This window comes from Lapillicoccus sp. (assembly GCF_025353065.1).
GTDB lineage: Bacteria > Actinomycetota > Actinomycetes > Actinomycetales > Dermatophilaceae > Lapillicoccus.
Map to the genome: position 1 here is coordinate 1 of NZ_JANXRJ010000322.1, position 54,322 is coordinate 54,322.

Genomic DNA, 54,322 nt, shown 5'->3' on the forward strand with positions numbered 1-54,322 from the left:
CCCACTGGCACACCCGCGGCGGACCCACCACCATCGACAACGGCGCCCTGCTCTGCCCACGCCACCACACCCTCGTCCACGACCGCGACCTGTCCGCGACCATCGACAACACCCACGTCACCTGGCACACCTGACCACCCCACCCCCCACCCCGCCCCAACCACGGCGGGGCCACCAGCACGCCCGACCACACCCGGGTGGGCACGGAAAACGGGCATGGGCCGGGCGTCGCGCCCCGAGGACCGGCCGCGTGGCGGACATCACGGCATACCGAATGCATCACGGGCGACCCTACGAGGTTTGCCGGGTGGGGTGGCGGGCTACGGTGGCGGAAGTCAGTGGTGCCTCAGGTGCACCGCACGTTTCACGGGGAGCGCCCATGTCACCGTCTTCATCAACCTCGCCAGAGTCGTCCGCTTCGCCAGAGTCGTCCGCCTCGCCAGAGTCGCCGGCATCGTCGACGACCTTCCGCGTCGGTCGCCGCGGCTTCCTCGGCCTGGCCGGAGCGGCCGTCGGCGCCGGTGCGCTCGCTGCCTGCGGCGGCAACACCGGACGCGGGACCTCCGTGGGCGCGACCGGTGCGGGTGGCAAGCCGGCGATCTCGCAGTGGTACCACGCCTACGGGGAGGCGGGGACGCAGCAAGCGGTCGAGAAATACGCCAAGGCCTACTCCGCCGCCTCGGTGACGGTGCAGTGGTATCCCAGCGGCTACGACCAGAAGGTCGCCTCGTCGCTGCTGACCTCGTCGGGTCCCGACGTGTTCGAGAACGGCAACGGCCCGTCCATCGACATGATCCAGGGCGGCCAGGTCGTCGACCTCACAGGCGTCCTCGGCGATGCGGCCTCGGACTTCACGCCCTCACTCATCAAGCGGTTCACCTACAAGGGCAAGCTGTATGCCGTCCCGCAGGTCACCGACATGCAGCTGCTGGTCTACCGCAAGAGCCTCCTGACGGCAGCCGGCGTCCAGCCGCCGACGACGGTCGACGAGCTGCTGACGACCGCCAAGAAGCTGACCACCGACAAGATCAAGGGCTTCTACGCCGGGACCGACGGCGGGGTGGGCGTGCTCGGTGGCCCGATGCTGTGGGCGGCCGGGCTCGACTACCTCAACGCCGACCAGACCGCCTTCGGCTTCGACTCCGACGCCGCGGTCGAGGGTTTCAGCAAGCTGCGCCAGCTCTTCACCAGCGGCTCCCTCCTGCTCGGGGCACCGGCCGACTGGTCGGACCCGTCGGCCTTCACCCAAGGCCTCACGGCGATGCAGTGGACCGGCCTGTGGACCCTGCCGGTCATCGAGAAGGCCTTCCCGGGTGACTACGGCGTCATCGCCTTCCCCGCCCTCGCGACCGGTGGCAAGGGCGCCGTCCCGATCGGCGCCTACGGCTCCTGCGTCAGCACCAAGGCCAAGAACGTGGACGCGGCCAAGGCCTTCGTCAAGTGGCTGTGGGTCGACCAGACCGCAGACCAGCTCGACTTCGCGCAGTCCTACGGGTTCCACATCCCGGCCCGCAAGAGCGTCGTCGCCCAGGCCGAGAAGCTGAAGTCCGGCCCGGCCGCGGATGCCGCGAAGCTGGCCAACGAGAACGGTTTCGCCCAGTCGCCGCTGCTGTGGACGCCGAAGTGCGCCACCGCCTTCTCGGACGGCCTCAGCCGGATCGTCAAGGACGGGTCCGATCCGAAGAAGGAGATCGCCACGATGAAGTCGACCGTCGAGGCCGAGCTCAAGCGCGTCGGGGCCTGACGCCGGGATGGCGGTAGCGGCGCCGCCCCGGCATACGTCGAAGCCCGTCCCGGCGAGCAGGACGTCGTGGTCCCTCCGGCTGCGCGGTCCCCAGAACCGCAACCTGTGGTTCTGGGTGTTCGTCGGCCCGTTCGTCATCGGGTTGGTCGTCTTCGTCTACGTCCCGATCCTCTGGAGCCTGTGGCTCAGCTTCTACGACGCCAGGAACACGGTCACGCCGACGGTCTTCGTCGGGCTAGGGAACTACGCCGACCTGCTCTCCGACCCGGCGTTCCGCTCGAGCCTGACGACCTTCATCGTCTTCGCGGCCTTCATCGTCCCGACGACGTTCGTCCTCTCGCTCGGGCTCGCGCTGCTCGTCAACCGCGCCCGGGCCCTCCAGGGCTTCTTCCGGTCGGTCTACTTCCTGCCGACCGCCTGCTCCTACGTCGTCGCGTCGCTGGTCTGGAAGATGTCCCTGTTCTCCGGGGTCCGCTTCGGCCTGGTCAACACCGTGCTCGACCACTTCGGCATCGAGCCGATCGCGTGGCTCTCGATCACCCAGCCGCCGTGGTACTGGCTGGTCATCGTCACGGCACGGCTGTGGCTCCAGGTCGGGTTCTACATGATCCTGTTCCTCGCCGGGCTGCAGCGGATCTCGCCGACGCTCTACGAGGCGGCCGCGGTCGACGGGGCCACCGGCTGGAAGGTGTTGCGCCACATCACCGTCCCCCAGCTCGCGGCCACCTCGGCGGCGGTCGTCCTGCTGCTGCTGATCAACGCCTTCCAGGCCTTCGACGAGTTCTTCAACCTGCTCTCGTCGTCAGGGCAGTACCCGCCCTATGCACGCCCACCGCTGGTCTACCTCTACTACACCGCGCTCGGGCAGGGCCAGGACTTCGGCCACGGCAGCGCCGGAGCCATCATCCTCACCCTCCTCATCGCCATCGTCGCGCTCGTCCAGGGACGGTTCATGCGCTTCGGTCGGGAGGACTGAGATGGCGATCCAGCAACGCCGCGTCGACCGGTTCGGCGGCGGGGTCCGGTATGCCGTGCTGGCCGTCGGCGCGGTCGGCTTCCTCCTGCCCTTCTACCTCGTCCTGCGCAACGGGCTGTCGACCGAGAGCGACATCACCGCACCGCAGTGGCGGTGGATCCCGGCCGCCCTCCAGTGGGGCAACATCGGCGAGCTGTTCTCCGACCCCGCCGTCCCCATGCTGCGCGCCCTGGCCAACTCGGCCGTCATCTCCGTGGTCCAGACGATCAGCGTGCTCATCCTGTCGGGGCTCGCCGGCTACGGTCTGGCGCGAATTCCCTATCGGCACGCCGATGCGGTCCTCTACACGATCGTCGGGACCCTGCTCATCCCGGCCTCGGTGACGTTCGTGCCGAGCTTCGTCCTCGTCTCGTCGCTCGGGTGGGTGAGCACCCTGCGCGGCCTGATCATCCCCGGCCTCTTCCAGGCCTTCGCGACGTTCCTCTTCCGCCAGTACTTCCTCGGCTTCCCCCGGGAGATCGAGGAGGCCGCTCGCCTCGACGGGCTCGGCTACTGGGGCACCTTCTGGCGCGTCGTCGCACCGAACTCGACGGGCTTCGTCGCCGCCATCGCGACCATCACCTTCATCGGCAGCTGGAACGCCTTTCTCTGGCCGTTGGTCATCGGCCAGGACCAGAGCTCGTGGACCGTGCAGATCGCGCTGTCGACCTTCCTCACCCAGCAGACGAGCAACCTCCACGAGCTGTTCATCGCCGCAGCCATCGCGATCCTGCCGCTCGTCGTGATGTTCCTCTTCCTGCAGCGCTGGATCGTCGAGGGCGTCGAGCGAAGCGGCATCAGCGAGTAGGCCGCTCGCGGCAGATTCGCGTGACGTCCGCGCGAACGGCATACCGGTGCCGCGTCGGCGCGGACGCAAGGGTTGGACGTTCGTCGGTGGCGGAGCAGGGCAGGATGGGAGGCATGATGACGGCATACGACCCGCTCGCCGGCCTGCCCGGACGGGGAAGTCCCGACGAGCCGCCCTTCGACGTGGTGCTCGCCGGCACGGTGTTCCTCGACATCATCTTCACCGGCCTGGCGTCGCTCCCGACAGGGGGGACGGAGGTCTGGGCCGACGGCATGGGGTCGTGCCCGGGCGGCATCGCCAACCTCGCCATCGCGGCCAGCCGGCTGGGCCTGCGGACCTCGCTCGCGGCCGCCTTCGGGGACGACGACTACGGCGACTTCTGCTGGCGCACCCTGGAGCAGCAGGAGGGCGTCGACCTCAGCCGGTCACGGCGGTTCGACGACTGGCACTCACCGGTGACGGTGTCGATGTCCATCGACCACGACCGGGGCATGGTGACCCACGGGCACCCCGCGCCGATGTCCTCCACCGGCCTGATCGGCCGGCCGCCCCGTACCCGTTCCGTCCTCGTCGACCTCGCCGAGGCCTTCGTGCCCGGCCAGACCTCCTGGGTCGAGATCGCCCAGCACGACGGCGCGCTCGTCTTCGGCGACATCGGGTGGGACGCCTCCGGTGCCTGGCCGATCGAGGTCCTCGACCGGCTCGAGTTCTGCCACGCCTTCCTGCCCAACGCGTCCGAGGCGATGGCCTATACGCGCACCGAGACACCCAACGACGCCCTCTACGCGCTCGCCGACCGGGTGCCGCTCGCCGTCGTCACCAACGGCAACCAGGGGGCGATGGCCATCGACAGCACGACGGGGGAGGAGGCCCAGGTGCCGGCGCTCCGGGTGCCGGCTCTCGACCCGACAGGTGCGGGCGACGTGTTCGCGGCGAGCCTCGTCGTCGGGACGCTGGCCGGGTGGGGACTGAGCGACCGGCTGGCCTTCGCGACCCTGTGCTCGTCGCTCGCGGTCCAGCAGTTCGGTGGGTCCCTCGCGGCACCCGGATGGGGGGACATCGCGGACTGGTGGCACGAGGTGCGTGACGCCCAGGGTGCGACTGCGTATGCCGCGTCGGTCCGTCGCCGTTACGCCTTCCTCGAGGAGATCGTCCCCACCGTCCCCGGGGGGGCCGTGCGCCGGGCCGCCGCGACGATCGCGCGTCAGGCCGACGTCGGTCGCGGCTGACCGGCCTCCGACCGCACCCGATCCGAACCGACCCCAGCCCCGGATCGGGGTGAAATCGCGCTGTCGATGACGTGCGCTGTCGATGACGCGTTCTCACGTCAATGCGGGAGCGCGGGGATGGGTCCCGTCGGGGGCGGCTCAGCGGCCTGACTCGGTATAGCCGCGGTCGCCGGCCAGCGCGGCCTCGATGCGCCGGGCGGTGAAGTCGGTCGCCCGGGCGCGGACCTCCTCCGGGGTGAGGAAGGCCACCGATCGAATCTCCCTCTCCTGCCTGACGATCCGCTCGACGATCGCGGCGTCGTGGACACCACCGTCGAAGACGAGACAGATGGCGTCGTCCCACCCGCTCCACGGTGGGAGCCAGTCGGTGAGCAGCAGCGCGCCCGGCTCGATCTCGAGGCCGAGCTCTTCCTCGACCTCGCGACCGACCGCGAGCCGCGGGGACTCACCGACCTCGACGACGCCTCCCGGCAGGTCCCAGTCTTGCTTGTAAGTCAGCTGGCACAACAGAACTCGTCCCTGGAGATCGCGCAGCAGCATCTGGGCGATGCCCCGCTTGCGCGGGAGGAACGAGTTGAGGAGCGTCCGGAAGTGCGTCGGGTCGCTGAGCGGTGGGTCGTCGACCAGGCGGGCGAGGACGACGTACTCCGTCGTCTCGGGACGGTCGCCGGTGCCGCGCGCGACCCGCTCGACGCCCTCGCGCCGGAGCCCGCTACGGGTGGCGACGCGCAGGGAGGCCTCGTTGCCAGGCTCGACGCGGGCCCTGACGCGGCTCAGCCCAAGCCCGTGGTCGTCGAGCGCGTAGTCGATGAGGAGCCGCACCGCGCGGGTGGCGTACCCGCGGCGGCGGTGCCCGGCATACAGGGTCCACGAGAGCTCACCCGTGGCGCCGCCGGGTCCTTCGCTGCGACCCTCCACCACCCGGACCTCGACGCTGCCCACGACCTCACCCTCGTGCTCGACGACGAAGCTCGCCACCTCGGGACCGGCCGCCCACCCGGCCCGCCAGCGCTCGACGGCCGCTCGCTGGGCAGCCGCAGAGGGGGCGACCTCACCGGAGCCGAGCCAGTGCGCGATGGTCTCGTCGTGCCCGGCGAGCGCCGCCGGGATGTCGCTGTCGCGCCACGGCCTCAGGATGATCGTGCCGTCGGTGAGCTCGGGCTGGGGGCCCCGGGGGTTCTGCGTCGGGCTCTCGTCCGTGCTCACTCCCCAACCCTAACGACGCCGGCCTCGAGGCCGACGCTGGCCCCGGGTGCTGGCCGGGTGCTGGCCGGCTGCGTGACCGGCTGCGTGGCCGGGTCGACCGGGAACCGTGCGACCCGTCGCCCCGCCCGTGCGGTCACCCCTCGTCCGTTTGGTCAATTCTTGGTCAAATCATGCGTGAACCTCCGCTTACAGGCTCTTTGACCTATTCCGGAGTATTGACCGGAATGTCGGACTCGACTTGACTACCCCAGTCGCACCCGGTCCAAGCCAAACCGCGTGCATCTTCCTCTCGGTCCGTGGGCCGGCAGATGACGAATCGGAGCACAGGGGTGTCCTTCACCAAGTTCACGGGTCGATTCCAGACCTCGACGTCGGCCACTGCCGTGTTCGCACTGGTCGCGTCACTCGCGCTGGTCGCCTTCGCCGGTCTCGCCTCCCCCGGGGCTGCGGACGCGGCCGTCGTCAACTGCACGCCCGACGGGGGCTACACCAACTGCCAACGGTTCACCTACTCGGGCGGGGACCAGACGTTCACCGTGCCCGCAGGGGTGACCTCTGTCCTCGTGAAGTCGTGGGGCGCCGGTGGCGGTGGCGCGGACACCAACTACTTCAACGGTGAGTCCGGCGGTGGCGGGGGCGGCTATGCCAACGGCACGGCGACCGTGACTCCCGGGGCGGCCCTGCGGGTCGTCGTCGGTGGGGACGGCCTGGCCGGGACCAATGGCTCCTCGACCTCCCCGTACGGCGGCGGTGGAACCGGCGGCACGGTCAGCACCGCAAGCGTCCGGAGCGCGGGCGGCAGCGGCGGAGGTCTGTCGGGAGTCTTCACGGGCACGACCACCCCGGTCATCGTCAGCGGCGCCGGCGGCGGTGCCTCACCCGGCGCCGACAACGGCAACCCGTTCGCCGGCGGCGGCGGCGGCGCGACCGGTGGCCAGGACGGTCTGCCCGCCCAGTCCGGACGGGGTGGCTCCCAGACGACCGGTGGCGCCGGGGCGACGTCCGTCGTCACCTGCTCGACGGCCGCCACCGCCGGAGGCCAGTTCACCGGTGGGAACGGTGGGAGCACCGGCACCCCGACCAACCCGACCGAGGGTGGCGGGGGCGGCGGCTCGGGCTACTTCGGCGGCGGTGGCGGCAAGTGCCAGAACGGCAACTCGGCCGGCACCGCGCAGAACGGCTCAGGCGGCGGTGGCTCGAGCTACGTCGGCGCCGTGACCGCCGCGTCGACGACGGCCGGTGGCAACGCGACCTACGGCACCCCCGGGACGGGCGGCGCGGCCGCCCTCACCACGGACTCCCAGTACGTCGCGGGTGTCGCGACCGGTGGTGGCGTCGTCGCCGGCGGCGGCAACGGCGGCAACGGCCTCGTCGTGATCCAGTGGGTCACGGCCCCGAAGCTCTCGCTCACCAAGATCAACCCCGCCACGCTGACCGCGGGCACACCGGCCGACTACACCCTCACGGTGAGCAACAGCGGGACGACGACCGCCACGACCGCCACGGTCGTCGACCGCCTGCCGGCCAACGTCGCCTACACCTCCGCAACGGGCGCCGGCTGGACCTGCACCGCCTCCGGGACGGTGGCCGCCGGTCAGACCGTCACGTGTACCTTCTCCGGCTCGATCGCGACCGGGGCCTTCAGCTCGTTCACTTTCACGGCGACCCCGGCGCTCTCCGTCGGGGGCACCTCGGTCCGCAACGTCGCGGCGGTCGACCCGACCGGACTCGCGAACCCGGTCGACCCGACGACCTGCACGGCCAACGGCTCCCCGGCCGGCTGCGCCTACCCCGCCGCGCAGACGGTCGGACGGAGCGCTATCACCTGCACGCCCGGCGACCTCTACGTCGTCGACTCGACCGACCACAACATCTACCTCGCCGACCCCACCAGCGGCGCCGAGACCCTCGTCGGCAGCATCGCGGCAGCGGCCGGAGTCACCACCAATGCTCTCGCGGTGACCAACGGCTCCGGCCTCGCGTATGCCGCGAGCGGCACCGCTGCCACCGGCGCTGCGATGACGATCTACCGCTACGACCCGTCGACCAACACGACGACGACCTACACCGGCCCCACCCTGGCGACCACGACCTCCACCAGTGCCGTCATCGCCGGGGCGATCAACCCGGTGAACGGCGTCTACTACTTCGGCTTCGTCAGCACCACGGGCACGGCCACGACGCTCGAGGTCTACGGCTTCGACACCACGACGAACACCGCGATCCCGGGCCGGATCGCTCGGATCGCGCTGACGGTGAACACGGGCAGCACCGTCAACGGCGACCTCGCCTTCGACCGCCTCGGCCGCCTCTTCCTCGTCGCCACCACCGGTGACGCCACCACCACCGCCAACCCGCTGCTCACCGTGTCGGGGCTCCTCGGCTCGACGGGCACCGACACGGCATACACGACCAAGGTGCTGGCCTACCTCGCCCCGAACAACGTGGTCTTCAACGGCATCGCGTTCGACCTGCCGACCGGCTACCTCTACGTCACGGGCCGCGACGTCGGGGGCACGACGTCCTTCCTCAAGAAGATCAACCCGAGCTCGGGAGCCCAGGTCGCCAGCTATCCCCTGACGGCGGGTTCGAGCATCCCGATCGACGCGGCCTCGTGCAACTACAACAACTCGGTCACCGGCCAGGCCAGCATCGTCAACCGCGCAGCGGCCGGCGACCAGTTCACCGAGACGATCAGCGGCGGCGGTCTCGTCGTCAACCCTGCAGGGACGACCTCCGGGACCACCACCGGGTTGCAGTCCTCCCCGGCGGCGACCGCCGGTCCGGCCGTCACCGTCCCCGGGTCGACCTACACCGTGACCCAGACGGCCGCCGGGACGACGAACCTCGCCAACTACACCACGACCTACAGCTGCACCAACCTCCTCACCGGAGCCCTCCTCGCGAGCGGGACGGGCAACACCGCCACGTTCGTCTTCCCCACACCGGCGACGAACGACGGCATCCCGGCGGGCTGCGTCTTCACCAACAGCGCCTTCGCGCTGTCGCTCCAGAAGACCAACCCCGCGACCCTGATCGCGGGCCAACCGGCCAACTACAGCCTCACCGTCATCAACAGCGGTCCCTCGGCCGCGCCGTCCGCGACCGTCGTCGACCGCCTCCCCGCCAACGTCGCCTACACCTCGTCCGCCGGGGCGGGCTGGACCTGCGTCGTCAGCGGCACCGTGGCCGCCGGCCAGACGGTCACGTGCACCTTCTCCGGCACGATCGCCGTCGGCGCGAGCAACACCGCCCTGTCGATCCGGGTCACTCCGGCGGCCTCGACCTCCGGGACCACCGTCCAGAACAAGGCCGCGGTCGGCACCGACGGCGGGACGACCGCGGTCGACCCCGCGACGTGCACCTCCACCGGGACCCCGCTCGGCTGTGCGGTCCCGGCTCCGCAGACCATCGGCAGCGGGATCACTCTCGGCCTGACGAAGTCGGCCCCGTCGCCGGCCCTGGTCGTCGGCTACCCCTCGACCTACACCCTCACCGTGACCAACACCGGGGTGAACCCGGCTGCCGGCGCGACGATCCGCGAGGTGCTGCCGCCCAACACGGCATACGTTTCCGCGGGGGGTGCCACCTGCACCGTGACCGGTGGCTCCACAACGGCGGGCCAGACCCTGCTCTGCACCATCCCGACGTCGACCGTGATCGTGGCGACCAACGGCACCGCGACGGTCACCGTCGTCGTGCGCCCGCTCGCGGCGGCCGCCTCGGTGGTCAACCGGGCCAGCGTCGACCCGACCGGCGGCACGAACCCGGTGGACCCGGCCACCTGCACTGCGACGGGGACACCGGCCGGCTGCGCGCTGTCCCCGGCTACCGCCGCGGTCGCCGACGTCGTCCACGGCCCGAGCCCGAGCCTCACCACGACCGTGGGCACCCCGGTCAGCTCGATCGACGTCAAGACCGCGACGACCTCGTCGCAGGGCAAGACGATCGTGAACCCGACCATCGCCACCCAGCCCGCGAACGGGACGGCGACGGTGAACGCGGACGGGACGTTGAAGTACACCCCCAACGCCGGCTTCAGCGGTCAGGACACCTTCACCTACACCATCTGCGACGACGGCAACCCCGCGGCCTGCGACACCGAGACCGTCACGATCACCGTCAACAACGTCTTCACACCGGGCCCGGCCATCACGACGCCGCAGAACACCTCCGTGACAACCCCGCTCAGCGGCATCGCGACGACGACGGGCAAGCCGCTCGACCCGACCCGCGTCACCCAGGTGACGGCTCCGGCCCACGGCGCCCTGTCGATCAGCGCCACCACCGGCGCGGTGACCTACACCCCGACGGCGGGCTACACGGGCCCGGACACCTACCAGGTCCAGGTCTGCGACACCTCGACGCCGATCCAGTGCACGACGATCACCAAGCAGGTCACCGTCGGGGCCAACACGGTCACCGCGGTCAACGACACCGCCACGACCCAGCCCGCGACAGCCGTCTCGATCAACGTCCGCGGCAACGACACGAGCCAGACGGGCCAGCCGCTGGCCAACCCGACGGTGACCTCGGCGCCGACCCGCGGCACCGCCGTGGTCAACCCGGACGGGTCGATCACCTACTCCCCGACCAACGGCAAGACCGGGACGGACACGTTCGTCTACCGGGTCTGTGACACCTCCACCCCGACCCCGGTCTGCTCCTCGGCGACCGTCACGGTCACGGTGCCCAACACCGTGACGATCGTGGCCGACGCGGCCTCGACCCCGCAGAACACCTCCGTCTCCGTGCCGCTCCTCGCCAACGACACCGTGAGCAACGGCGGCTCCCCGCTGGCGCCCTCGACGGTCACCGTCACGACGGCGCCGACCCACGGCACCGTGAGCATCAACACGACGACCGGCGCGGCGACCTATGTCCCGACCACGGGCTACACCGGCACCGACAGCTTCGTCTACCGGGTCTGCGACACCTCCTCGCCCACGCCCGTATGCGGCTCTGCCACCGTCACGCTCACCGTCGGCGCCAACCCGGTCACCGCCGTCAACGACTCCGCGACGACGACGCCCGGTGTCCCGGTCACGACCGACGTCCGCGCGAACGACACGACAGCCACCGGGCAGCCGCTCGGGATCCCGACCGTCACGACCCAGCCGACGAAGGGCACGACGTCCGTCGACGCCACCACGGGCCGGATCACCTACACCCCGACCAACGGCACCTCCGGCACCGACAGCTACGTCTACCGCGTCTGTGACACCTCGACCCCCACCCCCGTCTGCGCCAACGCCACCGTGACCGTGAATGTCACCAACACCGTTACTGCAGTGGACGACTCGGCGACGACGCCGCAGAACACCTCCGTCACGACCACGGTCCTCGGCAACGACACCGTGAGCTCCAACGGGGCGCCCCTCAACCCGGCGTCGGTGACGGTCACGACCGCGCCGGCCCACGGCTCGACGTCGGTCAACACGACGACCGGCGCCGTCACCTACACGCCGACCAACGGCTACACCGGCCCCGACACCTACCGCTACCGGGTCTGCGACACCTCCACGCCGACCCCGGTCTGCGCGACCGCGAACGTCAACGTGACGGTCGGCGCGAACACCGTCACGGCGACCAACGACAGCGCCGCCACGACGCCGAACACGCCCGTCACGACGGACGTCCGTACCAACGACACGACGAGCACCGTTCAGCCGCTGGCCAACCCGACCGTGACGACAGCGCCCACCAAGGGCACGACCACCGTCAACGGCAACGGCACGATCACCTACACGCCCACCTCGGGGACCTCGGGGGTCGACACCTACACCTACCGGGTGTGCGACACCTCCAACCCGACGCCGGTCTGCGCGACCGCCACGGTCACGGTCACGGTCACGAACACCGTCACCGCCGTGAACGACGTCGACTCGACCCCGCAGAACACCCCGAAGTCGACCGCGGTCCTGGCCAACGACACCGTCTCCGCGGGCGGTGCGCCCCTCGCTCCGTCCAGCGTGACCGTCGTCGGAGCACCGACCCACGGGACGACCTCCGTCAACACGACCACCGGGGCGATCACCTTCACCCCGACGACCGGCTACACCGGGAACGACGTCTACACCTACCGGGTGTGCGACACCTCGACCCCGACCCCCACCTGCGCCACGGCGACGACCACGATCACCATCGGGGCCAACACCGTCACGGCCGTGAACGACACCGCGTCGACGACCCCAGGCGTGGCCGTGACGACCGACGTCCGCGCCAACGACACGACGGCCACCGGTCAGCCGCTCGCCAACCCCACCGTCCCGACCCAGCCGGCCAAGGGCACCGCCGTCGTCAACGCGAACGGCACGATCACCTACACCCCGACCAACGGCACCTCGGGCACGGACACCTACACCTACCGGGTGTGCGACACCTCGACACCGACCCCCGTCTGCTCGCAGGCCACGGTCACCGTGACGGTGACCAACACCGTGACCGCGAACCCCGACTCGGCGACGACGCCCCAGAACACGTCGGTCGCCATGAACGTCCTGGCCAACGACACGGTCACCGCGGGCGGCGCACCACTCAGCCCGGGCACCGTCGCCGTCACCACGGCGCCGGCCCACGGGTCGACGAGCATCAACACCACGACCGGCGTGGTCACCTACACGCCGACCGCGGGCTACACCGGCACGGACACCTATCGCTACCAGGTGTGTGACACCTCGACCCCGACGCCGGTCTGCGCCAGCGCGCTCGCCACCGTGACGATCGGCGCCAACACGGTGACCGCCGTCAACGACAGCGCCACGACGACTCCGGGCACCGGGATCGGGATCGACGTCCGGGCCAACGACACGAGCTCGACGGGCCAGCCCCTCGCCAACCCGACGGTCACCACCGCGCCGACCAAGGGCACCACGACCGTCACCGCCGCCAGCGGTCGCATCATCTACACGCCGCGGGCGGGCACCTCCGGCGTCGACACCTTCGTCTACCAGGTCTGTGACACCTCGACGCCGACCCCGGTCTGTGCGTCCGCCACGGTGACCGTCACGGTCACGAACGTCGTGACGGCCAACGACGACGCGAGCTCCACCGCACAGAACACCCCTGTCACCACACCGGTGCTGAGCAACGACACGGTGAGCAACAACGGCGCGCCCCTCAACCCGGCTTCGGTGACGGTGACCACCGCCCCCCTGCACGGCACGACGTCGGTCAACACCACGACCGGTGCCGTCACCTTCACCCCGACCACGGGTTACACCGGCACGGACACCTACCGCTACCAGGTATGCGACGGCTCGACCCCCACGCCCGTCTGCGCCACCGCGACCGTGACCATCACGGTCGGCGGCAACGTCGTGAGCGCCACGAACGACACGGCCAGCACGACCCCGACCGTCCCGGTGACGACGGACGTGCGGGCGAACGACACGACGAGCACCGGTCAGCCGCTGGCGAACCCGACCGTCATCGCCCAGGGCACGAAGGGCACGGCGGCCGTCAACACCGACGGCACGATCACCTACACGCCCGCCTCCGGGCAGTCCGGCGTCGACACCTACCGCTACCAGGTGTGCGACACCTCGTCCCCCACGCCGTTCTGCGCGACGGCCTCCGTCACCGTGACGATCAGGAGCACGGTGACCGCGAACCGGGACACGCTCACGGTCGCCCAGAACACGGTCACCCAGAACACCTCCGGCACCTCGGACGTGACGGCCAACGACACCGTCACGACGGGCGGAGCTCCGCTCGACAAGACCTCGGTCACCATCGTCAGCCCGGTCTCGCACGGCACGACGTCGATCAACCCGACCACGGGTGCCATCACCTACACCCCCACCACCGGCTACTCGGGCGGTGACGTCCTCACCTACCAGGTGTGCGACACCTCGACCCCGACGCCGAACTGCGGCCGCAACACCCTGACGATCACCGTGACGCCCAACGTGGTCACGGCCGTCAACGACACCGCGTCGACGACGCCCGGGACGCCGGTCACGACGACGGTTCGCGCCAACGACACCACCGCCACGGGCCAGCCGCTCGCCAACCCGTCCATCGCCACCGCCCCGTCCAAGGGCACGGCGACGGTCAACACCGACGGCACGATCACCTACACCCCGAGATCCGGGACCTCGGGGATCGACACCTACCGCTACCAGGTCTGCGACACCTCGACCCCGACGCCCGCCTGCGCGACGGCGACGGTGACGGTGACCGTGACCAACACGGTGACCGCGGTCGACGACGCGGCGACGACCCCGCAGAACACGTCCGTCACCACCGTGGTCCTCGGCAACGACACCGTGTCGCCGAACGGGTCGCCGCTCAGCCCGGCGAGCGTCGCGGTCACCACTGCCGCGGCCCACGGGACGACGAGCGTCAACACGACCACCGGGGCGATCACCTTCACCCCGACCACCGGCTACTCCGGCCCGGACTCCTACCGCTACCAGGTCTGTGACGGCTCCACGCCGACGCCCGTCTGCTCGACGGCCACGGTGAACGTCACGGTGGGCGCCAACGTGGTGACCGCGGTCAACGACACGGCCACCACCGGCCCGACCACGCCGGTGACCATCGACGTGCGCGCGAACGACACCACGACGTCGGGGCAGCCGCTGGCCAACCCGACCGTCCTCGTGGCGCCGGGCAAGGGCACGGCGAGCGTGAACACCAACGGCACCATCACCTACACCCCCAACCGGGGGACGTCCGGCACGGACACCTTCACCTACCAGGTCTGCGACACCAGCTCGACGCCCGTCTGCGCCAGCGCGACCGTCACGGTGACGGTCCCCAACACCGTGACCGCCGTCAACGACTCGGCGACGACCCCGCAGAACACCGCCGTCACCACCACGGTCCTCGCCAACGACACCGTGACGTCGGGCGCCTCGCCGCTCAACCCGGCGAGCGTCACGGTCACGTCTGCTCCCGCCCACGGCTCGACCACGGTCAACACCACGACCGGCGCCATCACCTTCACCCCGACCGCGGGGTACACGGGCATGGACTCCTACAGCTACCAGGTCTGTGACGGCTCGACGCCGACGCCGCTATGCGCGACGGCGACGGTCACGGTCACGGTCGGCGGCAACACCGTCGTCGCCAACCCCGACACCGCGACGACACAGCCGATCACGGCGGTGGCGATCGACGTCCGCGCCAACGACAGCAGCAGCACCGGCCAGCCCCTGGCGATCCCGACCGTGACCGGTGCGGCGGGCCACGGCTCGACCTCCGTCGACGGCACCACCGGCGTCATCACCTACACGCCCCAGTCGGGCTTCTCCGGCCAGGACACCTTCGTCTACCGGGTCTGCGACACCTCGACGCCTACCCCGGTCTGCAGCTCGGCGACGGTCACCGTCACCGTGCCCGACACGGTCACGGCGACGAACGACATCGCCAGCACCCCGCAGAACACCGCGGTGACCACGTCCGTCCTGGGCAACGACACCGTCACCACCGGCGCCGCCCCGCTCAACCCCGGCTCGGTCACGATCACGAGCGCTCCCGCGCACGGCACGACGTCGGTCAACACGACGACCGGCGCCGTCACCTACGTCCCGACCACGGGCTACAGCGGTCCGGACTCCTCCCGGTACCAGGTCTGTGACACCTCGACGCCGACCCCGGTCTGTGCCGCGGCCAACGTCAACGTGACCGTCGGGGCCAACACCGTCACCGCCGGCAACGACGCGGCCACGACGACTCCCGCCACCCCGGTCACGACGAACGTGCGGGCCAACGACACCTCGACGACGGGTCAGCCGCTGGCCAACCCGACCGTCACGACGCAGCCGACCAAGGGCACCGCGGTCGTCAACGGCAACGGGACGATCACCTACACCCCGACCTCGGGCACGTCCGGCACGGACACCTACGCCTACCGGGTCTGCGACACCTCGACGCCCACCCCCGTGTGCGCCACGGCCACCGTCACGGTGACCGTCGCCAACACGGTGACCGCTGTCGCCGACTCGGCCGCGACCGCGCAGAACACCCCCGTCACCACCGACGTGCTGTCCAACGACACCGTGAGCTCGGGCGGCGCCCCGCTCAACCCGGGTTCCGTCACGGTCACGACGCCGGCGGCCCACGGGACGACCTCGGTCAACACGACGACCGGGGCCGTCACCTACACCCCGACCACCGGCTTCAGCGGCAACGACACCTACAGCTACCAGGTGTGCGACACCTCGAGCCCCACCCCGGTCTGCTCCATCGCCACGGTGAGCCTCAGCGTCGGTGGCAACACCGTCCGGGCCACCAACGACACCGACAGCACCACGCCGGGCGTCGCGGTCACCACGAACGTCCGGGCCAACGACAGCAGCGCCACCGGCCAGCCGCTCACCAACCCGACGGTGACCGCCCAGGGCACCAAGGGCACGGCGGTGGTCAACCCCGACGGCACGATCACCTACACGCCGAACGCCGGGACCTCCGGCACGGACGTCTACTCCTACCAGGTCTGCGACACCTCGTCCCCGACCCCGGTGTGCGGGACCGCCACCGTGACCATCACCGTGGCCAACACGGTGACGGCCACCAACGACACCGTGACGACGCCACAGAACAAGGCCGTCACCACGCTGGTCCTGGCCAACGACTCGGTGGCCCCCAAGGGCGCCCCGCTCGACCCCTCGAGCGTGACTATCACCACCGCCCCGACCCACGGCATGACGACGGTCAACTCGACCAACGGCGCCGTGACCTACACCCCCGTCACGGGTTACAGCGGGACGGACAGCTACACCTACCGGGTCTGCGACACCTCCACCCCGACGCCGGTCTGCGCGACGGCCCTCGTCAGCGTCACCGTGGGCGCCAACACCGTCACGGCGGTCAACGACATCGCGCGGACGACCCCGAACAACCCGGTGACCACGAACGTGCGTGGCAACGACACCACGGCCTCCGGTCAGCCCCTCGCCAACCCGACCGTCGTCACCCAGCCGTCGAAGGGCACGGCTGTCCTCGAGACCGATGGCACGATCACCTACACGCCCACGGCCGGGACCTCGGGGACGGACACCTACACCTACCGGGTCTGCGACACCTCCACGCCGACCCCGGTGTGCGCGAACGCCACGGTCACCGTCTCGGTCACCAACGCCGTCACCGCCAACCCCGACACCGCCTCGACCGCCCAGAACACCGCCGTCTCCACGCCGGTGCTCGCCAACGACAGCATCAGCCCCGGTGGCGCGCCGCTCGACCCCGCATCGGTCACCATCACCACGGCCCCGGCCCACGGCTCGACCGCGGTGAACACGGGCACGGGCGCTGTCACCTTCACGCCCGACCCCGGCTACAGCGGCCCCGACACCTACACCTACCGGGTCTGCGACTCCTCGACCCCGACACCGGTCTGCGCCAGCAGCACGGTCTCGTTCACCGTCGGTGGCAACACCGTCAGCGCCAACAACGACACGTATGCCACCACGCCGGGCACCGCCGTGACCTTCGACCCCCGCACGAACGACTCGAGCGCGTCGGGACAGCCCCTCTCCGCCCCGACGATCCTCACCCAGCCGACCAAGGGTTCGGCGGTGGTCAACCCGAACGGCACGGTCACCTACACCCCCACCAACGGCACGTCGGGCGCCGACAGCTTCACCTACCGGGTCTGCGACACCAGCGCGACCCCGGTGTGCGGCACCGCGACCGTGACCGTCAACGTCGTCAACACCGTGACGGCGCAGTCCGACTCGTCGACCGTGCCCCAGAACGGGTCGGTCTCGACGCCGGTGCTCGCCAACGACACCGTCAGCACCAACGGGGCGCCGCTCGACCCGGCCTCCGTCACCGTCACCACCGCCCCGGCCCACGGGACGACGTCGATCAACACGACGACCGGGGCGATCACCTACACCCCGACGCCTGGCTACAGCGGCCCGGACACCTACCGCTACTCGGTCTGCGACACCTCGACCCCGACCCCGGTCTGCGACCGCAGCGCGGTCTCGATCACGGTCTCGCCCAACACCGTCACCGCGGTCGGCGACACCCTGAGCACCCAGGCCGGCGTACCGCTCACGGTCGATGTCCGGGCCAACGACACGTCGAGCTCCGGCCAGCCCCTCGGGCCGCCGACGATCGTGGTGCAGCCGACCCAGGGCACCGTCGTCGTCAACCCCGACGGGACCATCACCTACACGCCGCAGGCCGGGAAGTCCGGCTCGGACAGCTTCACCTACCAGGTGTGCGACACCGGGACGCCGCAGGCCTGCTCGCAGACCACGGCCACGGCGAGCATCACCGTCGTCAACACGGTGACGGCCGTCAACGACACCGCCACCACCGCGCAGAACACCGCCGTGGTGACCCCCGTGCTGCAGAACGACACCGTCTCGCCCGGAGGCTCGCCGCTGAACCCCGCGTCGGTCATGGTGACGGTCGCACCGCAGCACGGCACGACCTCGGTCAACCTCAGCACCGGGGCGATCACCTACATGCCGGCGAACGGCTACAGCGGGTCGGACAGCTACTCCTACCGGGTCTGTGACGGCTCGTCGCCCACCCCGGTCTGCGGCACCGCCGTCGTGTCGGTCACCGTCGGCGGCAACACCGTCGTCGCCAACAACGACTCGGCGACGACGACCCCGGGCAACCCGGTCTCCACGGACGTCCGCGCCAACGACTCCAGCAGCACCGGGCAGCCGCTGGCCAACCCGACGATCGTCACGCCGCCGACCAAGGGCACCGTCGTCGTCAACGCGGCCGGCACGATCACCTACACCTCGACCGACGGCACGTCCGGCACGGACAGCTACGTCTACCAGGTGTGCGACACCAGCAGCACCCCCGTCTGCGGCCAGGCCACGGTCACCGTCTCCGTCGTCAACACCGTGACGGCCCGGAACGACACGGCCTCCATCCCGCAGAACGGCACGGCGAGCATCCCGGTCGTCGCCAACGACTCGGCCACGCCCCGTGGCTCGGCGCTGAACCCGGCCTCCGTCGCCGTCACCACCGCGGCCCGCTCCGGCACCACGTCGGTGAACACCACGACCGGCGTGGTCACCTACGTGCCGAACCCCGGGTTCAGCGGGAACGACACCTTCACCTACCAGGTCTGCGACAGCTCGACCCCGACCCCGGTATGCGGGTCGGCCACGGTCACCGTGCTCGTCGGTGCGAACTCGGTCACGGCGAACGCGGACACCGCGACGACGACCCCGGGCAACCCGGTGACCACGGACGTGCGGGCCAACGACTCGAGCGGATCGGGTCAGCCGCTGGCCAACCCGACCGTGGCCACCGCGCCGACCAAGGGCACGGCGGCCGTGAACACCAACGGCACGATCTCCTACACCCCGCGGCCCGGGACCTCCGGCACGGACACCTACACCTACCAGGTCTGTGACACCGGGACCCCGGCCACCTGTTCGACCGCCACGGTCACGGTCTCGGTGAACAACACCATCACCGCCATCGACGACGCGGCCACCACGCCGCAGAACACGTCGACGACGACGAACGTCCTGGCCAACGACACCATCAGCCCGAACGGTGCTCCGCTCGACCCGGCGTCGGTGACCGTCACCACCGCGCCCCTGCACGGTACGGCGACTCCGAACCCGGACGGGACGATCACCTACGCCCCGCAGGCCGGCTACTCGGGCACGGACAGCTATGGCTACCGGGTGTGCGACACCTCGACCCCGACCCCCGTGTGCGACGTGGCGCTCGTCAGCCTCTCGGTCGGCACCAACACCGTCACCGCCGTCGCGGACTCCGCGGCGACCACCCCCGGCACGTCGGTCACCACCAACGTCCGGGCCAACGACTCGAGCGGATCGGGTCAGCCGCTGGCCAACCCGACCGTGGCCATCCCGCCGAGCAAGGGCACCGCCACCGTCAACCCGGACGGCACGATCACCTACGTCCCGACCGCGGGGACCTCGGGTACGGACACCTACACTTACCAGGTGTGCGACACCGGCGCCACGCCCATGTGCGCGACGGCGACGGTCACCGTGGCGGTCACGAACACCGTGACGGCCCAGCCGGACACGGCGTCCGTCGCGCAGAACGGCTCGGTCTCGACGCCGGTCCTGTCCAACGACACCGTCAGCCCGGGTGGAGCACCGCTCGACCCCACCTCGGTGCGGGTGACCACGGCATCGGCGCACGGCACGACCTCGGTCAGCGCGACGACCGGGGCCATCACCTACACCCCGACGGCCGGCTACAGCGGTCCGGACGGCTACAGCTACTAGGTCTGTGACGGCTCGACGCCGACCCCGGTCTGCAGCACCACGACGGTCTCCGTGACCGTCCGGGCCGACGGGCTCACGGTCCGGCCTGACGCGGCGTCGACGGCGCCCGGCAACGCGGTGACCACCGACGTCCGCGCCAACGACTCGACGTCCTCGGGCCAGCCGCTCGCGCAGCCGACGATCGGCACGACGCCGACCAAGGGCACCGCCGTGGTCAACGCGGACGGCACCATCACCTACACGCCGCGACCAGGCACCTCGGGCACCGACACCTACACCTACCAGGTGTGTGACACCGGCACCCCGGCCGTCTGCGGGAGGGGCACCGTCACGGTGAGCGTCGCCAACACGGTCACGGCCAACCCCGATGCCGCGACCACGGCACAGAACACCGCGGTGACCACGCCGGTGACGGCGAACGACACGATCAGCGCCGGTGGCTCGCCGCTCAACCCGGCGTCCGTCACCATCACGGTCGCGCCGACCCACGGCACGGCGGCCGCCAACCCGGACGGCTCCGTGACCTACACGCCGGCCGCCGGCTACAGCGGCACCGACACCTACACCTACCGCGTCTGCGACAGCTCCACGCCGACGCCCTCGTGCTCCAGCGCCGCGGTGACGGTATCGGTCGGCTCCAACTCGGTGGTGGCCGGCAACGACTCCGCGTCGACGACCCCCGGCAACCCGGTCATCGTCAACGTCAGGGCGAACGACTCGTCGAGCTCCGGTCAGCCGCTCGGCACGCCGACGGTGACGACCGCTCCGACCAAGGGCACCGCGACGGTGAACCCGGACGGCACGATCACCTACACGCCGACCAACGGCACCTCGGGCACGGACACCTTCACCTACCGGGTGTGCGACACCGGGACACCGCCGGTCTGCGGCACCGCCACGGTCACGGTCGGCGTGACCAACAAGGTCACTGCCAACCCGGACCCGACGACCGTCACGCAGAACGGTTTCGTGACGACCCCGGTCCTGGCCAACGACACGGTCAGCGCCAACGGCGCGCCCCTCAACCCCGCCTCGGTGGCGGTCACGGGCAACCCGGCACACGGGACCACCGTCGTGAACGCGGACGGCACCATCACCTACACGCCCACAGCGGGATACAGCGGTCGGGACAGCTACACCTACCAGGTGTGCGACCGGTCGACGCCGACGCCCGTATGCGGCACCGGCACCGTCAGCGTCACCGTCAACGGCGGTGTGGTCACGGCCGGTCCGGACACCGACTCCACGACGCCCGGCAACCCGGTCACGACCAACGTCCGGGCCAACGACTCCTCGTCGTCCGGTCAGCCCCTGGCCAACCCGACCATCGTCACCGCGCCCACCAAGGGCACCGCGGTCGTCAACGCCGACGGATCGATCACCTACACCCCGACCCCCGGCACCTCGGGCACCGACTCGTACACCTACCAGGTGTGCGACACCGGCGTCCCGGCGGTGTGCGGCACGGCGACGGTCACCGTCTCGGTGGCCAACACCGTGACGGCGACCCCCGACAACGCGTCGACGCCCCAGAACACCGCGGTCACCACCCCGGTGCTCGGCAACGACACGGTGAGCCCGGGTGGGGCTCCTCTCAACCCGGCCTCGGTCACCGTCACGGTTGCCCCGGCACACGGGACGACCTCGGTGAACGCGGGCACGGGCGCGGTGACCTACACCCCCGCGCTCGGTTACAGCGGACCGGACAGCTACACCTACCGGGTCTGTGACGGCTCCACGCCGACCCCGGTGTGCGCCACGGCCGTCGTCAGGGTCGCGGTCGGCACCGACACGGTCTCGGCGAACCCCGACGCCGCGTCCACGACGCCCGGCAACCCGGTCACGACCGCCGTCCGGGCCAACGACAGCACCTCGACCGGTCAGCCCCTGGCCAACCCGACGATCCAGGCGGGGCCCGCCAAGGGCACCGCTACCGTCAACCCCGACGGCACCATCACCTACACGCCGGCCGACGGGACCTCGGGGACGGACTCCTACGCCTACCGGGTCTGTGACACCTCGTCGCCGACGCCGGTGTGCGGCATCACGACCGTGACCATCTCGGTGGTCAACACCGCGACGGCCAACGACGACAGGGCGTCGGCGGCCTACAACACGCCGGTCGTCACCAGCGTCCTCGCCAACGACACGGTGAGCGCCCACGGTGCACCGCTCGACCCGGCCTCGGTCAAGGTGACCACCGGCCCGACCAACGGCACCACGGCCGTCAACACGACGACCGGCGCGATCACCTACACCCCGAACGTCGGGTTCAGCGGCACCGACAGCTACACCTACACGGTGTGCGACGGGTCCACGCCGACCCCCGTGTGCGACAACGCGACCGTGACCGTGACGGTGGCCGGCAACGTCGTCCGCGCCCTCGACGACACGGCCAGCACGACGCCCGGGACCGCCGTCACGACGAACGTCGAGGCGAACGACACGAGCGCGGTCCCGCTGGCCAACCCCACCATCGTCACGGCGCCCACCAAGGGCACCGTGGTCGTCAACGGGGACGGCACCATCACCTACACGCCTCGTGCGGGCACCTCGGGGACGGACTCCTACACCTACCAGGTGTGCGACACCTCTACCCCGACACCGAGCTGCAGCACGGCCACCGTGACGGTCAGCGTGACGAACGTCGTCACCACGACGAACGACACGGCGAGCACGGCGAGCGGGACGCCGGTCACGACCGCGGTCCTGGCCAACGACACGGTCTCGACGAACGGCGCACCTCTTGCGCCCTCGTCGGTCACGGTCGTCACGGCACCGGCTCACGGTCGGACCACGGTCGACCCGGCCACGGGCGACATCACCTACACACCCAACGCCGGGTATGCCGGGACGGACACCTACACCTACCGGGTGTGCGACACCTCGACCCCGACACCGGTCTGTGCGACGGCGACCGTCTCGGTGACGGTCGCGGCCGCGCCGACGGTCACGGTCGGCAACGACTCCGCCACCACCAAGCCCGTGACCCCCGTCATCATCGCGGTGCTCGGGAACGACTCGTCCAACACGGGCCGGCCTCTGGGCCTCCCGACGGTGGTCACGGGTCCGACCAAGGGCACGGTCGTGGTCAACGGCGACGGCACGATCACCTACACGCCGCGTGCGGGGACGTCGGGCACCGACACCTTCACCTACCAGGTGTGCGACACGAGCCCGACCCCGATCTGTGGGACCGGCACCGTCACGGTCTCCGTGCCCAACACCGTGACCGCACGAGGTGGCGCGGTGACCATCGCCCCGAACGGGACGGTCGTCACGCCCGTCATCCCCACCGCCGGGGTCACCCCGGGAGGCGCCCCGCTCGACCCGACCTCGGTCGTCGTCGTCGTGGCACCGCAGCACGGCACGACCACGGTCGATGCCGCCAACGGGGCGATCACCTACACGGCCGACCCGGGATACGTCGGACCCGACAGCTACACCTACCGGATCTGCGACACGTCCACCCCCGAACCGGTCTGCACCACCGCGGTCGTCAGCCTGACGGTCACGGCTCCATCGACGCCCGGGTCGCCGGCCCCGGTGCAAACGGTTCCGGGAACCCCGGTCGGGTCCGGTCCGCTCCCGAAGACCGGATCGCCGATCAGCTCGACCCTGGCGATCGCCCTCGTGATCCTGGCGCTCGGGGCGCTGCTCATCACCGGAGGACGGCGGCGCCCCCGTCGCGCGAGCACGCTGGGACAATCGGGCGACCTGTTGCCCCGCACCGAGGAGGAGAACTGATGACGACGATCCATCGGATGACCGTCGGCGGCCGGCAGCCGGTCGGTAGAGGACGGTCCGGGCCGCGGCGGGGCGTGATCCTCGCCGCAGGGTTCGCGGTGGCCATCGGGGTGTCCTCGTGCAGCGGGGGTGGGAGCGCCGCGCCCTCCACCCCGTCGGCCACGACCGCTCTGACGGCGCCGATCGTGGCGGCCGCGATCGCCCCCACGAAACCGCAGCGGCAGATCCCCGCGGACAAGCAGATCGTCGAGGTCCCGGCCCTGCGCAAGACGATCGCGATGACGGGCTGCAAGGCCGCCAGCCAGGGCTGGGCCGGGACGGGGACGGCCAAGAACACCAGCTCAGCCGCGAAGACCTACCACATCCTCGTCTTCTTCACCGACCAGTACTCCCGGACGATCGACTACGCCAGGACCGACGTGAAGGTCGCAGCGGGCGAGAGTGCTGCCTGGTCGGCGACGACGACCTTCAACCCGCCGAAGGGCACCCAGTGCGTCCTCCGAGGTCTGTCGCAGACACCCGCCTGACCTCCAGGGTGACGCCTCAGCCGTCCGCGGGGTCATCGACGAGGGCGACGACCCGGCGGGCCTGACGGACGACGGCCTCGTCGACGAACCGCCCGTCGGCCAGCACCAGGGCCCCGACACCCCGTGCCGCACCCGCCGCGGCCGCGGCGAGCATCTCGCGGGCCCGCGCCAGCTCCGGTGCGGTCGGCGCGAACGCCTCCCGGATCGGGTCGAGCTGGTCGGGGTGGATCGCGGTCCTGCCGAGGAACCCGAGGGCCCGGCCCACCCGGCAGGAGGCGAGCAGGCCTGCGACGTCACGGATGTCGGGATGGACGGACATCGACGGCGGCCCGAGCCCCGCGGCGACGGACGCCGAGACCAGTCGGCCGCGACTCCAGAGCAGCCCCTCGTCCCCGGTCACGCCGAGGTCGGCGCGCAGGTCGGCCTCCCCGAGTCCGATCGAGGCGACTCGGGGGTGGGAACCGGCCAGCGCGAACGCTCGTTCGACCCCGAGCGCCGACTCGACGAGCAGGTGGAGCGGTCGGGGGCCGACGAGGTGAGCCACCTCCACCACCTCGTCGGGGGACTCGCACTTGGGGAGCCGGACACCGACCCACTCCGGGAGGCCGCGCACCATCGCGAGGTCCTGCGACCCCCAGGATGAGCGGGGGTGGTTCACCCGCACCTGCACCGGCAGCTGCCTCGCCACGGGCGGTCTCCCGTCGACCGGCCCCTGGTCGCGACCCTCGAGCGCCGTCGCCGCGGCGTCCCGGGCCCGGTCCTTGGACCTGACGGCCACGGCGTCCTCGAGGTCGACGATGACGACGTCGGCGCTTGACGCCATCGCCTTCAGCACCCGGTCGGGACGGTCGGCCGGGACGTAGAGCCAGGTCAACGGCGGACGCCGCTTCCTCGGGGGCAGCTCCTCCTCCGACAGCACGGCTACCGACCTCCGATGGCGCCGTCAGCGGCGAGGGCGTCGAGCTGGGCCTCGTCGTAGCCGAGCTCCCGGAGGACGGCGGTGGTGTCGGCGCCGGGGGGCCGGCCGGTGAACCGGGTGGGGGCATCCCCCTCGGACATCCGGAAGAGCGCGCCCTGCATCGCGATCTCCCCCAGCTCCTCGTCGTGGACGCGTCGGACGGTCCCGATCGCCTGGAGCTGCGGGTCGGCGACGATGTCCGCGGCCGTGTAGACCGGCGCGACGGCGGCCTCGGCCCGCTCGAACTCCTCGAGCACCTCGTCCCGGGTGTGCTGCCCGATCCAGCCGCCGACGGCATCGTCGAGCTCGTCGGCGTGCTCGGCGCGGGTATGACCCGAGGCGAACCACGGCTCGGTCACGAGGTCGGGTCGCCCGACGAGTCCCATGACGCGCTCGGCGATGCTCTGGGAGCTCGTCGAGACGGCCACCCACTGGTCGTCGCGGGTGCGGTAGGTGTTGCGGGGGGCGTTGTTGACCGACCGGTTGCCGAGTCTCGGCTGGAGGGTGTGCAGCTGGTCCCACTGGGTGATCTGTGGTCCGAGCATCGCCATGATGGGTTCAACGATGGCGACGTCGATGACTTGTCCGCGACCGGTCGACGCGCGTTGGTGGAGCGCCGAGGTCACGGCGAACGCGGTTGCGAGAGAGGCGATTCCGTCAGCCAGGCCGAAGGGGGGCAGCATCGGCGGACCGCTCGGGTCACCGGTGGCGGCGGCGAAACCGCTCATCGCCTCGGCGAGCGTGCCGAACCCCGGGCGCCGGCGGTAGGGGCCGACCTGCCCGAATCCCGTCACCCGCGCGAGGACGAGCCCGGGGTTGTCGGCGGAGAGGGTCGCGTAGTCGAGGCCCCACCGCTCGAGAGTGTCGGGGCGGAAGTTCTCCACGACGACGTCGGCCGTCGTCGCCAGCCGACGGAAGGCGTGCGCGCCGCCGACCGACGAGAGGTCGAGCTGCACGGTGCGCTTGTTGCGGCCGAGCGTCTTCGACCAGAGGTTGTGGCCGTCCTTCTCGGGTCCGTGGCCACGGGCGGGATCCGGGCGACGTGGGTGCTCGACCTTGACGACGTCGGCGCCGAGGTCGCCGAGGTGCATCGCGGTCATCGGCCCGGCGAACAGGGTCGAGGCGTCGACGACCAGCAGGTCGGCCAGGGCCCCGGTCACGGAGCGGTCTCCGGAGCGGTCTCCGGCGCGCCGGCCGGGTCCGGCAGGTCCCAGGCGAGCCGGAACCCCACGGTCGTCGAGCGAGCCAGGCCGAAACCGGGCACGAGGTACTTCGCGGTGAAGTCGGGCGTGCGCCGACCACCGTCGAAGTACCACGACGATCCCGTGCTGGCGTGGTCCGCGCCACCCTTGAGCATGACGAAGCGCGTTCTACCGTCGGAGTGCTCGCTCTCGGTGAGATTCCAGACCCATGGGGTGAGGCGCCGCGTCCCCCCGCCCTCGACCGCGAGCTGCCACTCGTCCTCGGTCGGGAGCCGGCCCCCCACCCAGGCGGCATACGCGCGGGCGTCGGCGAGGTCGACCTCGGTGACAGGTCGTTCGGAGTCGGTGCCGTCGCCGTGGATCCAGGCCGGCGTGCGGCCACCGGGGACGGCCGGTGCGTGACCGGTCGCGGCGATGAAGGCGGCGAACTCCTGCTCACTGACCTCCCGGACGGCGACGGCTACCGGCCGCTCGAGGACGACGTCGCGTTCGAGGGTGCGCAGGTCGTGCAGGCGTGGAGGCAACGGCTTCCACTCGTCGACGAACGGCGCACCGGCATACATGCCCACCTCGCGACAGCGGTAGCGCACCGTGAGGACGTGCTCGCCGGCGGGCACGACGACGTGGGACCGATCGGGCCGCGCCGTCGAGGGGGCCGGCACGACCCGCCGGGCGCGGCGATGGGGGAAGGCGGACGACAGCCGGGTGGACGGCTCCTGCGTGAGCCACGAGGCGTCGTGCGCACCCGCGACCGTCCACAGCCCACCGATCCCGTGGGCGGGGACCACGACCTCGACGTGCTGGCCGCGGGTCGGCCGAGCGGCCTTGACCCCTGCCCCCACGTCGTATGCCGTGTCGTCACCGTCGACCGCGATGGTCACCACCCGGTCGACCTCGCTCCGGTTGATGAGTGCGTCGAGCCGCTGACCACCGGAGGTGAACCGTGACCCGAACACCCCGCCGCCTGCGCCACCGGCCCCAGGTCGACGAGAGGGGTCCACTCCCCGCGGGTGAGGAGATCGTGGAGGGCCCGCTGCGCCGCGACCATCCGCCGCAGGGTGTGCGCGTCCCGGTCGTTCCAGCCGACCCAGACACCGAAGACGACCTCCCACACCATGACGCCGATCCCGTTGACCCAGGCCGACTGCAGCTCCTCGTGGTGGGTGCGGTGCCACCGGCGCACGTGGTGCATGAGGTGCCGCCGGTCGGCGAGGTGCGAGCGCACGACACCCGGGACGGGAGAGTCCGCGAACCACTGCGCCCACGAGAGCGGATGGTCGACGAGTCGGGGGATCGGGACGGTGGACTCCCCCTCCACGGCGACTCCGGGTCGGGCCGAGGCCAAGCACTCGAGGAGGGTGCTGCCACCCTCCTTGAGGGTGTCGAGGAAGACGCCGTCGATCCCGAGGTCGGCCACGAGGGCCGCGAGCTCGGTCCCATCGGGACCCGCCCTCGCGGTCCCCGTGTCCCAGGGGTTGTAGTCGACGAAGACCTTGACGCCGAGGGCATGGAGGTCGTCGACGAGCCGGTCGAGACCGGCGACGTCGCGGTAGAAGTCCCACTGGTTGCGGTCGTCGAGGCCGAGGACGGGATAGCCGTGCCAGAGGACGATCCCGTCGAAGCCGCCGAACCGCGTCCGACCGTCGGCGACGAGGCGCTCGGGCGTGAAGGTGTGGGTGCTGGCGTCGTAGAGCAGCTCGTCCCACAGCCAGACCTGGCTGACGACATAGCAGGCCGACGCCCAGGCGAGGTCGGGCCGCTCGTAGATGCCGGGGTCGAGGTGGTGGCGCACCCGCACCTCGGCCCGCCAGCGGCCGAGCTGGGCCCGCCACGCCGGCCACTCCGCAGGGTCGTCCGGGGCCGCGATGATCTTGGCGTCGTCGAGACCGGCGAGGTCGGCATGAGGGTCGAGCGGCACCGGCTGCGGCAGGTCGAGCAGACGCGGCACGAGCGGGTCGAGGTCGTCATCCACGAGCGGGTGGCTCCGACCGGTCGGACGGGGCGGCAGGCTCCGCGGCATACACCTGACGCACCTGCTGGAGCGTCTCGCTGCGGGTGGGCACCGACGACTGGGCACCGTGCCGCTGGACCGCGAGCGAGGCCGCGGCGCTCGCGGCCCGCATCGCCGCGACCTCTGACGCACCGTGGGCGAGCCACGCGGCCAGCACGCCGCAGAAGGTGTCCCCGGCAGCGACCGTGTCGATAGCCGTGACGCGGGGCGCGGGGACCACGACGTCCGCGGCTCCCTTGCGCAGCAGGCGTGCACCCCTGGCGCCGAGGGTGACCAGCACCGCGGGGAACCGGTCCGTGAGGTGGGTCAGGGCGGCCTCGAGGCCGTCCTCGGAGCCACCGGCGAGGTCGACGGCCTCGTGCTCGTTGACGACGAGGAGGTCGATCTCGCCGACGAGATCGTCCTGCAGCGGCGCGGAGGGGGCGGCGTTGAGCACGAACAGCGCCCCGGGCCGTCGCGACCTCGCGGCGGCCGCGACGACGTCCTGCGGGATCTCCAGCTGGGAGAGCACCACGTCCGCGGCGCCGATCGCGGCCATCGCCTCGGGACCGAGCTCGACGGAAGCATTGGCACCGGCGGCCACGATGATCGTGTTCTCCGCGTGGGCGTCGATCGTGATGAGGGCGGTCCCCGTGGGCAGGTCCCCGCGTCGGGACACGGCGCTGACGTCGATGCCATCGGCGACCAGGTCGGCGAGCAGGGTCGCCCCGTCGCCGTCGTCGCCCACCGCGCCGACCATCGAGGTCCGGGCCCCTCCTGCCCGGGCGGCGCCCACCGCCTGGTTGGCTCCCTTGCCGCCTCCGCTCCGGGACAGGGACCGGGCGAGCAGCGTCTCCCCGGGCCGGGGGAGCCGTTCGCAGGTCACGGCGATGTCCATGTTGACGCTCCCGACGACGACGACGGAGGCCGCGAAGGTGGGCCGGCTCCGCATCGGTTCACCCGTGTCGCTGTCGCTGGGCTGGTCGGGCTGGTCGGGCTGGTCGGGCTGGTCGGTCACGACGTCCTCGATCGGTTGCTGGTGCTGCTGGCGATGCTCGGGTGGCGGGGGGTGCGCGGACGGCTGGGGACACCGGGGCGGGGCGCGAGCGCGACGAGTGGCGCGCTGGACTCGCGGACGACGAGCCGGGGGGCCACCCGCTCGGTGCGGAAGGGGATGCCGGGGGCGGCGATCCGGTCGAGGAGCAGCCGGGCCGCGATCCGACCGCGTTCGCGGGCGCCGAGCGACACCGAGCTGAGCGACGGGCTGAAGACCCGGGCGAACTGGGTGTCGTCGATGCCGACGACAGCGAGCTGCCGCGGCACCCGTCGGCCGGCGCTGGCGGCACCGCGCATCACGCCGAAGGCGAGCAGGTCGTTGGCCGCGATGACCGCGTCGGGTCGGCCGCGGGGACTGATCGACTCCACCTGGGACCAGGCCGCCTCGCCGGCGGTGACGGTGAACCCGTCGGCCTGGATGATCCGACCCGCGAGCCCGGCTGCGGCACAGGCCTCCTGGAAGCCCTCGAGCCGGGCCTGCCCCGGCGCGGTGTCCGGAGGACCGTTGACGAAGGCGATGCGCCGCCGACCGCTCTCGAGCAGGTGCCTGTGCGCCAGGATGACGCCGGCGCGCGAGTCGGTGCGGACGACGTCGAGGGGCACCTCGTCCCCGAGCTGTCCGATGACCACCACGGGGACGGGGAGGGCGACCAGCGCGGCGACGAGCTCGGGGGAGCGCCGCAACGGACTGATGATCAGGGCGTCGGCGTAACCGCGAGACAGACTGTGGACGAGCGCCAGCAGATCGGTGGGGTCGTGGCCCGTGGATGCGACGAGCAGCCTTCCGCCAGAACCCGACAGGCCGTCCTCGACCCCCTGCATCATCTCGGTGTAGACGGGGTTGCCGACGTCGTCGACGGCGAAGGCGACCTGGAGCGTCGACCCGAGCTTGAGGGCGCGACCGGTGGCGTGCGGGACATAGCCGAGATCGGTGACGGCGGCACGCACACGTTGCTGCGTCTCGGACCTGGCGGACTTCCCGTTGAGCACCCGCGACACCGAGGCGATGGACACCCCGGCCTGCGCCGCCACCTCGACGATCGTCGGGCGGCCGCTCATCGGGCGCGCACCCGCGCGGCGACCGCGAGGGTCCGGGCGGCCAGGTCACCGAACGAGGATCCGTCGGCGCCGGGGATGGAGGTGGAGAGCCGGTCGTGCAGTGGGTCGCTCCACCGGGCGGCGATGCCCTCCGGTCCGGCGACGGCGCCGGCGACGGCTCCGACGGTCGCGCCGTTGGAGTCCGTGTCCCAGCCACCCATGACGGCGAGGCAGACGGAGCGGTCGAAGTCACCCGCACCCGCACTCAGGGCGTAGGCGACGAGCGCGGTGTTGTTGAGGCTGTGCACCCAGTGCATGCCGGCGTAGTCGGCTTCGAGCGCGGCATACGCTTCGGTGGGTTCCGTTGTCGTCAGGGCGAGCTCGCGGCCCCGGCGGATCGCCGACGCCATCCGGCTCTGCGGGGGCACCACGGACGCGCCCACGTCGAGCACTGCCTCGATGCCGGAGCCCGTCACCGCCTCGGACGCCATCGCGGCGACGAACATCGCGCCATAGAGGCCGTTGCGGGTGTGGCTGACGGCCGCGTCCCGCCAGGCCCACTCGGCCGCCCGGAGCGGGTCTCCGGGGCTGACCCAGCCGTAGAGGTCGGTGCGGATCTGGGCACCGATCCACTCCCGGAAGGGGTTGCGCACCCGCGCGCTCCGGGGAGGCGAGAGGCCGTCCAGGAGGTTGCGGTAGGCGATCCGCTCGGCCGTGAAGGACCGTCCGGCCGGCAGGTCGAGCAGCCAGCCCTGAGCGACGTCGTCGGAGGTGAAGTCGGCGCCGTGCTGCTCGAGGACCCGCAGCGCCATGATCGTGTAGTTGAGGTCGTCGTCCTCCGGTGCGCCGTGGATGTTCTCCTCGAGGCTGGTCGGGCGGCTGGCCCGGTTCCACGGCCACCGTGCCGACACCTCCGGATCGAGACCGACTGCCGTGAACCAGCGCTCGAGCGGCCACCGACCCGTCGACCGGAGGATCTCCTCGATGCCGGCGCGGGGGATCTTCTCCACCGGTTTGCCGAGGACGCACCCCACGGCTCGGCCGAGCCAGGCGGACCGCAGCCGCATACCGAGCTCCGGTCCGTATGCCGCGCCGCCACCGCTCGTGCTGCCGCGGACACCAGACATGACGGAGACGATGTCGTCCCAGTCGCTGGGTTCGTCGGCCGCACCGGGATCGGGCAGGTCGTCGAGCTCGAGCAACAGCGTCCCGGCGAGCGCGCGCTGCGCGGGGGTCGCCACCTCGGGCGACGCCCCACCGCTGGGCGGGTCCGCGACCCCGCCGGCAGCGACCCACGTGCTCTGGATCCGCTGCAGCGCAACGGGATCGCGTCCTTCTCGGGTGGCCTGCCACAGCTCGTGGCGGACGAGGTCCTCGGGCTGGACCCAGGTCAGTCGCATCGGCGGCGTCACGCCCCCCGGGTCGCTGGCATCGGCGTCGAGAGGAGGCTCTCCACGGAGCGGCGACGACGGATGAAGGCGGCCTCGTCGGCCGCGAAGATCTCCTGCGTCACCGCAGCCATTGTCAGGCCACCGGAGCGCAGGTCGAGACGCGAGGCGGTCCCCACCCTCTCGACCCACTCGGCGGGCACGGCGGACTCCCCACCGAGCGCGCCGGCGATGGCGCCACCCATCGTCGCGATGGAGTCCGAGTCCCGTCCGTAGTTCGTCGCGCCGAGGACGGACCCGCGCACGTCCCCCTGCGTCACCCTCAGGAAGCCGAGCGCAACGGGCAGCTCCTCGATGGAGCGCAGCCGGCTCGGCCGCCGGGAGTCCTGTGCCGGTTGACGGTAGACCTCGCCGACCGAGTCGAACGGCGTCACGGCGGCACGCAGGACCGGGATCGCCTCGCGCCAGTCGGCGCCGGGGACGGCCGCAGCGAGGACCGCGTCGATCGCGTCCCGGGTGCCGTCGTGAGCGAGGGACGAGGCCGCCGTCAGGACGGCATCGACGGTGGCGTCCGGCGCCATCGCGGCGGCGACCGCCGCGGCGAAGACCGCTGCGGCCTCACGCCCGTAGCTCGACTGGTGCGCCCCGGTCATGTCGATCGCCTCGGCATAGGCCCCCTGGGGGTCACCGGCGTTGGCGATCCCCACCGGCGCCATGTACATGGCGGCGCCGCAGTTGACGACGTTGCCCACGCCGGCCTCCCGGGGGTCGACGTGCCCGTAGTGGAGCCGGGTCACGAGCCACTTCTCGGCGAGGAACACCCGCAGCAGCGGGACGGTCTCGCGCTCCAGCTCGGGGATCCAGGTGACCTGGTTCATCATCAGCGGCACGAGGTCGTCGGCCATGTCGAACGCGGTGAGATGGCGCCGGTTCTTCGCGTAGACCGCGACCAGCAGGTTGGTCATCAAGGTGTCGTCGGTGACGTGGCCGTCACCCTTGTGATATGGCGACATCGGCTTGGCCGTCCGCCAGTCGGGCATGAAGTAGTCGACGATGCCCTCGACGTAGCCGTCGTAGCGCTCGAGGATCTCGGCAGCGCTGCGGCCCTCGGTCGCCCCGCCGATCGCGTCGCCGACCGCCGCGCCCGCGAGCGCGCCGATCGCCTTGTCCTCGAGTGCGCTCATCGGGTCCTGCCCGTGCTCATCAGATCCTGCCGGGCGCTCGTCGGGCTCTGCCCTGTCCTCATCCGTTGGCCTTGGCCCAGCCGTCGGTCAGGCGCTTGGACAGCGTCGTCGCGTCGATCTTGCCGGCGAGGAACTCCTGGTAGGCGGGGGTGGCCGTCTCGGTCTTCCACTGGGGGAACTTGTCGGCCTTGGCCCAGGGGGCGTCGACGAGTGAGGGGCCGGAGTCGAGGATGGCGTCCCAGCCGTGCTTGCCGGCCAGGTCCTTCTTCACGATGGCGGCCGCCGAGGTCGTGACGGGGATGAGGGCGTCGCCCTCGGCGATCTTGGCGAGGTTCTCCGCCTTGAGGTAGTAGGCGATGAACTTCATCGACTCGGCCTGATGGGTGCTCTGCCGGGCGATGCTCAGGGTCTGGGGGCCGGCGGCCTGGTTCTGGTTCAGGCCCTTGAGCAGCGGCAGCATGGTCCAGCTGAAGCCGGCCGGTGCCTTCTGCTCGATCTGCGTCTCGACGTAGTTGCCGGCCATGATCAGGCCATACTTCCCGGCGAAGAATCCGGGCAGGACGTCGCTGCCGCCCTGGGAGACCGAGGTAGGGGCCATCACCTTGGCGTCGAGCATCGCCTTGAGGCGACCCGGGACCTCGAGCTCCTTGGCGGTCACCGAGATCGTCGGCTTGGCCTCGTCGCCGGAGAAGAAGGTCCCGTCGAATGCGAGGCCCGAGGACATCAGGCCGGCGGTGGGGTTCTTCAGGCCCCAGGCGAGGCCATAGACGTCGCCACCGGTCGTCAGCTTCTTGGCGTTGCTCGCGAGGTCGTCCCAGGTCCAGGGCGAAGCGGCCGTCGGGGGAGTGATGCCGGCCGCCTTGAGGGAGCCGGTGTTGGCGAAGAGGTTGTAGACCTGGGCGATCGTCGGCACGCCCGCGATCTTGTTGTCGATGGTCACCGACTTCCACACCGACGCGGGCACGTCCGCCTTGAGGTCGGCCGGGAGCAGTGCGGTGAGGTCGGCCAGGTAGCCCTGTCGGCTGAAGCCGGCGATGTCGGCCGCCTCGTCGTGGATGACGTCCGGCGCCGAGTTGCCCGCGAACTGCGTGACGAGCTTGTCGTGCACCGAGTTGGGGTCGATCTTCTGGTAGTTCACGTGGATGTCCGGGTTGGCCGCGTTCCAGGAGTCCACGATCTCCTGGGTCGCCTTGACCGTGAGGTCCTGGAAGGCGTAGCTGGAGAAGGAGATGGTGACCTTCCCGCCGCTGGTCTGTTGCGCCCCGGTTGACGGTCCGCCCGTGCCGCTGATGCAGCCGGAGAGGGTGCCAACGAGAGTGAGCGCGGCGACGGAGGTGACGGTGACGGTGAGACGGCGGTTCACGAGCGGTCCTTTCGGAGATGGTGCGTGAGTTTTCGAGGGGGCCGGCGAAGGCCCGGCCGACGGGGCGAGGTCAGCCCTTGACCGAGCCCGACAGCATGCCGGACACGAGCTTGCGCTGGATGATCCCGAAGACGATCAGGCTCGGCAGGGTGGTGATCAGGGCGGTAGCGGCGAGCGGCCCGAGGTTGACCGACCCCTCCGCGCCGACGTAGCGGGCGAGCAGCAGCGGCGCCGTCTGGAGCGCGGGGTCCTGGATGATGACCAGGGCGAAGAAGAACTCGTTCCAGGCCGAGATGAAGGCGAACATCGAGGTCGCGACGAGGCCGGGCACCAGCAGCGGGAAGATGATCCGCCGCAGGACGACGGGCTTGCTGGCCCCGTCCGTGGCGGCCGCCTCCTCGAGGTCGCGGGGGATCGCGGCGACGTAGCCCTGGAGCATCCACAGCGTGAAGGGCAGCGCCCAGACGACGTAGACCAGAACCAACCCGACCAGGGTGTCGAGCAGCCCGAGGTTGCGCAGCACGATGAAGACGGGGATGACGATGAGGATGAAGGGGAAGACCTGGCTGACGAGAATCCAGCCGATCCCGACGTTGCGCACGACGCTCTTGTAGCGGGAGAGGGCGTATGCCGCGGGAAGGGCGATGACGGTCGTGATCACCGCCGTCGCGACGGCGACGACGAGCGAGTTGCGCAGCGCCGAGAGCAGCTGCGACTGCTGGAAGGCGGCCTGGAAGTTACCGATCGTCCAGTCGGTGGGCAGCAGGGTGGGATTGAGCCGACTGAGCTCCGGAGCCGACTTGAACGCGGTGGAGACCAGCCAGAGCAGCGGGAAGCCGAGGAAGACGACGTAGAGCAGCATCGCGGCATACTGCGCGGTGCGGGTGGCGGGGCTGGTGCGCATCAGATCGCTTCGCGCAGCTGGCGCCGCAGGTAGAGCCCCATGATCAGCATGATGACGATGACCATCGCGTTGCCGAGGGCCGAGGCGTAGCCGAACTCGCCGTTGCCGAAAGCCCGTTGGTAGGCGAAGAGCATCGGCAGCAGGGTGCGACCACCGGGGCCTCCCTCGGTGAGGACGTAGACCAGGCCGAAGGAGTTGAAGTTCCAGACGAAGTCGAGGGAGGAGATGGCGATCGCGACCGGACGGATCGCCGGCCACGTGACGGCGAGGAAGCGCTGCCAGGCGTTGGCCCCGTCGAGCTTCGCGGCCTCGTGGAGCTCGTCCGGGGTGTTCTGCAGGCCGGCGAGGAGGGCGATCGTCGTCTGCGGCATACCGGCCCACACCCCGACGACGATGACGGCGGGGAGGGCGAGCTCGAAGTCGCCGAGCCAGTTGATGTCGGTGCTGATGACGTGGAGGCTCTTGAGGGCGGCGTTGAGGATGCCGGCGTCGGGGTTGTAGACGAGCTTCCAGAGGATCGCGACGATGACCGACGGCATGGCCCACGGCACGAGCGCCAGCGGGCGGACGAGCCACTGGAACCGCAGACCGGCACTGAGGAGCATCGCCAGCCCGAGGGCGAGGAGGAACTGCAGGGCGGTCACGCTGAAGGCCCAGATGAGCCCGATCTTGAAGGAGTTCCAGAAGAGGTCGTCCTGCAGGAGCTTGGTGTAGTTGTCCAGCCCGTTGAACCGGAACTGCACGTTGTAGCCGGCCTTCGCGTCGGTGAACCCGAGCCAGATCCCGTTGAGCAGGGGGTAGACGCTGAAGACCACGACAGGCACGAGGCTGGGCAGGAGCAGCAGCCACATCTGCCGCTGGTTGGACCGGCTCCGGCCGGATCTCACGGGACGCCGCCGCGCCGCCTCCGACCGCGATGGCTTCGCCGTCAGCTGCACCATGGGCGGTGTCCCCGTTCGTCGTCGTGGGAGCTCGTGCCGGATCCTGTTGCGGGCACCTTCTGTAAACGTTTACCGTTTGCTCGCCAGAAGTGTGTCCGGCTGCCCGGCAGATGTCAAGGCCCGCCCTGCCGGAGCAGAGCGGGCCGTGGTGACACGCCGGAGTGGAAGCCGAATCGTGATGTCGGTCAGCGCGGTTCGAGGACGAAGACCGGGATCTGGCGTTGGGTGCGCACCTGGTAGTCGGCGTAGGGCGGGTAGGCCTCGACGGCCCGCAGCCACCACTCGTAGCGTTCCTCACCTGTCAGCTCGCGGGCTCGCACCGGGACCTTGTCGGTGCCGTCCTGGATCTCGATGTCGGGGTCGGCGACGATGTTGGCGTACCACTTGGGGTTCTCGGGGGCGCCGCCCTGGCTCGCGACCGCGGCATACCGGCCGTCGTGCTCGACCCGCATGAGCGGCACCTTGCGGATCTTGCCCGACGTCGCGCCCCGCATGGTGAGGACGATGATCGGCAGGCCGCGCAGGTCGGTCGCCCGGGTGTCGCCGGCCTGCTCGATGGTCTCCACGTGGTCACGCACCCACTTCTCGGGGCTGGGGGCGTAGTCGTCGTCGGCGCTCATCCCCCAATGAGACCACGTCGACCCGGGGGATGCCCGGAACGTCCCTGTGGACAACCGGATCGGACCCCTCCGGAGACGGCAGGCTGATGGGCATGAGCTTCGACGACCTGCCTGATGACTGGAAGTCCCGACCCCTGACCGACCCGCGGCTCGCCGCCGACGTCGTCGACCTGTTCGTGCGGGACGACGACCGGCGGGCCGGGGCGGTGGCCGTGCTGGTGTGCGACGACGAGCACCGGCTGCTGCAGCCGGTGGTGGTGACGATGGACGCGGACCCGGTGCCCCTCGTGGACAAGCAGCTCGTGGTGGAGCGGTTCACGGAGCTCGTGGGTCACGGGCTGGGGTCGTCGCTGATCCTCGCCGTGGCTCGCCCGAGGGGGGCCTTCCTCACGGACGGTGACCGGGAGTGGCACGAGGTGGCGATCCGCGGCTGCCGCGAGGCCGGGATCGACCTGCTCGGGCTCTTCGTCGTCACCCGGCACACCGTCCGCGAGGTGGTCGACCCGGCCGACACGAGGCAGCGCCGGCCGGCCTGATCCGGGCTGTGGTCAGTCCACCAGGGCGCGCAGGCAAACGTGGTCGGCCTCGTCGAGCTGCATCGCAGACCTGGACCAGGGAGTTGTGGCTGGCCCGCGCCCGGGTCGGACCGGGCCGACCGCCGCCGGGACGGTCACCTCAGGCCACCTCGGCCCGGGTGCCGATGGGCCACCGGGGGGTGGCCGCCGCCGGTCGGACCGACTCGTACCACCGGGCCACCTGCAGCACCCCGACGTCGTCGAAGCGGCGTCCACCGATCTGGACGCCGATCGGCTTGCCGTCGGACGTGAAGCCGCAGTTGACCGTCGCGGCCGGCTGGCCCGACAGGTTGTAGGGCGCGGTGAAGCCGATGTGCGCCATCCCCCGGTCGTTCTCGCCGAACGGCATCGGCCACTCGGCCGGGAAGGCCACGTCGGGGGCGACGGGGCTGATCACGATGTCGTGGACCTCGGTGGCCGCCACGGTGAGCCGCTGGATCTCCATGATCTGCTGATAGCACCGCATGACGTCGGCGCCCGTGGCGTCGGCCCCGCCGCGCACCCAGCGCTGGATGAAGGGCAGCACTCGGGACTGCCCCTCCGGTTTGAGGGCGGTGAAGTCGCCCCACGAACGCACCCGCCAGAAGAGGTCGAGGTCCGCGAGGAGGGAAGGGGTCATGAACGGAGACATCGGCTCGATCCGGGCGCCGGCCGAGGCGAAGGCGTCGGCGACCTGACCCACTGCCGACGCCACCTCGGGGTTGACCGGCATCCCGCACCCGGCATCGAGGAGGATGCCGACCCGCAGCGCGGAGACGTCGGGGACGCGACCGAGCGTGAGGTCGAGCGCTTCGGACGGGAGCGCCGTCCAGTCGCGCGGGTCGGGTCGTGCGATGACCGACATCAGGAGGGTGGCGTCGTCGACGGTGCGCGCGAGCGGCCCGGCGACCCGGCCGAGATAGGGCGCCTCGAGCGGCACCCGGCCGGCACTCGGCTTGAGGGTGGCGAGCCCGAGCCAGGTGCCGGGCAGCCGGATCGAGCCGCCGATGTCCGTGCCGACGTGGAGCGGCGCGTAGCCCGCAGCAGCCGCGGCGCCGGCGCCCGCCGACGACCCGCCGGTGGTCCACCGCGGGTCCCAGGGGCTGCGGGTGATCCCGTGCCGGCTCGAGACGCCCGACGAGAGCATGCCCCAGTCGGGCATCACCGTGGACCCCACGACGACCCCGCCCGACTCGCTGATCCGATCGGCGATGGGGGAGTTGTGTCGGGGCACAACGGGTTCGGCGCCGGCGTGTCCCGCCGGCATGGGCACACCGGCTCGGGCGATGTTCTCCTTGAGGGTGACTGGTATGCCGTCGATGGGCCCGAGCGGCTCCCCCTCGGCCCACCGCCGCTCGCTGGCGCGGGCCTCGAGCAGGGCCGTCTCGGTGGAGCGCACCCAGTAGGCGTTGAGCTCCGGCTCGCGCTGGTCGGCGACCTGGGTCACCGCGGTGAGCACCTCGACCGGCGACAGCGACCGGGCGGCATACCGCGTCCGCAGCTCGGTGCCCGAAAGACGAGCCAGCTCGATCGCGTCCGACGACATGTGCTGCCTCCTGCTGCTCGAACCTTGACAACGCCACGGGGCCCTCGCCAGATTAGCGACTGCGCCCATGTCCACTGGTCCGACCACTCCTGAGAGCGATGTCGATGCCCGAGCTCCACGACGAGATCTTCCGTGCTGTCGACGCGCCCCGACCGGACTACTCCCGGCTGTTCCGGCTCGACGGCCGCACCGCCGTCGTCGTCGGTGGCGGTAGCGGGATCGGCCGGGAAGGGGCACTTGCCCTCGCCGCGCAGGGCGCTCACGTCGTGGTCGCCGACCGAGACCTGGCCGCCGCGCAGGCGACCGCGGACCTCGGCGCGGGCGGGATGGGCGGCGAGGGCGCGCCGGCTGGGCCGGGTGGGCCGGGTGGGCCGAGCGTCGGTGAGCTCACGGCATACGAGCTCGACGTCCTGGACGAGGCGGCAGTGGTGCGGGCGGCGGCAGACCTCGGTGAGGTCGACGCGCTCGTCTTCACCGCGGGCACCAACGTGCGCAAGCGGATCCTCGACTACAGCGGCGAGGAGTTCGACCGGGTGATGGGGCTCAACCTGCGGGCGGCGTTCGACCTCGTGCGGGCCTTCGGGCCGGGCATGGCGGAGCGCGGCCGGGGCAGCATCATCGGTCTCAGCTCGATGCGTGCCATCGCCGTCGAACCCGGCCAGGGTGTGTATGCCGCGACCAAGGCCGGTCTGCTCCAGCTGCTGCGGACGGTGGCGGCAGAGCTCGGACCCCGGGGCGTGCGCGCCAACACCATCGCGCCCGGCGTCGTCGCCACACCGTTGACCGCGCAGATCCGGGCCGACCCGGAGTGGGCCGACGCCTACGCGCGCAAGAACGCCTTCGGTCGGTGGGCGGCGCCGTCCGAGATCGCCGGAGCCATCGTCTTCCTGGCCTCCGACGCCTCGTCCTACGTCACCGGGTCACAGCTGGTCGTCGACGCCGGCTGGACGGCCATCGACGGCCGCTTCACCCCGCCGGGCTGAGCGGGCGAGCCGTGACCGACGACCGGGGACGAGCGACGTGGGTCCTGCACGACCACCGCGTGCCGCAGCCGCACTTCGACCTGCGGCTCGAGCAGGACGGCGTGCTGCGCTCGTGGGCCGTGCCCAAGGGGCTGCCGACGAGTCCGGGGCAGAACCGCCTCGCCATCGCCGTCGGCGACCACGCCCTCGACCACCTCGGCTACACGGACGAGACCAAGGTCATCGCGGACACCGGCTGGTGGGAAGAGGATTCACGCGACGAGCGCCGGTTCGTCTTCGTTCTCCACGGCCGGGAGCACGATCGCCGCTACGCCCTCATCCAGACCGAGGGCGACGGCTTCGCCGCCCGCGGCAGATCCGCCTGGCTCCTCCACCTCAGCAAGGACCAGCCCAGCACCCCCAACGACCCCCTTGTTGCTCCTGAGTGACCCGAACTGGGCATCCTGGGCCCTCATTCGGGCACTCCAGAAGCAACAAGCGGGGGGGGTGGGGTGGGGTGGGCGCGTCCGGGGGTGGCGAGGTCAGTGGCTGGAGGAGGTCTTCCAGAGGTTGATGCCGGACTCCACGGCATACCGGTCGATCTTGTCGAGCTCCTCGGCCGAGAAGTCGAGGTTCGAGGTGGCGCCGAGGCTGTCCTCGAGCTGCGTGACGCTGGACGCGCCGATGAGCACCGAGGTGACCCGCTTGTCGCGCAGGGCCCAGGCCAGCGCCATCTGGGCGAGCGACTGGCCCCGTGCCTTGGCCATCCGGTTGAGCGCCCGGATGTGCTTCAGGGACTGCTCGGTCAGCAGCTTGGGGGAGAGCGACTTGCCTTGTGCCGCACGGGAACCCGAAGGGATCCCCTTGAGGTACTTGTCGCTGAGCATGCCCTGGGCGAGCGGAGAGAAGGCGATGCACCCGGTGCCCGTCACCCCCAGGACGTCGAGCAGATCCTCCTCGATCCAGCGGTTGAGCATCGAGTAGGACGGCTGGTGGATGAGCAGCGGCGTCCCCATCGCGCGGAGGATCTCGACGGCCTCCGCGGTGCGCGCGCCGGAGTAGGAGGAGATGCCGACGTAGAGGGCCTTGCCCTGGCGCACTGCGGAGTCCAGCGCGCCCATCGTCTCCTCGAGCGGGGTGGTCTCGTCGAAGCGGTGGCTGTAGAAGATGTCGACGTAGTCGAGACCCATCCGCTCGAGCGACTGGTCGAGCGACGAGAGGAGGTACTTGCGCGAACCGCCGCCCTGGCCATAGGGGCCCGGCCACATGTCGTAGCCGGCCTTGCTGCTGATGATGAGCTCGTCGCGGTAGCGCCTGAAGTCCTGGGCGAAGATCGTCCCGAAGTTGCGCTCGGCCGAGCCGTAGGGCGGACCGTAGTTGTTGGCCAGGTCGAAGTGCGTCACCCCGAGGTCGAACGCCCGGCGCAGGGTCGCGCGCTGGTTGTCCATCGCGACGTCGTCGCCGAAGTTGTGCCAGAGGCCGAGCGACACGGCGGGCAGGTCGAGCCCGCTCGTCCCGCACCGGCGGTAGGGGGTCTGCGAATAGCGGCTACGGGCCGCCTGGTAGTCATCGGCGTGGAGGGTCATGCCCCCATCCAACACCGGCGTGCGAGTGGCGGGCACCCGGCGCGCGGGCAGCCGCCGGTATGCCGTGGGATCGCACCGGCGCTAGCCGGCTCCGTCGAGCGCGCTGGAGAACCGGCGCGGCTTGCCGGGACCGAGGTCAGCGGGGGTGGGGACGGTCTCGACGCAGACGGCATCGCCGAGCAGGGTGCACAGGGCCTCGCGCAGGACGGCCGGCTGGCCCCCGAGCACGCGCGCGACGACGGTGCCGTCGCGCCCCTGGTGGACCGACCACGACCGTGCCCCGTGGTGCTGCAGCTGCTGGGTGAGGTCGACCGAGGGCACGAGGCGACCGTCGGCAGCGCGGAACGACACGGGTGCCCGCCCTTCCAGCCCGACGATGGCGCGGCGGTCGCCGACCCACGTCAGCGAGCCCGTGTCGCCGGTCCGATAGCGCAGCAGGGGCAGCAACGGGTTGCCGTCGACGGTGGCCACCAGCTCGCCGCACTCGCCGTCCGGGAGAGCGCGCCCGCCACCGTCGACCACCTCGAGGTGCACCCGGCGGGGCACCACCACGTGCGGACCGCCATCGGTGGACACGGCGAGGGGACCGGTCTCCTTGAGCCCCCAGAGGTCGAGCACGGTTGTCTGCCAACGCTGTTCGAGCTCGACACGGGCGGCGGGGGTGAGGTCGACCGCGCCGGAGACGAGCGCCAGGGGGTCGAGTCGGACGTCGAGGCGAGCGAGGGCGAGCAGGGAGAGGGCGCTCCCCGTGACGACCTGGGGCCGAGCGGCGGCCAGGAAGGACTCGCGGTCACCGGGCACGCACCACGCGGCCGGGTCGAGGTTGACCCGCGCCATCCGCTGGTCGTCGCGGATCGTCAGCACGGATGCATAGGTGAACGCCTGACGCTGGTCGACGACGCTGAGCAGGCCCACCCGGTCGGGGTCGTGCGGCCAGTCGACGCCGACGTCGGCGAGGAGGCGCTCCAGCAGCAGCAGCTCGGTTGAGATCTCGACTGGGTCCAACGGGATCACGAGTGCGGCGCCGGAGCTGCCCGACGAGGTGCCCTGGACCACGCGGTCGAGGGGCTGGTCGCGCGGGACGAACGCTGCGACGTCACGCACGAGGTCGGCCCGAGAGATCATGGGGAGCTGGTCGAACGAGGTGGCTCCGAGCCGCCCGAAGAAGGTGGTGTGTCGTCGACACCGGTCGACCAGGGCCTCGACCCAGGCCGGCGGGTCATCGCCATCACGGTCGGCGCCTCCTCGGCCGGCCCGCGCCGGCTCCAGGAGCTCGGCTCGGCGCCGGCCCAGCACCTCGTGGTCCTCGGCGGTCAGCAGGTCCCCGCACTCATGCACCCAGATCGGCGCGTGCGGGGTCTGGCGCCACCGGGTCAGCGCGTCCAGTCCCAGGGGGGACAGCGTCGGCCAGCGCTCGGCGTCGGTCCGGACCGCGGCACCCATGGCTGCGTAGTCGGGCAGGGCCCCAGCCCCGCCCGCTGCGTCCGCGGCGATGGGGGCTGGGGCGACCGGTCCCGCGGACGCAGCGGCCTTCTCGTCAGACATGGGTGTACTGCGCGGCGGCCTCGCGCGCCTTCTCCTCGCTCAGCCTTCGGGCGAGCTCCTCGGCCCAGGCCTGGTGCTGCGCCGCGAGGCGCAGTGCCTCTCTGCGGGTGGTCGAGCTGATCGAGGTCCAGCGGTCCTCGGCGAGCTCATGGGTCTCGCCGGAGGGACGGAGCGCGAGGGCGCGCAACAGCGCTCGCGCGACCTCCTCCTGCCGGTCCTCGTCGTCGGAGAGCCAGCTGCGCAGGGGGAGCACGGCGATGAGCTCGGCCATCCGGCGGATCGCGTCCAGGGACCGGGCGGCCCGCGGGGCGGGAAGGACGGCGACGACCTCCGGCGCGGTGAGCAGCCAGCACGTCACGGCTGCGGCGAGACGGGCGGGGACGTCCTTGAGAGTCAGGTCCACCCGGTCGTCGAGGTGTCCGAGGACGTCGCCCGGCCCACGCTCCTCGACCAGGTCCAGGGTGTCGTGCACGAGGGCCTCGAGGACGACGTCCTCGTCGACGATGGCGGGCGGGGTGGCGCGGAGCCGGGCCATCAGCGCGCCCAACTCCGGTCCGGGCGAGGAGGCTCTCCGGGGTTCCCACACCGTCGACCCGATCGGGTCGTTGCCCCGTGCAGTCTCGTCGGTCATGAGGCTCGCCACCCCGAGCGACCTACCGGCACAGCACTATCGGCGGTTTGTTGCGACCTCCCCCACCGCTCTCGGGCGAAGCGTGCGGCGAAGGGGACGAGGTCACTCTCCTCCGGCACGGCATACACGACGTAGGCGCCGGCCTCTGCGCGGACCCGGTCGCACACGGACTCCGGCTCTCGCAGCACCAGGCTGCCGCCACCGCCCGCGCTCTCGAGGGCGGCCGCTGCGACCCCCACGAGGTCATCCGGCTGGTAGGCCCCGAACATCGAGGTGACCCCCCAGTCGGAGATGACACAGATATGGGTGTTCGGCTCCCACGGAGGTCGGGGTCGGGTCCGCGGCGGGTGGTCGCGCTGCAGGTCGCGCAGCGGGAAGACGGTGCCGCCGCCCCAGTAGTGGAGGAGGGTGCCGACGACGGCATCGCGGTCCCGGGTGAAGCCCCCGTCGGTGCGCGCCACCTGTTGTGGACTCGCCCACACGGTGACCTGGACGGCCGCCCCGGCCCGCAGCGCGGAGAGGGCGAGCACCGTGCCCGCGAGGACCGAGGGGCTCGGGGTGGCTCGCGGATCGGGCATCGATCCGGACGAGTCGACGTAGAGGTCGAGCCGGACGGGCACCGACGTGGGCGTGGTGAGCGGCTCCCGGTCGACGACCCGTTGCACGGTCGTCTGTCCGGGCACGACCACCGGCGACCGGGTGACGCTCGCGAGCCAGTCGACGTCACTCAGATCGTCGCCGACCTCCCACGACTCCCAGCCCTGCGGCTCGTCCTCGACGCCCGTCGGCCGGTAGGTCGTGGGAAATGGCACGAGATGGGACTGAGCCCTCGCGACGTACCAGTCGGCACCGGCGTCGCGACCCGTCCCGAGGGTCGCGTAGAGCTCGGCGAGACGTGCCGGACCGAAGCCCTGGCCCGAGGTCCTGCCCCGCCCGGAAGCGCGGCCGGCCTCGCGTGCCGCGACCACCTCGGGGTCCTCGTACGGCGCCTCGGGGTTGACGCGGGGGTCCATCGCGGGGTGGACGACGGGCGCGTCGAGCGCATCATCGGTGGCGACGTCGGGCGCGGATTCACCCTGCTGCGAACGATCCTCGCCACACAGATGGCCCTGTGCCGCCAGCGACGCCGACTCCGGGATCCATCGGCGCAGCAGGGCGGCGAAGCCTCCCGCCCCGCCGACCGGGTCACGCGCGAAGGCCCGGGTATGCCGGGCGAGCAGGAGGCCGTCGGCGTCCGTCTCTGCGTCGAGGTCGGGGCCGCACAGGGAGCCGGTGGGCAGCCGCCAGAGCAGCTCGAAGCCCCGCATCCACACCCGCATCATCGGGTCGGTGACCGGGCTGCCGGCGCGGTAGACACCGGACATGTCGAGCCCGCGGGCCCGGTGCAGCCGGTCGTTGATCAGGGTGTCGCTCCAGATGTTGCCCAGGACGGGCGCCAGCCGAGGCCGGTCGACGAGGCCCTTGGCGCACCGCGCCACGATCTTGGTGCTCGTCGTCCGGTCGGCCGGTGCCAGGACGTGGTGACCGACCTCGTGGGCGAGCACGGGCAAAGGAGTGTCGAGCAGCCCCAGCCGTCCCATCTGCCGGAGGTTGACCGTCACGTCCATGGCCCGCAGGTCGAACCACGCGAGGTCGTCCCGGTGTTCCCGTGGTGGGTCGGTGAGGAGCACGGGAGCCTGCAGCCGCAGTCCGCGGCCCCAGAGCGCCAGCGCCTCGGGCCACGCCGCCAGCCACCGGTCGACGTCGGCAGCGCCCGCCACCCGACGGGTGTGGGCGGTCACGACGCGGTCCTCACGTGCACGACGACGTGGCTCTGCGGCGAGGTGACCAGCACCGACCGTCCGTATGCCGTGCGGCCCACCTCCGGTGACTGGTCCCCCGTGGGCATCCGGCCGAGACGCACGGTCGGCGCGTCAGGCGCCGTGGCGTGAGGCCCAGGCCCGTCAGGCCCGGTGGCCGGGGCCAGCCACGCGCCGTGCACGTCGACCATCAGGTCCCAGTCCCGTTGCTGCCCGGGGCCGCCCACCTGACGGCCGTCCCGGCGGTGCTCCCGAAGCCGCCAACGCAACCCGTCTCCCGAGACGATGACAGGGGGCGCACGGAACGGGCCGCCGAAGCCGGCGCATCCCCCGATCGTCCGAAGAGCGGTGTCCCCGCCCACGTTCGGCGCTGTCTCGTCCGGCAGCCAGGACGCGGGCTCGAGGGCGTTGGCGGCCAGCGCCTCCCGGGCCAGGGCGCCGTCGCCGAGGTCGAGCGCCCGGGCGAGCCGGTCGTCCCTCAGCCCCGGACCGACCCGGTGCGCAGCCGAGCGCATCCGGACGTGACCGGCGCGCCAGGCAGCGACCACGCCGATGTCGCGGATCTCCATCGTGGTCAACGACTCTCGGCCACCTCGTGCGTGCGGGCTCTCGGCGCCGGCAAGCAGCAGCCGCCCCCACAACGCCACGTCACCGTGTCGCCAGACCTCGCCGGCCGCGTGCACGAGCTCGGCGACGAGATCGCCCCGGTGCGGATCCCCAGCCGTCGCCGCGACCTCCGCCGGGCTGTCGAGGTCAGCCAGGTGGACGGCCAATCGTGGCAGCAGCTCGGTCACGGTCCACGGCACGACGCTCCGGTCGGACCACTGCCGCGCCGCGAGCGCCCGCACAGCCGCTCGCGCGAGGGCCGACGCCCAGCGGTCCTGCGCGGCGAGCGGCACACGGCTGCAGTGCTGCTCGAAGGACGGGCCGATCCGACGCAGGGCCGCGGTGACCGCCTCGAGGGGGACACCGCCGGCGGTCACCGCCCCGATGGCGGGGTTGACCTCGTCCCTCACCCGGGTGAGCGCCGCGGCCCAGTGTGGGGGGACGACGGGTGCGTGCTCGGTCGCGGTGGGGCTGAGGGGTCCGGCCGTCACGGGTGCCAGTCCAGCCAGGCGAGGTAGTTGAGGTAGCGCTGGTGGAGGTACTTCAGCGTCAGCGCGTCGTCGTAGAGGTGGCCGTAGACCTTGCCCTGCGCCGCGAGGGTGTCGAGGGCCTTCTCGACGGCCCGCATCCGGCCCCGGACCTCGTCGGCCAGGACGCCGTCGAGGCCGGCCTCGAACTCGGCGAGCAGCGCGCCCACCGGGTCGTCCCGCTCGAGGTCGAGGGCCTCGAGCTGCCGACAGGTGGTGTCGAACATCTCCCGCAGCCAGGAGATCCGGTCGGTGCGCAGCTCGGCCCCCTCGTCGGTGCCGAGCACCGCCGACTGCGGGTCGGCGGCAAGCTTCTGGTGGAGGACGAACGGCAGCACGGCCCGCACGTCGTCGACGTCGACGGCGTCCCTGCCCCGGAACCAGGCCATCGCCTTGCTGTAGGTCAGCAGCGACTGGAGGGCCCGCACGGAGAGCCCGTTGAGGGTCTGGGTGCCCACGTCGCTCAGCTGGTCGCGCCCGGTGTCCGCACCCTGCACGAGGTGCGGGTCGACGCCGGCGAGCTTCGCCGTGTCCTTGGTGCGGTACTCGAACTGCCGGCCGGCGCGCTCGAGGTACTCGAACTGACCGGCGAAGAACTCGATCCGGCGCAGCACGGCATACGGGACGGGGGTCGCGAGGACCTCGGCCGAGAGCCGGTCGTGCTCCTCCTGCGTGAAGCCGATCGAGTCGGGCACGGTGTCCTCGGGCCGGATGACCTGCTCCGCGCGAGTGAGGAGCGCGGGGAGGAAACGGTGGTTGAACGGCAGGGCCGCGACGACGACGTCGATGCGGTCGCGCAGCGCATCGATGACCTGGTAGGTGCCCCCGCCGGCGTCGTCGTTGGCCGTGAGGTACCACGCACTCCGACCGGTCTCGTAGATCTGGTCGAAGGACTCGACGTAGCCGTCCGCGAGCAGCGTCAGCAGGGCCGACTGGGTGCGGGTGGGGATGCGGTTGTACTCGTCGATGATCTTGACGCGCATGCCGAGCCACGACCGCCAGGCGACGTCGATGTCGGCCAGCCGTTCAGCCGCGACGAGGTCACGGGGGAGCGGCGTGCCGAAGAGGTCGCTCACCGTGAGCTGCGGGTGGCCGTGCTGCGTGTGGCGGCGTACGTCGCGCGGCGAGTAGCCGGCGAGGATGCCCATCATCGTCGCGCTGGCGGTCTTGCCCCGGCCGGGACCACCGACCAGGAGGCAGCGACCGCGAACCGCGAAGGTCAGCAGCGGGAGCAGCACGAACGACGAGTACGACTGTGCGCTGGGCAGGGTCAGCAGGGCCTTCGCGTCGCCGAGCCGCACGGTCTTGCTCGGGCCCGCCTCGAACTCGAGGTCGTAGTGGGGGCTGATGATCGCGTGGTTGGTCACCCAGAAGTAGGCCTGCCGCAGCTTCTCGTCCAGGGCGGGGCCCACCGTCGCGGGGGTCCCGGCGGACGTCGCGGCCGCTGTCCCATAGAGGTCGGCGACATCGAGCTCCGCTGTCGCAGAGACCGAACCGGCGGCGTGGGCGCCGGGAAGGGTCGGCGCGTCGGAAACCCGCCCGAGGTCGCGGATGGCCTGCCCGCGGGCCGGGTCAGTCATCGGCGTCACCGACCGAGTCGTCCACCGGACCCGCTGTGCGCTCAGAAGCCGCCGCGTCGGCCTTGGCGGCCTGCTGCTGCTGCTCGAGCGAGGGCACCAGCCCCCACCCTCCAGCAAGTGCCTCCTCCACCGCCCGTATGCCGGCGGCGAGCCGGGCCTCCCGGCTGCCGGAGACCTCCACCCAGGGCGCCGGCTGGTCGCCGAGGACCTCGCGGAACCGGTCGGTCATCCACGAGCGCAGGTGCTCGCCGTCGCGCATGCCGTCCTGTACGAAGGGGATGTCGGGGGAGGTCAGCAGATAGAGGGCCGGGACACGGGTGCGGGCGAGACCCTCGACGGTCGGCGACCGCGACCCGACGTAGCGCTCGTGCCACACCGCGGTCGCGAGGACGTCCGTGTCGCAGAGCAGCAGCGGACGCGGTGACCGCCGGGCGGCGTCGTCCTCGAGCCGCGCCTGCTGTGCGGCGACGAGATCGAACTCCACGCTCTGCCAGGCGGACTCGATGCCGCCGGGTCGCGCATCCGTCCACTCCCGGCCGTACTCCGGGACGCACGGCACGCCGAAGTGGGCCGCCAGCTCTTCGGCGAGCGTCGTCGTCCCGGTGGACTCGGCGCCGAGGACCACGACCCTCTTCGCGAGGTGCTGGCGGACCGGCGCCGGCAGGGCCCACCACTGCGCCGCGACGTCGGCCCGCACCGCGGTGCTCGACACGGTGAGGGCCGACCGGCCGGGGTCGACCCGCACCCACGTCGCCCCGAGGCGAGCCGCGAGCTCCTCGCCGTAGGCGTCCGAGGTGAACAGCGCCGACACGGGGCCGTCGGACGGGTCGAGCAGGTTGCGGATGACCGCGGTGTGGTGGTCCCAGGCGCTCGCCGACTCGAAGTCGATCTCGGCGTCGTCGACGATCGAGGTGAGACGTGCGGTGGGGACCTCCTCGCGCAACCACTCGACCCGCAGCGGCACGGAGATCGACTCGGTGCTCCCGCCGAGCACCTCGACGGTCACCCGGTCGCACGCCGAGAGGGCGGCGCGGACGAGGGCGAGGTGCCCGACGTGAGGCGGGTAGAAGGTGCCGATGACGAGACCGTGGGGGAAGCGTTCGGTCACGGGACGACTCCCATCCGGTCGCCGGCCGAGACGGCCGGATCGACGTCGACACCGACGAGCGTCGCCCGCCACGTGCGAAGCCCGACGAGACACAGGCCGATGAACCCGGCATACAGCGCGGCCGTGAGCCAGAGGCCCTTGGTCGCGTAGAGCACGACGTAGAGGACGTCCGCGACGATCCAGACCACCCAGTTGCCGATCCACTTGCGGTTGAGCATGACCTGAGCGACGAGCGACAGCGCCGTCGTGAGGGCATCGCCCACGGGCACCGTCGAGTCGGTGTGTCGCGACAACACCTCGTAGACGGCCCACGTGCCCACGATCGTGCCGCCCAGGGCAGCCACCCACCCCCAGCGCGGGTCCCGGCGCACCAGCAGTGTCGTATGCCGCGGCCCCCCGCGCTGCCAGGCCCACCACCCGGCGAGGCCGAGCCCGATGTAGACGACCTGCAGACTGGCGTCGGCGTAGAGGCCGCTGGTCACGAACAGGGCGATGAAGACGACGTTGTTCGCGATCCCGATGGGGAAGTTCCAGACGTTCTGGCGCACGACCAGCCCGACGCACAGCGCGCCGGTCACGAACCCCAGCACCTCGACCCAGCTCATGTCGCGGGCCCCGCAGGCATCGCGGCCTCCCGGCGACCCGATGCTGAACTGGTCACAGGAGCCCCCTCGTCGACTGCGCGAACGATCCGAACCTATCCCACGGCGGCGGGTCGACGGCGGTCGTCCTCACAGGCCGAAGACGCTCGAGATGCTGATCCCCACGATGCAGCCGCGGGAGGACAGCTGCTCCGCGACGAGGGCATCGTTGACGTAGACGCGGCAGCGCATCGTCGTTCCTGCTCCGCCGCTGTAGTCGGAGCCCTCGACGAAGACGTAGCCCGTGTTGCGCGGGACGGTGACCTCGACCGCGAACGGCAAGCGCTGGTTTCTGAGGTCGACGTCCGCGTCGGAGTTGGAGCCGTACCGCACCTCGCCGGTGGCCCCGGTCGAGGCGATGTCGAACCGCACCCGGGCCGGCTGTGTCCCCACGGTCGGGACCGGCAGCGGCGTGGGTGCCACCTGGGTCGCTCGGCCGACAGGCTGGCCGATGCCCGAGGGTGACCGGGACGTGGGGGGTGTCGGCAGGGTGCTTGTCCCCGTACGGCTCGGTGTCCCCGTAGGGCTCGGTGTCCCTGTGGGGCTCGGTGTGCCAGTTGGGCTGGAGCTCGAGGTCGGGCTGGTGACCGCGACGGGCGGGCGGGGCGTCGGGGCGGACGAGACGTTGACGAGCGACCAGATCGACCAACCGGCCGTGGCCAGCACGACGACGCCGACCAGGATCGCGAGCTGGACCCAGCCGGGCGGCAGACCCGAAGCGGACCGGTTGGGGTCAGCCACCGAGCTCCGTCAGGCTGAAGGTGCAGCTGGCGTAGCCGGCCCGCTGCTCGGTCTCGACCACGACGCCAGCGACGAGGATCCGGCAGCGGACCTGGTGAGGCGCACCACGATCGTCCACGTAGCCGGTGACGGTGAGGTGGTCGACGCCGACCGGGGCGTCGAGCTCAGCCGCCCAGGGCAGGGTGTGGTCGGCGAGCTCGGTGGGGGTGCTGCCGTCGCCGGAGCTGCGCACGCTGAAGGAGATGTCGGCGGTGGGTGCGCTGCTGTCGAGCTCCACGCGGATCCGTGTGGGTCGGCCGGGGATCGGGACGACCGGGTCGCTGTCACCGGCGACAGTCGTGGCCGGCGGCAGGGGGACGGCCGGCGTGTGGTGGGAGGTGCCGTGATCGACCTTCTGGCCCGCCACGAACAGCACCACGGTCCCCACGACGACGGTCGCGAGCAGGAGGATGGACCACAGCGCCTTGCGCACGGCTCGATGCCCTCTCATCCGTCGTGAGCACCGAACCTACCAAGACGTCCGGTCGGAGAGCGTCCACATCGAGAGACGCCGCCGATGCTCGGGTTCACGTCCGCGGTCGTCCTCGGTAAGGTCGGCGCAGGTCATGAGTGTCAGCGCCACGGCCCCGGCTCGCTGACCGGCAACCCTCCACTCGCGGTGGGGTGCCCCGGGTGACGACCTGGCGATGGGCCGACCGGTCCACCGCAAGCGCGGGGCCCGACGAGGTGCCCCGGTCGAGTTAAGGATGCAGCGATGAGCGATACCCCCCAGTGGTCCTTCGAGACCCGCCAGATCCACGCGGGGCAGCAGCCCGACCCCACCACGGGCGCCCGGGCGCTCCCGATTTACCAGACGACGTCCTACGTGTTCAAGGACACCGACCACGCCGCGAACCTCTTTGCCCTCAAGGAGTTCGGCAACATCTACACCCGCATCATGAACCCGACCCAGGACGCGGTCGAGCAGCGGGTCGCCTCCCTCGAGGGTGGCGTCGCGGCACTGCTCGTCGCCTCCGGCCAGGCGGCGGAGACGATCGCGATCCTCAACGTCGCCGAGGCCGGAGACCACGTCGTCGCGAGCCCCTCGCTCTACGGCGGCACGGTCAACCTCCTCAAGTACACCCTGCCCAAGTTCGGCCTGGAGGTGACCTTCGTCGAGGACCCCACCGACCTCGAGTCGTGGCGGGCGGCGGTGCGCCCCAACACCAAGGTCTTCTACGGCGAGACCATCGCCAACCCCAAGTCGGAGATCCTCGACATCGAGGGCGTCGCGAAGATCGCCCACGAGGTCGGCGTCCCGCTGATCGTCGACAACACGATCGCCACCCCCTACCTGCTGCGTCCGCTCGAGTGGGGCGCCGACGTCGTCGTCCACTCGGCGACGAAGTACCTCGGTGGCCACGGCACCTCGATCGCCGGCGTCATCGTCGACGGCGGCACCTTCGACTACGCCAAGGACCCGGAGAAGTTCCCGCAGTACAACACCCCCGACGAGAGCTACCACGGCCTCGTGTTCGCCCGGGACCTCGGCGTCGGCAGCCCGCTCGGCGCCAACCTCGCTTTCATCCTCAAGGCCCGGGTGCAGCTGCTGCGCGACCTCGGCTCCGCGGTCTCGCCGTTCAACGCCTTCCTCATCGCTCAGGGCATCGAGACCCTCAGCCTGCGGATGGACCGGCACCTCGAGAACACCTACAAGGTCGCCGCCTACCTCCAGGGTCACGCCCAGGTCGAGAAGGTCGTCTGGGCCTCCCTCGAGAGCGACCCCAGCTATGCGCTGGCGCAGAAGTACGTCCCCCGGGGCGCAGGCGCCGTCCTCGCCTTCGAGATCGCGGGCGGCGTCGAGGCGGGCAAGAGGTTCGTCGAGGGCCTCACCCTCCACAGCCACGTGGCCAACATCGGTGACGTGCGCTCCCTCGCGATCCACCCCGCGTCGACGACCCACTCGCAGGGAAGTGACGAGAGCCGTCTCGCGGCCGGCGTCACCCCCGGGCTCGTCCGGCTGGCCGTCGGCATCGAGCACATCGACGACATCGTCGCCGACCTCGAGCAGGGCTTCACCGCGGCCAAGGTCGACTGACCCCGGGCCTCAGCACGCGCGCCCGACCCGAGCACCCGGCATACCCCTCCGGTATGCCGGGTGCTCCCGTCCGTCTCCCCGGAGCCGGGAATGACGGCTCGGCGCACGAGGTTGGCACCGGGGGCCGCACCTGCTGGTGGCCCGCCTGACCGACGCCCGAGGAGCCCCGCGTGCCAGCCCTGTTCGACCCGATCACCCTCCGCTCGATGACCGTCCGCAACCGGGTGTGGCTGGCGCCGATGTGCCAGTACTCCGCCGTGGACGGCGTGCCCGGCGACTGGCACCTCGTCAACCTCGGAGCGCGGGCCGTGGGCGGGTTCGGCCTGGTGATCACCGAGGCCGCGGCCGTCACGGCCGACGGGCGCATCTCCCCCGAGGACGCCGGCATCTGGAACGACGAGCAGGCGCAGGCCTGGTCGCGCATCGCCCTTTTCGTCCACGCACAGGGCGCGAAGATCGGCGCCCAGCTCGCGCACGCGGGACGCAAGGCCTCGACCTACCGGCCCTGGGCTCCCGCTCGCGGCAGCGTGCCCCAGGACGAGGGCGGCTGGGTGACCAGCGGCCCCTCCGACCTCGCCTACCCCGGGTATGCCGCGCCGGAGGAGCTCACCACCGCGGGCATCGCCGACGTCGTGCAGGCGTTCGCCGACGCCGCTCGCCGGGCGGTCGGCGCCGGCTTCGACACGATCGAGCTGCACGCCGCGCACGGCTACCTCCTCCACCAGTTCCTCTCACCCCTGTCGAACTTGAGGGACGACGGCTACGGCGGCTCGTTCGAGGGCCGGGCACGCATCGTCCTCGAGACCGTGGACGCCGTCCGGGTCGCGGTCCCCGACTCCATGCCCCTGCTCGTGAGGATCTCCGGGACCGACTGGCTCGAGGGTGGGTGGGACCTCGAGCAGAGCGTCCGGCTCTCCGTCGCGCTGCGCGAGCACGGGGTCGACCTCGTCGACGTCTCCTCCGGCGGCAACGCCCCGGCGTCCATCCCGGTCGGCGCGGGATACCAGGTGCCGCTGGCCGCGGGAGTGCGGTTCGGAGCCGACGTGCCCACCGGGGCCGTCGGCCTGATCAGCGAGCCGGCGCAGGCGGAGAAGATCGTCGCCAACGGCGAGGCCGACGTCGTGCTGCTGGCCCGGGCCGCGCTGCGCGAACCGGCCTGGCCGTTGCGCGCCGCGCACGAGCTCGGGGTGCCGGTCGAGGACGCGCCGTGGCCGGACCAGTACACCCGCGGGACCTGGCCGACCACCTGACCCCGCCCCCCGGCATACCCCTTCCCCCCTCGCTGAGGTCCTGGTCTGGCG

Annotated in this window: 35 protein-coding genes, 1 pseudogene and 1 riboswitch; of the genes and pseudogenes, 12 read left to right on the forward strand and 24 right to left on the reverse strand. The window is 71.5% G+C overall.

The genetic code is table 11. From position 1 onward, the window contains the following. Window positions 1-379 precede the first annotated feature (379 nt). The 4 genes from Q0R63_RS23490 (at window position 380) to Q0R63_RS23505 (ending at window position 4,796) form a co-directional block, all read left to right on the forward strand. Window positions 380-1,744, forward strand: a complete 1,365-nt coding sequence (locus Q0R63_RS23490; protein WP_295702649.1) for a sugar ABC transporter substrate-binding protein — start codon at window positions 380-382, stop codon at window positions 1,742-1,744. Window positions 1,745-1,751: 7 nt separating this feature from the next. Then, a complete protein-coding gene (locus Q0R63_RS23495) occupies window positions 1,752-2,720 on the forward strand; it encodes a sugar ABC transporter permease (protein WP_295702651.1) in 969 nt (322 codons plus the stop codon). A gap of 1 nt (window position 2,721) precedes the next feature. Beyond that, window positions 2,722-3,567, forward strand: a complete 846-nt coding sequence (locus Q0R63_RS23500) for a carbohydrate ABC transporter permease (protein ID WP_295702653.1) — start codon at window positions 2,722-2,724, stop codon at window positions 3,565-3,567. Between the two features lie 113 nt (window positions 3,568-3,680). Continuing rightward, a complete protein-coding gene (locus Q0R63_RS23505; RefSeq protein ID WP_295702716.1) occupies window positions 3,681-4,796 on the forward strand; it encodes a PfkB family carbohydrate kinase in 1,116 nt (371 codons plus the stop codon). A gap of 138 nt (window positions 4,797-4,934) precedes the next feature. Here Q0R63_RS23505 and Q0R63_RS23510 read toward each other — a convergent pair whose 3' ends face one another. Continuing rightward, the gene (locus Q0R63_RS23510) at window positions 4,935-6,002 is read right to left on the reverse strand and encodes an NUDIX hydrolase (RefSeq protein WP_295702655.1); all 1,068 of its coding nucleotides are present in this window, start codon (window positions 6,000-6,002) and stop codon (window positions 4,935-4,937) included. 329 nt (window positions 6,003-6,331) lie between these two features. On the opposite strand from Q0R63_RS23510, the gene Q0R63_RS23515 reads away from it, so the two are divergent. The 3 genes and pseudogenes from Q0R63_RS23515 (at window position 6,332) to Q0R63_RS23530 (ending at window position 24,474) form a co-directional block, all read left to right on the forward strand. After that, window positions 6,332-20,200: an Ig-like domain-containing protein gene (locus Q0R63_RS23515; RefSeq protein ID WP_295702658.1), complete on the forward strand. Its 13,869-nt coding sequence runs from the start codon at window positions 6,332-6,334 to the stop codon at window positions 20,198-20,200. A 48-nt stretch (window positions 20,201-20,248) separates the two neighbouring features. Then, window positions 20,249-23,947, forward strand: a pseudogene (locus Q0R63_RS24705) (Ig-like domain-containing protein); the annotation flags it as partial. Continuing rightward, a complete protein-coding gene (locus Q0R63_RS23530; protein ID WP_295702660.1) occupies window positions 23,947-24,474 on the forward strand; it encodes a hypothetical protein in 528 nt (175 codons plus the stop codon). The pseudogene Q0R63_RS24705 and the gene Q0R63_RS23530, both read left to right, overlap by 1 nt. Window positions 24,475-24,490: 16 nt before the next feature. Here Q0R63_RS23530 and Q0R63_RS23535 read toward each other — a convergent pair whose 3' ends face one another. The 12 genes from Q0R63_RS23535 to Q0R63_RS23590 all read right to left on the reverse strand — a co-directional run bounded on the left by Q0R63_RS23535 (window position 24,491) and on the right by Q0R63_RS23590 (window position 37,118). After that, on the reverse strand, window positions 24,491-25,393 hold the full coding sequence (locus tag Q0R63_RS23535) for a CoA ester lyase (protein ID WP_295702662.1): 903 nt from the start codon (window positions 25,391-25,393) through the stop codon (window positions 24,491-24,493). Between the two features lie 2 nt (window positions 25,394-25,395). Continuing rightward, window positions 25,396-26,592 (reverse strand): CoA transferase, encoded by a 1,197-nt coding sequence (locus Q0R63_RS23540; protein ID WP_295702664.1) that lies wholly within the window; start codon window positions 26,590-26,592, stop codon window positions 25,396-25,398. Continuing rightward, the gene (locus Q0R63_RS23545; protein ID WP_295702666.1) at window positions 26,589-27,518 is read right to left on the reverse strand and encodes an SUMF1/EgtB/PvdO family nonheme iron enzyme; all 930 of its coding nucleotides are present in this window, start codon (window positions 27,516-27,518) and stop codon (window positions 26,589-26,591) included. The genes Q0R63_RS23540 and Q0R63_RS23545 overlap by 4 nt, the downstream gene beginning before the upstream one ends. After that, window positions 27,512-28,606 carry a hypothetical protein gene (locus Q0R63_RS23550; RefSeq protein ID WP_295702668.1) on the reverse strand — a complete coding sequence of 365 codons (1,095 nt, stop codon included), beginning with the start codon at window positions 28,604-28,606 and terminating at the stop codon, window positions 27,512-27,514. Before Q0R63_RS23550 ends, Q0R63_RS23545 begins: the two co-directional genes overlap by 7 nt. Then, the gene (locus Q0R63_RS23555; protein WP_295702670.1) at window positions 28,599-29,642 is read right to left on the reverse strand and encodes a ribokinase; all 1,044 of its coding nucleotides are present in this window, start codon (window positions 29,640-29,642) and stop codon (window positions 28,599-28,601) included. Before Q0R63_RS23555 ends, Q0R63_RS23550 begins: the two co-directional genes overlap by 8 nt. Continuing rightward, window positions 29,639-30,739 (reverse strand): LacI family DNA-binding transcriptional regulator, encoded by a 1,101-nt coding sequence (locus tag Q0R63_RS23560; protein ID WP_295702672.1) that lies wholly within the window; start codon window positions 30,737-30,739, stop codon window positions 29,639-29,641. Before Q0R63_RS23560 ends, Q0R63_RS23555 begins: the two co-directional genes overlap by 4 nt. Next, window positions 30,736-32,130 (reverse strand): ADP-ribosylglycohydrolase family protein, encoded by a 1,395-nt coding sequence (locus Q0R63_RS23565; protein ID WP_295702674.1) that lies wholly within the window; start codon window positions 32,128-32,130, stop codon window positions 30,736-30,738. Before Q0R63_RS23565 ends, Q0R63_RS23560 begins: the two co-directional genes overlap by 4 nt. Continuing rightward, complete coding sequence (locus Q0R63_RS23570; protein ID WP_295702676.1) at window positions 32,127-33,290, reverse strand: ADP-ribosylglycohydrolase family protein; 1,164 nt, start codon at window positions 33,288-33,290, stop codon at window positions 32,127-32,129. The genes Q0R63_RS23565 and Q0R63_RS23570 overlap by 4 nt, the downstream gene beginning before the upstream one ends. A 58-nt stretch (window positions 33,291-33,348) precedes the next feature. Beyond that, window positions 33,349-34,653, reverse strand: coding sequence for an extracellular solute-binding protein (locus Q0R63_RS23575; protein ID WP_295702678.1), 1,305 nt, complete (start codon window positions 34,651-34,653; stop codon window positions 33,349-33,351). A gap of 70 nt (window positions 34,654-34,723) precedes the next feature. Further along, entirely contained in the window at window positions 34,724-35,557 is an 834-nt protein-coding gene (locus tag Q0R63_RS23580; protein ID WP_295702679.1) for a carbohydrate ABC transporter permease, read from the reverse strand. Then, complete coding sequence (locus tag Q0R63_RS23585; protein WP_295702681.1) at window positions 35,557-36,498, reverse strand: sugar ABC transporter permease; 942 nt, start codon at window positions 36,496-36,498, stop codon at window positions 35,557-35,559. Before Q0R63_RS23585 ends, Q0R63_RS23580 begins: the two co-directional genes overlap by 1 nt. 185 nt (window positions 36,499-36,683) lie before the next feature. Beyond that, window positions 36,684-37,118 carry a nitroreductase family deazaflavin-dependent oxidoreductase gene (locus Q0R63_RS23590; protein ID WP_295702683.1) on the reverse strand — a complete coding sequence of 145 codons (435 nt, stop codon included), beginning with the start codon at window positions 37,116-37,118 and terminating at the stop codon, window positions 36,684-36,686. Window positions 37,119-37,210: 92 nt separating this feature from the next. On the opposite strand from Q0R63_RS23590, the gene Q0R63_RS23595 reads away from it, so the two are divergent. Continuing rightward, a complete protein-coding gene (locus Q0R63_RS23595; RefSeq protein ID WP_295702684.1) occupies window positions 37,211-37,654 on the forward strand; it encodes a hypothetical protein in 444 nt (147 codons plus the stop codon). A gap of 139 nt (window positions 37,655-37,793) precedes the next feature. On the opposite strand, the gene Q0R63_RS23600 is transcribed toward Q0R63_RS23595, so the two are convergent. Then, complete coding sequence (locus tag Q0R63_RS23600) at window positions 37,794-39,218, reverse strand: amidase (RefSeq protein WP_295702686.1); 1,425 nt, start codon at window positions 39,216-39,218, stop codon at window positions 37,794-37,796. A 104-nt stretch (window positions 39,219-39,322) separates the two neighbouring features. On the opposite strand from Q0R63_RS23600, the gene Q0R63_RS23605 reads away from it, so the two are divergent. Together Q0R63_RS23605 and Q0R63_RS23610 are read left to right on the forward strand one after the other, a co-directional pair. Continuing rightward, a complete protein-coding gene (locus Q0R63_RS23605; protein WP_295702688.1) occupies window positions 39,323-40,201 on the forward strand; it encodes an SDR family oxidoreductase in 879 nt (292 codons plus the stop codon). An 11-nt stretch (window positions 40,202-40,212) separates the two neighbouring features. After that, window positions 40,213-40,629, forward strand: a complete 417-nt coding sequence (locus Q0R63_RS23610) for a DNA polymerase ligase N-terminal domain-containing protein (protein ID WP_295702691.1) — start codon at window positions 40,213-40,215, stop codon at window positions 40,627-40,629. A gap of 93 nt (window positions 40,630-40,722) precedes the next feature. On the opposite strand, the gene mgrA is transcribed toward Q0R63_RS23610, so the two are convergent. The 10 genes from mgrA to Q0R63_RS23660 all read right to left on the reverse strand — a co-directional run bounded on the left by mgrA (window position 40,723) and on the right by Q0R63_RS23660 (window position 51,434). Beyond that, window positions 40,723-41,766: an L-glyceraldehyde 3-phosphate reductase gene (gene mgrA / locus Q0R63_RS23615; RefSeq protein ID WP_295702693.1), complete on the reverse strand. Its 1,044-nt coding sequence runs from the start codon at window positions 41,764-41,766 to the stop codon at window positions 40,723-40,725. An 81-nt stretch (window positions 41,767-41,847) separates the two neighbouring features. Continuing rightward, a complete protein-coding gene (locus Q0R63_RS23620) occupies window positions 41,848-43,311 on the reverse strand; it encodes a hypothetical protein (protein WP_295702695.1) in 1,464 nt (487 codons plus the stop codon). After that, window positions 43,304-43,942 (reverse strand): hypothetical protein, encoded by a 639-nt coding sequence (locus tag Q0R63_RS23625; protein ID WP_295702697.1) that lies wholly within the window; start codon window positions 43,940-43,942, stop codon window positions 43,304-43,306. Before Q0R63_RS23625 ends, Q0R63_RS23620 begins: the two co-directional genes overlap by 8 nt. Beyond that, window positions 43,939-45,723, reverse strand: a complete 1,785-nt coding sequence (locus Q0R63_RS23630) for a hypothetical protein (protein WP_295702700.1) — start codon at window positions 45,721-45,723, stop codon at window positions 43,939-43,941. The genes Q0R63_RS23625 and Q0R63_RS23630 overlap by 4 nt, the downstream gene beginning before the upstream one ends. Then, a complete protein-coding gene (locus tag Q0R63_RS23635) occupies window positions 45,720-46,838 on the reverse strand; it encodes a hypothetical protein (protein WP_295702702.1) in 1,119 nt (372 codons plus the stop codon). The genes Q0R63_RS23630 and Q0R63_RS23635 overlap by 4 nt, the downstream gene beginning before the upstream one ends. Further along, entirely contained in the window at window positions 46,835-48,454 is a 1,620-nt protein-coding gene (locus Q0R63_RS23640; protein ID WP_295702704.1) for an AAA family ATPase, read from the reverse strand. Before Q0R63_RS23640 ends, Q0R63_RS23635 begins: the two co-directional genes overlap by 4 nt. Continuing rightward, window positions 48,447-49,562: an AAA family ATPase gene (locus tag Q0R63_RS23645; protein ID WP_295702705.1), complete on the reverse strand. Its 1,116-nt coding sequence runs from the start codon at window positions 49,560-49,562 to the stop codon at window positions 48,447-48,449. Before Q0R63_RS23645 ends, Q0R63_RS23640 begins: the two co-directional genes overlap by 8 nt. Next, on the reverse strand, window positions 49,559-50,167 hold the full coding sequence (gene pnuC, locus Q0R63_RS23650; RefSeq protein ID WP_295702707.1) for a nicotinamide riboside transporter PnuC: 609 nt from the start codon (window positions 50,165-50,167) through the stop codon (window positions 49,559-49,561). The genes Q0R63_RS23645 and pnuC overlap by 4 nt, the downstream gene beginning before the upstream one ends. Before the next feature lie 126 nt (window positions 50,168-50,293). After that, window positions 50,294-50,944: a hypothetical protein gene (locus Q0R63_RS23655; protein ID WP_295702709.1), complete on the reverse strand. Its 651-nt coding sequence runs from the start codon at window positions 50,942-50,944 to the stop codon at window positions 50,294-50,296. Then, entirely contained in the window at window positions 50,937-51,434 is a 498-nt protein-coding gene (locus Q0R63_RS23660) for a hypothetical protein (RefSeq protein ID WP_295702711.1), read from the reverse strand. The genes Q0R63_RS23655 and Q0R63_RS23660 overlap by 8 nt, the downstream gene beginning before the upstream one ends. 111 nt (window positions 51,435-51,545) lie before the next feature. Next, window positions 51,546-51,662, forward strand: a riboswitch (SAM riboswitch). A gap of 36 nt (window positions 51,663-51,698) precedes the next feature. On the opposite strand from Q0R63_RS23660, the gene Q0R63_RS23665 reads away from it, so the two are divergent. Together Q0R63_RS23665 and Q0R63_RS23670 are read left to right on the forward strand one after the other, a co-directional pair. Next, window positions 51,699-53,021: a bifunctional o-acetylhomoserine/o-acetylserine sulfhydrylase gene (locus Q0R63_RS23665; protein WP_295702714.1), complete on the forward strand. Its 1,323-nt coding sequence runs from the start codon at window positions 51,699-51,701 to the stop codon at window positions 53,019-53,021. 170 nt (window positions 53,022-53,191) lie between these two features. Beyond that, complete coding sequence (locus Q0R63_RS23670; protein WP_295702715.1) at window positions 53,192-54,271, forward strand: NADH:flavin oxidoreductase/NADH oxidase; 1,080 nt, start codon at window positions 53,192-53,194, stop codon at window positions 54,269-54,271. The last annotated feature ends 51 nt before the right edge of the window (window positions 54,272-54,322 follow it).

Coding starts and splice junctions, on each gene's coding strand:
- Q0R63_RS23490 (WP_295702649.1), top strand. CDS start 380: ATGTCACCGTCTTCATCAACCTCGCCAGAGTCGTCCGCTTCGCCAGAG.
- Q0R63_RS23495 (WP_295702651.1), top strand. CDS start 1,752: ATGGCGGTAGCGGCGCCGCCCCGGCATACGTCGAAGCCCGTCCCGGCG.
- Q0R63_RS23500 (WP_295702653.1), top strand. CDS start 2,722: ATGGCGATCCAGCAACGCCGCGTCGACCGGTTCGGCGGCGGGGTCCGG.
- Q0R63_RS23505 (WP_295702716.1), top strand. CDS start 3,681: ATGATGACGGCATACGACCCGCTCGCCGGCCTGCCCGGACGGGGAAGT.
- Q0R63_RS23530 (WP_295702660.1), top strand. CDS start 23,947: ATGACGACGATCCATCGGATGACCGTCGGCGGCCGGCAGCCGGTCGGT.
- Q0R63_RS23560 (WP_295702672.1), bottom strand. CDS start 30,739: ATGAGCGGCCGCCCGACGATCGTCGAGGTGGCGGCGCAGGCCGGGGTG.
- Q0R63_RS23570 (WP_295702676.1), bottom strand. CDS start 33,290: ATGAGCGCACTCGAGGACAAGGCGATCGGCGCGCTCGCGGGCGCGGCG.
- Q0R63_RS23580 (WP_295702679.1), bottom strand. CDS start 35,557: ATGCGCACCAGCCCCGCCACCCGCACCGCGCAGTATGCCGCGATGCTG.
- Q0R63_RS23585 (WP_295702681.1), bottom strand. CDS start 36,498: ATGGTGCAGCTGACGGCGAAGCCATCGCGGTCGGAGGCGGCGCGGCGG.
- Q0R63_RS23590 (WP_295702683.1), bottom strand. CDS start 37,118: ATGAGCGCCGACGACGACTACGCCCCCAGCCCCGAGAAGTGGGTGCGT.
- Q0R63_RS23595 (WP_295702684.1), top strand. CDS start 37,211: ATGAGCTTCGACGACCTGCCTGATGACTGGAAGTCCCGACCCCTGACC.
- Q0R63_RS23600 (WP_295702686.1), bottom strand. CDS start 39,218: ATGTCGTCGGACGCGATCGAGCTGGCTCGTCTTTCGGGCACCGAGCTG.
- Q0R63_RS23605 (WP_295702688.1), top strand. CDS start 39,323: ATGCCCGAGCTCCACGACGAGATCTTCCGTGCTGTCGACGCGCCCCGA.
- mgrA (WP_295702693.1), bottom strand. CDS start 41,766: ATGACCCTCCACGCCGATGACTACCAGGCGGCCCGTAGCCGCTATTCG.
- Q0R63_RS23620 (WP_295702695.1), bottom strand. CDS start 43,311: ATGTCTGACGAGAAGGCCGCTGCGTCCGCGGGACCGGTCGCCCCAGCC.
- Q0R63_RS23625 (WP_295702697.1), bottom strand. CDS start 43,942: ATGACCGACGAGACTGCACGGGGCAACGACCCGATCGGGTCGACGGTG.
- Q0R63_RS23640 (WP_295702704.1), bottom strand. CDS start 48,454: ATGACTGACCCGGCCCGCGGGCAGGCCATCCGCGACCTCGGGCGGGTT.
- pnuC (WP_295702707.1), bottom strand. CDS start 50,167: ATGAGCTGGGTCGAGGTGCTGGGGTTCGTGACCGGCGCGCTGTGCGTC.
- Q0R63_RS23660 (WP_295702711.1), bottom strand. CDS start 51,434: ATGAGAGGGCATCGAGCCGTGCGCAAGGCGCTGTGGTCCATCCTCCTG.
- Q0R63_RS23665 (WP_295702714.1), top strand. CDS start 51,699: ATGAGCGATACCCCCCAGTGGTCCTTCGAGACCCGCCAGATCCACGCG.